General features: G+C 71.7%; 52 protein-coding genes and 2 riboswitches. Of the genes, 24 read left to right on the top strand and 28 right to left on the bottom strand.

Annotated features, from left to right (window positions below):
- Positions 1 to 39 precede the first annotated feature (39 nt).
- Entirely contained in the window at positions 40 to 318 is a 279-nt protein-coding gene (locus PROPJV5_RS05015) for a metal-sensitive transcriptional regulator (RefSeq protein ID WP_119715237.1), read from the top strand.
- Here the strand turns inward: PROPJV5_RS05015 and PROPJV5_RS05010 are convergent.
- Positions 307 to 1,944, bottom strand: a complete 1,638-nt coding sequence (locus PROPJV5_RS05010) for an FAD-dependent oxidoreductase (protein ID WP_119715236.1) — start codon at positions 1,942 to 1,944, stop codon at positions 307 to 309. The two genes, PROPJV5_RS05015 and PROPJV5_RS05010, sit on opposite strands and share 12 nt — an antisense overlap.
- A gap of 91 nt (positions 1,945 to 2,035) precedes the next feature.
- Between PROPJV5_RS05010 and PROPJV5_RS05005 the strand changes: the two genes are divergently transcribed.
- Complete coding sequence (locus PROPJV5_RS05005) at positions 2,036 to 2,215, top strand: hypothetical protein (RefSeq protein WP_119715235.1); 180 nt, start codon at positions 2,036 to 2,038, stop codon at positions 2,213 to 2,215.
- A gap of 12 nt (positions 2,216 to 2,227) precedes the next feature.
- On the opposite strand, the gene PROPJV5_RS05000 is transcribed toward PROPJV5_RS05005, so the two are convergent.
- A complete protein-coding gene (locus tag PROPJV5_RS05000) occupies positions 2,228 to 2,773 on the bottom strand; it encodes a hypothetical protein (protein WP_147385353.1) in 546 nt (181 codons plus the stop codon).
- 253 nt (positions 2,774 to 3,026) lie between these two features.
- On the opposite strand from PROPJV5_RS05000, the gene typA reads away from it, so the two are divergent.
- Positions 3,027 to 4,904: a translational GTPase TypA gene (typA, locus tag PROPJV5_RS04995; RefSeq protein WP_119715233.1), complete on the top strand. Its 1,878-nt coding sequence runs from the start codon at positions 3,027 to 3,029 to the stop codon at positions 4,902 to 4,904.
- A gap of 82 nt (positions 4,905 to 4,986) precedes the next feature.
- On the opposite strand, the gene ygfZ is transcribed toward typA, so the two are convergent.
- The 3 genes from ygfZ to PROPJV5_RS12520 are packed head-to-tail and all read right to left on the bottom strand — an operon-like array spanning position 4,987 to position 6,636.
- The gene (gene ygfZ, locus PROPJV5_RS04990) at positions 4,987 to 5,952 is read right to left on the bottom strand and encodes a CAF17-like 4Fe-4S cluster assembly/insertion protein YgfZ (protein ID WP_119715232.1); all 966 of its coding nucleotides are present in this window, start codon (positions 5,950 to 5,952) and stop codon (positions 4,987 to 4,989) included.
- Positions 5,953 to 5,970: 18 nt separating this feature from the next.
- The gene (locus PROPJV5_RS04985; RefSeq protein WP_119715231.1) at positions 5,971 to 6,474 is read right to left on the bottom strand and encodes a heme-binding beta-barrel domain-containing protein; all 504 of its coding nucleotides are present in this window, start codon (positions 6,472 to 6,474) and stop codon (positions 5,971 to 5,973) included.
- Between the two features lie 3 nt (positions 6,475 to 6,477).
- Positions 6,478 to 6,636, bottom strand: a complete 159-nt coding sequence (locus tag PROPJV5_RS12520) for a hypothetical protein (protein WP_182858578.1) — start codon at positions 6,634 to 6,636, stop codon at positions 6,478 to 6,480.
- Between the two features lie 98 nt (positions 6,637 to 6,734).
- Here PROPJV5_RS12520 and dtd point away from each other — a divergent pair, with 98 nt between their 5' ends.
- From dtd to PROPJV5_RS04970, 3 genes are all read left to right on the top strand, one after another.
- Positions 6,735 to 7,166 carry a D-aminoacyl-tRNA deacylase gene (gene dtd, locus PROPJV5_RS04980; RefSeq protein ID WP_119715230.1) on the top strand — a complete coding sequence of 144 codons (432 nt, stop codon included), beginning with the start codon at positions 6,735 to 6,737 and terminating at the stop codon, positions 7,164 to 7,166.
- 243 nt (positions 7,167 to 7,409) lie between these two features.
- Positions 7,410 to 8,054, top strand: a complete 645-nt coding sequence (locus PROPJV5_RS04975; protein ID WP_119715229.1) for a winged helix-turn-helix transcriptional regulator — start codon at positions 7,410 to 7,412, stop codon at positions 8,052 to 8,054.
- A gap of 76 nt (positions 8,055 to 8,130) precedes the next feature.
- Positions 8,131 to 9,363, top strand: coding sequence for a hypothetical protein (locus PROPJV5_RS04970; protein WP_119715228.1), 1,233 nt, complete (start codon positions 8,131 to 8,133; stop codon positions 9,361 to 9,363).
- Between the two features lie 77 nt (positions 9,364 to 9,440).
- Here the strand turns inward: PROPJV5_RS04970 and PROPJV5_RS04965 are convergent, their stop codons facing one another.
- On the bottom strand, positions 9,441 to 9,893 hold the full coding sequence (locus PROPJV5_RS04965; RefSeq protein ID WP_119715227.1) for a hypothetical protein: 453 nt from the start codon (positions 9,891 to 9,893) through the stop codon (positions 9,441 to 9,443).
- 512 nt (positions 9,894 to 10,405) lie between these two features.
- Here PROPJV5_RS04965 and PROPJV5_RS04960 point away from each other — a divergent pair.
- From PROPJV5_RS04960 to PROPJV5_RS04930, 7 genes are all read left to right on the top strand, one after another.
- Positions 10,406 to 11,047, top strand: a complete 642-nt coding sequence (locus PROPJV5_RS04960) for a hypothetical protein (RefSeq protein WP_147385352.1) — start codon at positions 10,406 to 10,408, stop codon at positions 11,045 to 11,047.
- 5 nt (positions 11,048 to 11,052) lie between these two features.
- A complete protein-coding gene (locus tag PROPJV5_RS04955; protein ID WP_119715309.1) occupies positions 11,053 to 11,646 on the top strand; it encodes a DUF3841 domain-containing protein in 594 nt (197 codons plus the stop codon).
- A gap of 433 nt (positions 11,647 to 12,079) precedes the next feature.
- On the top strand, positions 12,080 to 12,907 hold the full coding sequence (mshD, locus tag PROPJV5_RS04950) for a mycothiol synthase (RefSeq protein ID WP_119715225.1): 828 nt from the start codon (positions 12,080 to 12,082) through the stop codon (positions 12,905 to 12,907).
- Positions 12,904 to 15,072, top strand: a complete 2,169-nt coding sequence (locus PROPJV5_RS04945; RefSeq protein ID WP_119715224.1) for an RNA degradosome polyphosphate kinase — start codon at positions 12,904 to 12,906, stop codon at positions 15,070 to 15,072. Before mshD ends, PROPJV5_RS04945 begins: the two co-directional genes overlap by 4 nt.
- Positions 15,069 to 15,974: an NUDIX hydrolase gene (locus PROPJV5_RS04940; protein WP_119715223.1), complete on the top strand. Its 906-nt coding sequence runs from the start codon at positions 15,069 to 15,071 to the stop codon at positions 15,972 to 15,974. The genes PROPJV5_RS04945 and PROPJV5_RS04940 overlap by 4 nt, the downstream gene beginning before the upstream one ends.
- Before the next feature lie 138 nt (positions 15,975 to 16,112).
- Positions 16,113 to 17,966, top strand: a complete 1,854-nt coding sequence (locus PROPJV5_RS04935; protein ID WP_119715222.1) for an ABC transporter permease subunit — start codon at positions 16,113 to 16,115, stop codon at positions 17,964 to 17,966.
- A gap of 9 nt (positions 17,967 to 17,975) precedes the next feature.
- Positions 17,976 to 18,755, top strand: coding sequence for a phosphate ABC transporter ATP-binding protein (locus PROPJV5_RS04930; RefSeq protein ID WP_119715221.1), 780 nt, complete (start codon positions 17,976 to 17,978; stop codon positions 18,753 to 18,755).
- On the opposite strand, the gene PROPJV5_RS04925 is transcribed toward PROPJV5_RS04930, so the two are convergent.
- From PROPJV5_RS04925 to PROPJV5_RS04895, 7 genes are all read right to left on the bottom strand, one after another.
- Entirely contained in the window at positions 18,736 to 19,410 is a 675-nt protein-coding gene (locus tag PROPJV5_RS04925) for a TenA family protein (protein WP_182858577.1), read from the bottom strand. The genes PROPJV5_RS04930 and PROPJV5_RS04925 overlap by 20 nt on opposite strands.
- The gene (gene thiD, locus PROPJV5_RS04920) at positions 19,397 to 20,209 is read right to left on the bottom strand and encodes a bifunctional hydroxymethylpyrimidine kinase/phosphomethylpyrimidine kinase (protein WP_119715220.1); all 813 of its coding nucleotides are present in this window, start codon (positions 20,207 to 20,209) and stop codon (positions 19,397 to 19,399) included. The genes PROPJV5_RS04925 and thiD overlap by 14 nt, the downstream gene beginning before the upstream one ends.
- Positions 20,206 to 20,865 (bottom strand): thiamine phosphate synthase, encoded by a 660-nt coding sequence (thiE, locus tag PROPJV5_RS04915; RefSeq protein ID WP_119715219.1) that lies wholly within the window; start codon positions 20,863 to 20,865, stop codon positions 20,206 to 20,208. Before thiE ends, thiD begins: the two co-directional genes overlap by 4 nt.
- Positions 20,862 to 21,665 (bottom strand): hydroxyethylthiazole kinase, encoded by an 804-nt coding sequence (gene thiM, locus PROPJV5_RS04910; protein ID WP_119715218.1) that lies wholly within the window; start codon positions 21,663 to 21,665, stop codon positions 20,862 to 20,864. Before thiM ends, thiE begins: the two co-directional genes overlap by 4 nt.
- Positions 21,655 to 21,742: riboswitch (TPP riboswitch) on the bottom strand. It overlaps the preceding gene by 11 nt.
- Before the next feature lie 367 nt (positions 21,743 to 22,109).
- Positions 22,110 to 23,360 (bottom strand): glycoside hydrolase family 3 N-terminal domain-containing protein, encoded by a 1,251-nt coding sequence (locus tag PROPJV5_RS04905; RefSeq protein WP_119715217.1) that lies wholly within the window; start codon positions 23,358 to 23,360, stop codon positions 22,110 to 22,112.
- Entirely contained in the window at positions 23,357 to 24,796 is a 1,440-nt protein-coding gene (locus tag PROPJV5_RS04900; RefSeq protein ID WP_119715216.1) for a mycothione reductase, read from the bottom strand. The genes PROPJV5_RS04905 and PROPJV5_RS04900 overlap by 4 nt, the downstream gene beginning before the upstream one ends.
- A 174-nt stretch (positions 24,797 to 24,970) precedes the next feature.
- Positions 24,971 to 25,483, bottom strand: coding sequence for a hypothetical protein (locus PROPJV5_RS04895; RefSeq protein WP_119715215.1), 513 nt, complete (start codon positions 25,481 to 25,483; stop codon positions 24,971 to 24,973).
- 178 nt (positions 25,484 to 25,661) lie between these two features.
- Here PROPJV5_RS04895 and PROPJV5_RS04890 point away from each other — a divergent pair, with 178 nt between their 5' ends.
- Positions 25,662 to 26,579 (top strand): fructosamine kinase family protein, encoded by a 918-nt coding sequence (locus PROPJV5_RS04890; protein WP_119715214.1) that lies wholly within the window; start codon positions 25,662 to 25,664, stop codon positions 26,577 to 26,579.
- A gap of 32 nt (positions 26,580 to 26,611) precedes the next feature.
- Here PROPJV5_RS04890 and PROPJV5_RS04885 read toward each other — a convergent pair whose 3' ends face one another.
- The 6 genes from PROPJV5_RS04885 to PROPJV5_RS04860 form a co-directional block, all read right to left on the bottom strand.
- The gene (locus PROPJV5_RS04885) at positions 26,612 to 27,268 is read right to left on the bottom strand and encodes a histidine phosphatase family protein (protein WP_119715213.1); all 657 of its coding nucleotides are present in this window, start codon (positions 27,266 to 27,268) and stop codon (positions 26,612 to 26,614) included.
- Between the two features lie 87 nt (positions 27,269 to 27,355).
- Positions 27,356 to 28,948 (bottom strand): uroporphyrinogen-III synthase, encoded by a 1,593-nt coding sequence (locus PROPJV5_RS04880; RefSeq protein WP_119715212.1) that lies wholly within the window; start codon positions 28,946 to 28,948, stop codon positions 27,356 to 27,358.
- 117 nt (positions 28,949 to 29,065) lie between these two features.
- The gene (locus PROPJV5_RS04875) at positions 29,066 to 29,167 is read right to left on the bottom strand and encodes a 30S ribosomal protein bS22 (RefSeq protein WP_002550589.1); all 102 of its coding nucleotides are present in this window, start codon (positions 29,165 to 29,167) and stop codon (positions 29,066 to 29,068) included.
- Positions 29,168 to 29,425: 258 nt separating this feature from the next.
- Positions 29,426 to 31,171, bottom strand: a complete 1,746-nt coding sequence (locus PROPJV5_RS04870) for an ABC transporter ATP-binding protein (protein ID WP_119715211.1) — start codon at positions 31,169 to 31,171, stop codon at positions 29,426 to 29,428.
- The gene (locus PROPJV5_RS04865) at positions 31,168 to 32,931 is read right to left on the bottom strand and encodes an ABC transporter ATP-binding protein (RefSeq protein WP_147385351.1); all 1,764 of its coding nucleotides are present in this window, start codon (positions 32,929 to 32,931) and stop codon (positions 31,168 to 31,170) included. Before PROPJV5_RS04865 ends, PROPJV5_RS04870 begins: the two co-directional genes overlap by 4 nt.
- Before the next feature lie 169 nt (positions 32,932 to 33,100).
- Positions 33,101 to 34,060: a helix-turn-helix domain-containing protein gene (locus PROPJV5_RS04860; RefSeq protein ID WP_119715209.1), complete on the bottom strand. Its 960-nt coding sequence runs from the start codon at positions 34,058 to 34,060 to the stop codon at positions 33,101 to 33,103.
- 153 nt (positions 34,061 to 34,213) lie between these two features.
- Here PROPJV5_RS04860 and PROPJV5_RS04855 point away from each other — a divergent pair, with 153 nt between their 5' ends.
- The 3 genes from PROPJV5_RS04855 to PROPJV5_RS04845 are packed head-to-tail and all read left to right on the top strand — an operon-like array spanning position 34,214 to position 37,139.
- Positions 34,214 to 34,840 carry an MptD family putative ECF transporter S component gene (locus PROPJV5_RS04855; RefSeq protein WP_119715208.1) on the top strand — a complete coding sequence of 209 codons (627 nt, stop codon included), beginning with the start codon at positions 34,214 to 34,216 and terminating at the stop codon, positions 34,838 to 34,840.
- Positions 34,837 to 35,586 carry an energy-coupling factor transporter transmembrane component T gene (locus tag PROPJV5_RS04850; protein WP_119715207.1) on the top strand — a complete coding sequence of 250 codons (750 nt, stop codon included), beginning with the start codon at positions 34,837 to 34,839 and terminating at the stop codon, positions 35,584 to 35,586. Before PROPJV5_RS04855 ends, PROPJV5_RS04850 begins: the two co-directional genes overlap by 4 nt.
- Positions 35,583 to 37,139, top strand: a complete 1,557-nt coding sequence (locus PROPJV5_RS04845) for an ABC transporter ATP-binding protein (protein WP_119715206.1) — start codon at positions 35,583 to 35,585, stop codon at positions 37,137 to 37,139. Before PROPJV5_RS04850 ends, PROPJV5_RS04845 begins: the two co-directional genes overlap by 4 nt.
- Here the strand turns inward: PROPJV5_RS04845 and PROPJV5_RS04840 are convergent.
- The 5 genes from PROPJV5_RS04840 to PROPJV5_RS04820 all read right to left on the bottom strand — a co-directional run bounded on the left by PROPJV5_RS04840 (position 37,102) and on the right by PROPJV5_RS04820 (position 43,353).
- Positions 37,102 to 39,567: a DUF4143 domain-containing protein gene (locus PROPJV5_RS04840; protein WP_119715205.1), complete on the bottom strand. Its 2,466-nt coding sequence runs from the start codon at positions 39,565 to 39,567 to the stop codon at positions 37,102 to 37,104. The two genes, PROPJV5_RS04845 and PROPJV5_RS04840, sit on opposite strands and share 38 nt — an antisense overlap.
- 98 nt (positions 39,568 to 39,665) lie before the next feature.
- Positions 39,666 to 40,505 (bottom strand): pyrroline-5-carboxylate reductase, encoded by an 840-nt coding sequence (proC, locus tag PROPJV5_RS04835; protein ID WP_119715204.1) that lies wholly within the window; start codon positions 40,503 to 40,505, stop codon positions 39,666 to 39,668.
- 2 nt (positions 40,506 to 40,507) lie between these two features.
- A complete protein-coding gene (locus PROPJV5_RS04830) occupies positions 40,508 to 41,545 on the bottom strand; it encodes an aspartate-semialdehyde dehydrogenase (protein WP_119715203.1) in 1,038 nt (345 codons plus the stop codon).
- Positions 41,546 to 41,611: 66 nt separating this feature from the next.
- Positions 41,612 to 42,439 (bottom strand): CPBP family intramembrane glutamic endopeptidase, encoded by an 828-nt coding sequence (locus tag PROPJV5_RS04825; protein WP_119715202.1) that lies wholly within the window; start codon positions 42,437 to 42,439, stop codon positions 41,612 to 41,614.
- Positions 42,436 to 43,353, bottom strand: coding sequence for a proline dehydrogenase family protein (locus PROPJV5_RS04820; RefSeq protein WP_119715201.1), 918 nt, complete (start codon positions 43,351 to 43,353; stop codon positions 42,436 to 42,438). Before PROPJV5_RS04820 ends, PROPJV5_RS04825 begins: the two co-directional genes overlap by 4 nt.
- Positions 43,354 to 43,702: 349 nt before the next feature.
- Between PROPJV5_RS04820 and radA the strand changes: the two genes are divergently transcribed.
- The gene (gene radA / locus PROPJV5_RS04815) at positions 43,703 to 45,103 is read left to right on the top strand and encodes a DNA repair protein RadA (RefSeq protein WP_119715200.1); all 1,401 of its coding nucleotides are present in this window, start codon (positions 43,703 to 43,705) and stop codon (positions 45,101 to 45,103) included.
- Between the two features lie 37 nt (positions 45,104 to 45,140).
- Here the strand turns inward: radA and PROPJV5_RS04810 are convergent, their stop codons facing one another.
- Positions 45,141 to 45,746, bottom strand: coding sequence for a hypothetical protein (locus PROPJV5_RS04810; protein WP_119715199.1), 606 nt, complete (start codon positions 45,744 to 45,746; stop codon positions 45,141 to 45,143).
- A 158-nt stretch (positions 45,747 to 45,904) separates the two neighbouring features.
- Here PROPJV5_RS04810 and PROPJV5_RS04805 point away from each other — a divergent pair, with 158 nt between their 5' ends.
- A complete protein-coding gene (locus tag PROPJV5_RS04805) occupies positions 45,905 to 46,810 on the top strand; it encodes an HhH-GPD family protein (RefSeq protein WP_119715198.1) in 906 nt (301 codons plus the stop codon).
- 81 nt (positions 46,811 to 46,891) lie between these two features.
- Here PROPJV5_RS04805 and PROPJV5_RS04800 read toward each other — a convergent pair whose 3' ends face one another.
- A complete protein-coding gene (locus PROPJV5_RS04800) occupies positions 46,892 to 48,034 on the bottom strand; it encodes an NADH-dependent flavin oxidoreductase (RefSeq protein WP_119715197.1) in 1,143 nt (380 codons plus the stop codon).
- Between the two features lie 483 nt (positions 48,035 to 48,517).
- Between PROPJV5_RS04800 and PROPJV5_RS04795 the strand changes: the two genes are divergently transcribed.
- The 5 genes from PROPJV5_RS04795 (at position 48,518) to PROPJV5_RS04775 (ending at position 52,667) form a co-directional block, all read left to right on the top strand.
- Complete coding sequence (locus PROPJV5_RS04795; protein ID WP_119715196.1) at positions 48,518 to 48,868, top strand: ArsR/SmtB family transcription factor; 351 nt, start codon at positions 48,518 to 48,520, stop codon at positions 48,866 to 48,868.
- Between the two features lie 115 nt (positions 48,869 to 48,983).
- A riboswitch (TPP riboswitch) is annotated at positions 48,984 to 49,093 on the top strand.
- Between the two features lie 59 nt (positions 49,094 to 49,152).
- Positions 49,153 to 49,779 carry an ECF transporter S component gene (locus tag PROPJV5_RS04790; RefSeq protein ID WP_119715195.1) on the top strand — a complete coding sequence of 209 codons (627 nt, stop codon included), beginning with the start codon at positions 49,153 to 49,155 and terminating at the stop codon, positions 49,777 to 49,779.
- Between the two features lies 1 nt (position 49,780).
- A complete protein-coding gene (locus PROPJV5_RS04785) occupies positions 49,781 to 51,295 on the top strand; it encodes an ABC transporter ATP-binding protein (protein ID WP_119715194.1) in 1,515 nt (504 codons plus the stop codon).
- Entirely contained in the window at positions 51,292 to 52,119 is an 828-nt protein-coding gene (locus tag PROPJV5_RS04780; RefSeq protein WP_119715193.1) for an energy-coupling factor transporter transmembrane component T family protein, read from the top strand. The genes PROPJV5_RS04785 and PROPJV5_RS04780 overlap by 4 nt, the downstream gene beginning before the upstream one ends.
- Entirely contained in the window at positions 52,116 to 52,667 is a 552-nt protein-coding gene (locus PROPJV5_RS04775; RefSeq protein WP_220474334.1) for a nucleoside/nucleotide kinase family protein, read from the top strand. The genes PROPJV5_RS04780 and PROPJV5_RS04775 overlap by 4 nt, the downstream gene beginning before the upstream one ends.
- Before the next feature lie 26 nt (positions 52,668 to 52,693).
- Here PROPJV5_RS04775 and aroD read toward each other — a convergent pair whose 3' ends face one another.
- Together aroD and PROPJV5_RS04765 are read right to left on the bottom strand one after the other, a co-directional pair.
- Positions 52,694 to 53,449, bottom strand: a complete 756-nt coding sequence (gene aroD / locus PROPJV5_RS04770) for a type I 3-dehydroquinate dehydratase (RefSeq protein WP_119715192.1) — start codon at positions 53,447 to 53,449, stop codon at positions 52,694 to 52,696.
- A gap of 89 nt (positions 53,450 to 53,538) precedes the next feature.
- Positions 53,539 to 55,767, bottom strand: a 2,229-nt coding sequence (locus tag PROPJV5_RS04765; protein ID WP_239018396.1) for an ATP-dependent Clp protease ATP-binding subunit, incomplete at its 5' end; no start/stop codon positions are given.

Raw genomic sequence — 55,767 nt, 5'->3', positions numbered from 1 at the left:
CCGGGGTATCCTTGGGTCATGCCGAGGGAAGGAGCCCCCATGACCGGGACGGTGCCGGCCGACGACCGAACCGATGACGAACTGGCGGGCGTGATCAGGCGCCTGCAGCGCGCCCAAGGCCAGCTCGGTGGGATCATCCGGATGATCGAGGACGGCCGCGACTGCAAGGACGTGGTCACCCAGATCGCCGCGGTGAGCAAGGCCGTGGACCGCGCCGGTTTCGCCGTCATCGCGGCCGGGCTGCGCCACTGCATCGCCGACCCGCAGTCCGGGCCCGACCCGGCCGAGATGGAGCGACTCTTCCTCTCACTGGCCTGAGGCGCGCGAGGCCGCCGAACCGCGCGACCACGTGGCCATGCCGCCGTCGAGGTTGCGGGCCCGGCGCCCGTGCTGGGCGAGGATGCGGCAGGCGAGGTAGCCGCGCAGGCCCACCGCGCAGTGCACGACGAGTTCGCCGTCGGGCAACTCGTCCAGCCGGTCGCGCAGCTCGTCCAGGGGGATGAGCAGCGAGCCGGGGATGGCCGCCCCGGCGTGCTCGGCGGGCGTGCGGACGTCCACCACGGTGGCGCCCGCGGCGACGGCCGCGTCGAGTTCGTGCCACTGCAGGGTCTCGGCCAGCCCGTCGCGCTGGTTCTCGTCGATGAAGCCGAGCATGTTCACCGGGTCCTTCGCCGAGGAGAACTGTGGCGCGTAGGCCAGTTCGAGGCGTCCCAGCGCGGCGGCCCGCAGGCCGCCGGCCATCGCCGTCGCGATGACGTCGAGGCGCTTGTCCACTCCCGACGCCCCGACGCCCTGGGCGCCGAGGATCGCATCCGTGTTGGCGTCGACGACGAGTTTGAGGTGCATCTGCTCGGCGCCCGGGTAGTAGCCGGCGTGGTCGGAGGGGTGGGTGTGGATGATGCGCAGTTTTCTGCCCGCCGCCCTGGCGCGCCGCTCGTTCCAGCCGGTGGCGGCCGCCTGGAGCCCGAAGACGCCGACGATGAAGCTGCCCAGCACCGGCCGGTCGGTGACGGGGCGGCCGGCGATCGCGTCCGCCACGCTGCGGCCCTGCAGATTGGCCGTCTGGGCGAGCGCGACCATCGCGCCGGAACCGTCGATCGCATCGGTCTTCTGCACCGCGTCGCCGACCGCCCAGATGCCGGGCACGCTGGTGGCGAAGTGGTCGTCGACGAGGATGCCGCCCTGCGGGCCGAGTTCGCAGCCGGCCCGGGCGGCCAGCTGCGAGTCGGGGCGTACGCCGACGGCCGCCACGACCAGGTCGGCCGGTGCCGTGGAACCGTCGTCGAGGACCGCCTGCGAGGGGCCGATCGAGGCGACGGTGCGGCCCAGCAGCAGGCGCACGCCATGGGCGCGCAGCCTCTCGTGCACGAGTTCGGCCATCTCCGGGTCGAGCGGGGCGAGCACCTGGTCCGCGCCCTCCACCAAGGTCACGGCCAGGCCGCGGCGCACGAGGTTCTCTGCGAGTTCGACGCCGATGAACCCGCCCCCGATCACCACGGCCGTCGAGGCCTCGCCTGCGGCGGCGACGATCGCGTCGGTGTCCTCGACGTTGCGTAGGCCGAGGGCCCGCTCGATGCCGGGGATCGGCGGGCGCACCGGGCGGGCGCCGGGGCTCAGCAGCAGCGCGTCGTAGAACAGTTCGACGGTCCGCCCCGTGTCGAGCTCGCGCACGGTGAGGCTCCGCGCGGCCGGGTCGATCCCGATCGCCTCGTGTCGGACGCGCACGTCGATGCCGAATCGGGCGGCCAGGGACTGAGGGGTCTGCAGCAGCAGGTCGGCCCGGTCCTCGATGACGCCGCCCACGTGGTAGGGCAGCCCGCAGTTGGCGAACGAGACGTTGCCACTGCGCTCGATGACGGTGATCTCGGCGCTCTCGTCGAGCCGGCGCAGCCTGGTCGCCGCCGACATGCCGCCTGCCACTCCGCCCACGATGATGATTCTCATGCCACTATCGTGTCACATACCCCCGGGGGTATACAATCGGGTGTGGCCGGGTGCCGGCCGTCCCTTCATGCCGAGACGTCGAGGAGTGCTCATGTGCCGACCCGTCACCTGCAAGACCTGCGGCAAGACCACCTGGGCCGGGTGCGGCCAGCACATCGCCCAGGTGAAGGCCCAGGTGCCGCCCGAGCGCTGGTGCGATGGCAGGCACACGGCCGAGGAGGCCGCGGCGGCCCGCAGGCCGGGGCTGCTGGGGCGGCTGCTCGGGCGCTGAGGATGGCACGGGTCACGGACCGGCGGGCGGCCGGGAGGGTCCGTTGCCGCCGGCCGGCCGTCCGGTGAGTTCCGGTTCCTCGCGCAGGAAGGCGGCGCAGACCCAGCTGCACACGAGCGAGAGGGTCATGAGGACCACCGCGGGCCCGATGAAGCGCTGGTCGCCATCGTCCCAGATGGTCTTCGTGGCCGCCACGACGAGGACCGCGCTGCCCAGGCCGGCCACGCCGAGGACGTTCACGAGCGCGGCGACCCAGGGCCTCTCCCGCTCGGTGCGCGAGGCCCCGAGACACCACAGAACGGCGACCGTCAGCGCGAGGACGACGGACAGCACCCGCGGCCAGCTGACGTCGTCGAAGCGGTTCATGCTGCGCCAACCGATGAGCCGTCCCTCGTAGGGCCAACTGACCTCGACCGACCACGGGCTGGCCAGGGCCGCGACGAACAGCACCGCACCGGCGCCCAGGAGAAGCCGACGAAGCGCCCGCCAGACCGTGTCGGCGAAGATGGTCACCCTCGCCCACCTCAGGCTGTCACGCGTCGTCCCGTCTCCGTCCACGGCCCAAGTCTAGGGGCGAGGCGGCCGCCAGTGCCTGCCCGCGGCCCTGCCGCAGCCCTGGAACCACTGGTCAGGGGGATGTCCGGCCCCGCACGCCCGCAGCACTGCCCCCTCGACCACGCCGGCCGCCCCCGACGGCGGCGACCGGGGGCCCGGCCCGCGCCAGAGTAGACTCACCGTTCGTGCGCCTGCACCGTGCAGGCACCTGCCGCCCGCGGACGGCAGGCCGTCACGTCCCCTCGGTTGGAGTTCCATGCCCGTTCGCCAGGATCTGCGAAACCTCGCCATCGTCGCCCACGTCGACCACGGCAAGACGACCCTCGTCGACGCCATGCTGTGGCAGTCCGGGGCCTTCCGCGAGGGCTCGGACGTGGAGAACCGGGTCATGGACTCCATGGACCTGGAGCGCGAGAAGGGCATCACGATCCTCGCCAAGAACACGGCGGTCAAGCACACCATGACCGACGGGCGTGAACTCACCCTCAACATCATCGACACCCCGGGCCACGCAGACTTCGGCGGCGAGGTCGAGCGCGGCTTGGAGATGGTCGACGGGGTCATCCTGCTCGTCGACGCCTCCGAGGGCCCGCTCCCCCAGACCCGTTTCGTCCTGCGCAAGGCGCTGGACAAGAAGCTGCCGATCATCCTGGTCGTCAACAAGGTCGACCGTCCCGACGCCCGCATCGACGAGGTCGTCGACGAGACCTACGAGCTGTTCATGGATCTCCTAGACGACGAGGACGCCGGCGGCCTCGACTTCCCGATCGTCTACTGCGCCGCGAAGGCGGGCCGCGCCAGCCTCACCAAGCCGGCCGACGGCGAGCTGCCCGACTCGCGCGACCTGCAGCCCCTGTTCGACCTCATCGAGTCCTCGATCCCGGCCCCCGCCCACACCGAGGGCGCCCCGCTGCAGGCACACGTCACGAACCTCGACTCCTCGCCCTACCTCGGCCGGCTCGCCCTGTGCCGGGTCGTCGAGGGCACCGTCCGGCGCGGCCAGAACGTCGCGTGGTGCCGCCGCGACGGCTCGGTGCAGACCGTGCGGCTGTCCGAGCTGCTCATGACCGAGGCCCTCGACCGGGTGAGCGTCGAGGAAGCCGGCCCCGGCGACATCATCGCGATCGCCGGCATCCCGGAGATCACCATCGGCGAGACGATCTGCGATCCGGCCGACCCCCGCCCGCTGCCACTCATCCACGTCGACGAGCCCAGCCTGTCGATGACGATCGGCATCAACACCTCGCCGCTGTCCGGCCGATCCGGCACGCAGCTGACCGCGCGCCTGGTCAAGAGCCGTCTCGACGCCGAGCTCATCGGCAATGTCTCGGTCCGGGTGCTGGGCACCGACCGCCCCGACACCTGGGAGGTGCAGGGCCGCGGCGAGCTGCAGCTGGCCGTACTGGTGGAGATGATGCGCCGCGAGGGCTTCGAGCTGACCGTCGGCAAGCCGGAGGTCGTCACCCGCCGCGACGAGAACGGCACCCTGCTGGAGCCCACCGACCGGCTCACCATCGACGTTCCCGAGGAGTTCCTGGGCACCGTCACCGAGATGATGGGGACCCGCAAGGGCACCATGGACCAGATGATCAACCACGGCTCGGGCTGGGTGCGCATGGAGTACGTCGTGCCCTCGCGCGGCCTCATCGGCTTCCGCACCGAGTTCCTCACCGCGACCCGGGGCACCGGCATCATGAACCACGTCTCCGAGGGCTTCACGCCCTGGGTCGGCGAGATGCGCAACCGGCCCACCGGCTCCCTGGTGGCCGACCGGCAGGGCACCGTGTCGAGCTACGCGCTGTTCAACCTTCAGGAGCGCGGCGAGCTCTTCATCGCCCCCGGCGACGAGGTCTACGAGGGCATGGTCGTCGGCGAGAACTCCCGCCCCGACGAGATGGACGTCAACCCGACCAAGGAGAAGCACCTCACGAACGTGCGGTCCTCCACCGGTGACGAACTCGAACGCCTCATCCCCCCGCGCCGTATGAGCCTGGAGCAGTCACTCGAGTTCTGCGCCGCGGACGAGTGCCTCGAGGTCACCCCCGACGCCGTCCGGGTGCGCAAGGTGATCCTGGACGCCCGCGACCGGGCCAAGGTGCGCATCAAGAACCGCAGCCAGAACGCGAACGCCTGAGCCCCGCAGCGGTCTTCGAAGGGTCGGGCGGCCCGGGGCGACCGGCCGATCGGTGCCCCGCCGGGGCCGGGGCGGACTCGTTTCAGATGAGTCGCCGGCGCAGTCCGGCCGGGGCCTTCACGTGCAGGCCCACGTCGGGGTCGACGAGCACCTCCTGGGAGGCGTCCACGCCGTCGGCGACGAGCTGGGCGTCGACGGGGACGGTGCGCTTGACCAGGCCGAGCCCGACCGGACCGTCCTGCCAGTGCTGGGCGCTGGCGCCGATGAAACCGACCGGCGCGCCGTCGAGCAGCAGCTCGGCGCCGACGGCGGGCAACTGGGAGCGCATGCCGTCGAGCTGCAGGCGCACCATGCGGCGCGGCGGGTGCCCGACGTTGTGGACGCGGGCGACCGTCTCCTGGCCGCAGTAGCAGCCCTTGTCGAGGGCCGTCGCGTACAGGCCGAGCTCGTTGGGCAGGGTCCGTTCGTCGGTGTCGACGCCGATCCTCGGGACGCCGGCGGCGATGCGCAGCGCCTCCCACGCCCAGGTGCCGGCCGCCCGCTCGTCCTCGTCGTCGATCCCGGTGGCGGCGATGCGGACGAAGCCGTCGCCGAAGGGAGCGGCGAGGTCGGGGGCGAGCCCGGCCGGGACGTCCCCGGCGCGGTGACCCGCCCAGAAGACGTGGGCGTCCGGGTGGCGTTCGACGACGACCTTGGTGCGGAAGACCATCGACTCGAGGAAGTCGCCCAGTGAGCCGCCGGAGCCGGCCTGGCCGAACATCCACACTCGTTCGCCGTCCTCGACGGCGTGCATGACGTGCGTGATGTGGCCGACGGGGCTGAGCACGAGCGCGTCGACGCCGGCGCCGGCCGACAGGCCGTTGAAGACGCCCGTGGTGAGCGAGTGCAGCCAGTCGTGGCGGGCCGGGCCGGCGACACTCACGACCTCGCGGCGGCCCAGCTCTACGACGGCCTCACCCTCCTCGATGGCTCGCTGCTCGGCGAGGGGACGGCCGCGGTGCCACAGCAGGCCCTCGTCGGGCCCCTCGGGAACGGTGACGGCGCTCATGGCATCCTCCTCAGGGGGTCACATCGTCCGGCGCTGCAGCCGGGCCCACATGTACGGCTGCAGCGAGACGTCCTTGGTGGCGCGGTCGAAGGTCCACAGCAGGTCGGACTCGACGTTGCCGTACAGGCGCTGGCCCCCGGTGTACTCCAGGGCGGCGTTCTTGGTGCGGGCCACGACATCGGTGACGAGTTCGATCTTGGCGCCGTCGATGCGGCCGTTCCAGACCTCGCTCCAGCCGTCCGGGTGGGACAGGACGACCTCGACGCCGCCGTCGGCCTGGGGGCGCCAGAAGCCGGTCTCCATGCTCAGCGGCGCGATCGGCGTGCCGTTCTCGTCCGCGACGTAGGTCTGCGAGATGTAGTGCAGGTACGGCTCGCCGTTCGTGGCGAACTCGACCTGTTGACCGAACTCGAAGTCGCCCCGGTCCGGCCAGCTGCCGTGGCCGTTGCCGGCCCAGCGGCCGATGAGCCAGGCCAGCGGCATGAGTGCCGGGTTGAGGTCCTCGGGGATCTGGAAGGCCATGTGTCAGCGTCTCCTGTCGGTGCGGTTGCCCGGGCGGGGTCGGCGCAGGTCGCGCGCCTCGCGGCGACGCAACCAGCGCACCACGGCGCTCAGCAGTGCGATGGCGGCGGCTGCCACGACGGCCACCGCGAGAAGCTGGAGGATCACATCGAGCATCGCCACGTGGGCAAGTCTAGGTCGCCGCGACCAGTCCCCCCGGGTTGCCCGACCGGCCCTGGCGGGCATGGCCGCGCACCGCGGCATCGTGGGAGCATGGGGGCATGCGAGTCGTCCTGCAACGTGCCCTGTCCGCCTCGGTGAGCGTCGACGACGAGGTCGTCGGGGCCCTGCCCCGGCCGGGCCTGGTGGCGCTGGTCGGCGTCACGCACGAGGACACCGCCGCCACCGCCGCGGCGATGGCCGCCAAGACCCTCTCCCTGCGCATCCTGGACGGCGAGCGCTCCGCATCCGACCTCGACGCGCCCGTGCTCGTGGTGAGCCAGTTCACGCTCTACGCCAATACGCGCAAGGGCCGCCGCCCCAGCTGGAGCGCGGCGGCGCCCGGCCCGGTCAGCGAGCCGATCGTCCAGGCCTACGTGGACGCGCTGCGCGAGGCCGGCGCCCATGTCGAGACCGGCCGGTTCGGCGCCCACATGCAGGTCTCGCTCGTCAATGACGGCCCGGTGACGATCCTGCTCGACAGCGACGGCTGACCGCCGCCGGTTCCCCCGGCGGCCTGACCTGCCGCACCACCGGCCGGCCGCCGGTCGGACCGGTCGCGCACGGCATCGGATTCTGGGCGGGCCCGGCGGCGCGGATCCGGGGCTCAACTATCCTGAGCCCGGACGCGTTCGTCCCCGGGCGGGCCCGGTGACCGGGCGGCCGGTTCGGGACGACCCGGCGCATCGGCCGCCGTCGGGGCGGCCGCTCAAGACGGTCCGAGACGGGAGGCAGGCATGGCCCACGCGCTGTTCGTCTGCCCGGCCGGTCTCATCCCGCCGGAGAACCTCGCCCTGCTCCAGTACGAGCTCATCGCCGTGGCCAACGGCGCCGAGGCCCTCAACAACCTCGAGTTCGCCGACGCCGTCATCGTCGACGCCCGGGCCGAACTCGACGCGGCCAGGACCTCGTGCCAGGTGCTCACCGCAGCGAGCGGGGACAAACCGGTGCTGCTGCTCATCGGCCCCGAGTCCCTGCCGGCCCTCTCCCCCGAGTGGGGCGTCGACGACTTCATCCTCGAGGGCGCCCGGCCCGCCGAATGGGAGGCACGTCTGCGCCTGCTCATCGCCCCGCACGAGCACGAGACGCTGTCGAGCGGCGCCATCGAGATCGACGAGTCGGCCTACACGGCCGCCGTCGGCGGCGAGCAGCTCGACCTGACGTACACCGAGTTCGAGCTGCTGAAGTTCCTCGTCGCGCACCCGGGCCTGGTGCTCAGCCGCGAGGAACTGCTGAAGAACGTCTGGGGTTACGACTACTACGGCGGCACCCGCACCGTCGACGTGCACGTGCGGCGGCTGCGCGCCAAGCTCGGCACCGAGCACGACCAGTGCATCAGCACGGTGCGCAACGTCGGCTACCGCTTCGACCCCCGCGCCTGAGGCCTGCCGGGCCGAGGCCGGTCCGCCCATCGTTCCCGTGCCGGTCCCGCCCCGCGCGAGCGACCATACTGGGGCCATGCACGACATTGCGCTGACCCCGGCGGCACGGGCGAGCCTCGAGACGATGCATCGTCGTATCGTCCAGCTGGGGCTGCTCGAGGACGTGCCCGAACGGGTCGGCTGGATCAGCGCCGAGGCCGGCACGTGCACCGGCAGCGTGCTCACGGACGAGGAGGAGCTGCGCGGCGGGCCGCTGCGCTACCAGACCCACTCGGCGGTGGGCGCCGCGTCACTGCCCGACGGCTACTACACGATCCGCATCAGCCGCAGGGGCCTGCACATCCAGCAGTGGGACGCCGAGGACCACCTGCGCCGCGCCCTCCAGGCCGCCCGCGAGGCGGGCAGGGGCCGCTACGCGGTCGGTTTCGTGCCGTCGGTCGACGGGGACGCGGCGCACCCCCTGGGCGACGGCTTCCGGGACATGCCGGTCGAGTCGATCGTTCACCTGCGCAGGCTGCGTTCCCTGGCCGCCGACCCGCCGCGGGTCTTCGTCATCGAGGTGAGGATGCTGCGCACCCGCCTCACCGCCGACAAACCGGTCGGTGACCTGCCGCTGAGCGTCGACGCCGGCCTGCGCGCCCTCTACGAGCAGGAGTTCACCGGGGTCGACGCGGTGCGACGCGACCGCGGCGCCTTCTACGCGGCCTCGGGCCTCGAACCGCTGGGCGCGGCCCGTTTCGACGACCGCTGGCCCCTCCTGACGCGCAACACCTGGCCGGCCGGCCCGGAGCTGTGGAGGCTGTTCGGCACCCAGGACGGCACGACCCTCGTCATGTCCGAGGGCCTGGCAGACCCCAAGCCCCACGACGGCCTGCGCGTCGAACTGTTCGCCGAGGCCGACGCGCGGATCGCGCCGGGGCCCGAGCTCGAGGACTACTGGATCTTCCACACCCTGCGCCGGGTGGCCAATTTCGCGATCAACGGCGGGCTCGTCTACGAACGCATCACCCGCAGGGGCTTCTTCGTCATGCAGCTGACCGACGGCCCCGACCAGCTGCGCGGGCCCGACGGCCGGGTCAACGTGCTGCTCGGCGCGCCCTCCGGGTGGATCGGCACCGAACAGGTCTGGGGTGCCCTGGAAATCGCCCTGGTCAGCGTCACCCTCATCGACCCGCAGCTGGCTGCCGGGCTGCAGGCCGCGGAGACCCGCGAGACGGCCTGGGCCGGGCTGCTCGAGGCCGGGCACCCGTCGCTGGGGCACAACGCGCTGCGGGTGAGCGGGCAGGCGCCACGACCGGCGCGAGGCTGACCCGCCGCAGCAGCCCCCGACGGTCCGGTCCGGCAGAGCACGGCCGCGTGGCGCGCGCCAGCCGCACCAGGGCCGGGTCAGCGGCGGAACCGCTCCCCCAGCGTCCTGACGCGTCCGCGGAGCGTGCCCCTGGCCTCGGCCAGTTCGGCGACCCGGTCCCACGGCAGGTACTCGCGCACGATCCGGCAGCGCCTGCGGTACTCGCGCTCGAGGGCGGCCGCTTCGGCGGCCTGCCTCACGAGATCGGGGTCCTGACCCAGCGCCTCGTTGATCCACAGCAGCGAACCGGCGTTCAGAATGCGGTTGTACGCCCTCCGCGCCGAGTGGTTCGGCGTGTTCCTGCTGTAGTCGCCCGAACCGGTGGTGGCCTGGGCGCGGAACCACCCCACCATGTGCTGCCGCTGTGAGGTGTACCAGGGCGTCCCCCGACGGTACTCGCCATCGACGAACCCGTCGTAGTCGTCCGAGATCGGCAGGTGCGCCGGGAGTCTGTTCAGCAGCCGCGCGAAGTCGAGCACGTCGAAGTCCATGGTGATCTCATTTCTCGCGTTCGCCGGGAACGCCGGCGCGATCTGATCCTCTCACCTGGGGCGGTGGGCACCGGGCCGGACCACTGTCCACTACCTGACACCGGGGCTCACCGATTCGGGCCGTTGCACCGGGCCCTGAGCGCCACGGGTTCAGCACGCCGCCGACCTTCGCCCGGCGCATAGGTGCAGTCGGCCCCACGATCTACCATGTTCTGCACTCTTCAACCAAGCTGGCGCCCGCCCCGAGCTCTTCTCCCAGGTTCCCCTCGTACCAGAACGACAATGAGTTCTGGACCTGGCCTTCACCACCCACAGCAAGGAAGACTCCCAACGAGGAACACTGGGATTGCCCGGCCCCAGGTCCTTTGATTTCACGAGGTATTTCTTCTTGCCGCTCCCGAAATGGCCATACCTCTGGGGCTACGAGAACTGCTGGTCTCAGGCGCCAGAGCCGAATCGTCAGTACCCGAGGCCACACTGGTCACAAGGAGCACATGCCCAGGAGGCCCGTGATGAGTACTGCCGCAAAACCAGTTGGTTTGCACGACGATCTCTGGTCGTCCCACACCGCGATGCCCGCTGACCTGGCTGTTCTGGACCTTCCCGATGGGGAACTGTTCTCCGGCGACCACGGCGAGGTCCTCGGCTATCGGATCGCCGACAAGACAGAGCCCCTCTGCGGCCTGTGGCTTCGCTGCGCGAAGCAGTTCCCCTCGACCGGGTTGTGGCCGATCCTCTCAAGGACCTCCTACAAGTGGGAGTCGGTGTCCTTCGGTGAGAGGCACTGGACACAACATTATTGGCGTGCCCCATACCGCACAGCGCGAAGCGCCTTCGACACCTGGTGTCTCCCCGACCGACTCGGGGACGACGAGAGCTGGACGGCCGACGACGAACGGGAAGCACTCCGTGACGCCTTCGGGTGGGAACCCCACTGGGAAGAGGCCGAGCCCTCACCGCAGCCCGAACATGCACTCCGGCTCCTGACAAGGCCTTATCAGATGGCTGTCATGCTTCTGCTGGTCGCCTGTCATCGCCCCTCACGAGTCCAGTCGATACTCGATTTCGGAGTGCCCAACGATTCCGCGACGCCGGGGATGCTCGCTGGGATTCTCCCGAGCTGGGAGCTGCGCTTCGGGGTGGTGCCGCTGTGACCATCATGGACTCCCCGATCACTCTGTGGACCCTGCAGCACCGCGACGTCTGGCAGCGACTCAAGACGGGTCAGAGCTACCGGGTGCCCGATGACTTGTGCTGGCCCTCGATCGAAGAAGATGAGGAATTGCGGGCCAAGCTGGTCGCCGCATACGACTGGATCGCTGATCGACTGGATCACAGGGATCCCCGCCCCACACCCCGCCTCCGATGGCCCGTCTGGGCCCACTGGTGCATCGGCAGCGACGGGCCGGTCCGGCCCGATCTCCGCCGATACCAGCAGTACGCCCCGGGAGTGATGCTCGAGCTGCGAGTCGACCCCCACCGGGTGCTCCTCACCGATGCCTCCGGGTGGGAGCGCGTGATCAACGACTCCTTCAACGGACGCGGGATGAACCGCTTCTGGAACGCCTGGGACAACAGCGCCGAGGGCACCACCGAGCGCGCGCGTCTCCAGCAGGCCAAACGCCACTCCTGGGCACGGTGCCTCGCAGTCAACCCCTCTCACCCGACACAGGGGGTGTTGTGGGAGATTCGCCCTGAGGACGTGGTCAGCCACTGCTTCTTCAAGGGGCATCCTGAACCGAAATGGCCCTAATTCCACACAGCCTGCCGCCGGGAAGGACTCCTGACCTCCGGCGGCCACTGGCCCGTAAGCCCCGGCATGAACGACCACTCCACGCCTGCGCAGGCTCCCGGACAACCATCTCGACGCCCATGGGTTTGGGCCATGCTTTTTCTGACGCGACGTGGCGATGTCGCGCCCTTGAACCCCAGAAACGGGCAACTTCCGTTGATTTAAGCATGGCTGCTGGCCGGTGCCCCGGCGTAGCGAGAAGCTCGAAAGTCTCGTAGCGGCGATCTGAGACCTAGGCTGGAGGGCATGAACATCGTCATCACGCCTCCGGCCATCCGCCTGTCCGAACCGGACGCCGACCTCGTTCGCGCGCTCGCCGCCGACGTGGCCTCGGCCGACGGCGTGGTGCCCCTCAACGAGTCGGCCCGGCTCTCACTGGGCGGCTCAGCCCCCCCTGCACAGTCACTGGCTGGCCCGCGAGCCGGGCCCCATCGGCAGTACCGACCGCGGCCTACTCGGCTACGCGCACTGGGACGGCCGGGAGCAGACCGTGCAGATCATGGTGGCCCCCGGCGCCCGGCGCCGGGGCATCGGGACCGCGCTGGCCCGGGCCGTCGTCGGTCACACCACCTTGTCGCGGGCGAAGGACCTGAACGCCCCGATCCCCGAGAACCTGACGTGGTGGGCGTTCGGGAACCTGCCGCCCGCCCAGGGGTTCGCCGCGAGCCTTGGGCTGCGCCCCGTCCGGGGCCTGCTCGTCATGAGCATGGAACTGCCCGGCGAGGCCAGTCATGACGCGCGGCTGCCCGGGGCCCTGACGCTGGACACCTACCGGGACGACGACCTGGACCGCCTGGTCGAGGTCAACCATGCCGCGTTCGAGCACCACCCGGAGCAGGGCGCCATGACGGCCGCGGACGCCCGGGCGCGGATGGGGCAGGACTGGTTCGACCCGGCCGGGCTGCTCGTCGCGCGCGACGGCTCCGGGCGGATCGCCGGCTTCCACTGGACCAAGGTCGAGACGGTCGGCGGCACGGTGCGCGGCGAGGTCTACGTCCTCGGCGTCCACCCCGACTGGGAGCACAAAGGGGTCGGCCGCGCATTGCTCGATGCCGGTATCCTGCACATGCAGAACCACGGTGCCCAGGCGATCGACCTCTACGTCGAGGCAGGCAACCCCAGGGTGGTGCACATGTACCAGTCCTCGGGCTTCCAGGTGATCTCCACGGATACCGCCTACGCGCGTGTGCCCGCCGGGGCAGACCAGGAGCAGAACCGATGAACGCCAGCCCAGAGATGACCGAACCGCCAGCGGACCAGCCGGCCGAGCTGCCGCCCGACCGCTACTCCGAACGCGAGCTGAGCTGGCTGGCCTTCAACAACCGCGTCCTCGACCTGGCCCGGGACGCCCGGCGCGTGCCGCTTCTCGAACGCGCCAAGTTCACGGCGATCTTCAGCTCCAACCTCGACGAGTTCTTCATGGTCCGCGTCGCCGGGCTCAAACGCCGTATCGACGCCGGCGTGGCCGTCCCCTCCGTCACGGGCATGCGTCCCCGCGAGCTCTACGACGCGATGCTCACCCGCATCCACGCGCTAGTCGACTCCCAGGCGGCGCTCTTCCGCGACGACATCCTCCCCGCCCTGGAGGCCGAGGGCATCGACCTGCTGCGCTGGAGCCAGCTGACCGACGATGAGAAGGCCCGGATGGACGAGCTGTTCACCGAGCGCATCTACCCGGTGCTCACGCCGCTGGCCGTCGACCCCTCGCACCCGTTCCCGTACATCTCGGGCCTGTCGCTGAACATCGGCGTGCTGCTGCGCAACCCGGCCAACGACGCCCGCCAGTTCTCCCGCATCAAGGTGCCGCGCATCCTCGACCGCCTCATCCGCCTGACACCCACGCGGTTCATCCCGCTCGAGGACGTCATCATCAACCACCTGTCCGAGCTGTTCACCGGCCGGCAGGTGACCAGTTCGTGCCTGTTCCGCATCACCCGCAACGAGGACGTGGAGGTCGAGGAGGACGACGCGGAGAACCTGCTGTTCGCCCTGGAGAAGGAGCTGCTGCGCAGCAAGGTCGGCCGTCCCCCGGTGCGTCTGGAGGTCGAGGAGACCGTCTCGGACGAGCTGCTCGACCTGCTCGTCAACGAACTGGACATCTCCGAGAAGGAGGTCTTCAAGCTGCCCGCCCCGCTGGACCTCACCGGCCTGTTCGACCTGGCCGACGTCGACCGCGAGGACCTGAAGTACCCGAACTTCCTGCCCAAGACGCACCCCGACTTGGCGCCGGTCGAGACGTCCAGCGAGGCCGACCTGTTCAAGGCGATCAAGCGTCACGACGTGCTGCTGCAGCACCCCTACGACTCCTTCGCGACGAGCGTCCAGCGATTCATCGAGCAGGCGGCCGCCGACCCTCAGGTGCTGGCGATCAAGCAGACGCTCTACCGCACCAGCGGCGACTCCCCCATCATCGACGCGCTCATCGAGGCCGCCGAGGCCGGCAAGCAGGTGCTCGCCCTGGTCGAGATCAAGGCCCGCTTCGACGAGCAGAACAACATCGCCTGGGCGCGCAAGCTGGAACGTCACGGCGTCCACGTCGTCTACGGCATGGTGGGGCTCAAGACCCACTGCAAGCTCATCCTCGTGGTGCGCGACGAACCCGACGGGCTGCGCCGCTACGCCCACATAGGCACCGGCAACTACAACCCGAAGACGGCACGCCAGTACGAGGACATGGGGCTGTTGACCTGCAACCCCATCGTCACCGACGACGTCTCGCGCCTGTTCAACCACCTGTCCGGCATGACGGCCGAGACCGAGTACCGCCGGCTGCTGGTGGCCCCCAACGGGGTGCGCAGCGGCATCATCGAGTCCATCGACCGCGAGATCGAGCACAAGCGCGCCGGCCGGCAGGCGCGCATCCGCATCAAGGTGAACTCGATCATCGACGAGCAGGTCATCGACGCCCTCTACCGGGCCTCCCAGGCCGGCGTCCCGGTCGACCTGTGGGTGCGCGGCATCTGCGGCATCCGCCCGGGCGTGCCGGGGCTGAGCGAGAACATCCGGGTCATCTCGGTGCTCGGCCGCTTCCTGGAGCACTCGCGCATCTTCTGGTTCGAGAACGACGGGAACCCGGCGGTGGGCATCGGCTCGGCCGACATGATGCACCGCAACCTCGACCGCCGCGTCGAGGCCATCGTCTCGATCACCAGCCAGCGGCACATCGACGAGATCGGTGAACTCTTCGACCTGGCCTTCGACGAGGGTACGGTCAGCTGGAAGCTCACCGACCGCCAGTGGACACCCGACACCCTCGACGCCGACGGCAACCCGAAACTCGACATCCAGGAGCATCTCATCGCCAAGACCGCGACCCGCCGCCAGACCACCCGGACCCCCCGCCGCACCTGGTACTTCCAGCGGCCCGGCGTCCTGCAGAACCGATGACCGGGGCACTGGAGGGCGAGCCCAGCATCTGGGCCGCCGGCGCCGTCGTCCTGCGCGTCAGGAACGGCCGCACGCAGGTGCTCATCGAGCACGTCCCGCGTTACGGCACCTGGGGGCTGCCCAAGGGCCACCAGGAGCCCGACGAGCCGCTCCCGGTGACCGCCGTGCGCGAGGTGGCTGAGGAGACCGGGGTGCGGGTCCGGTTGTCCCGGCCGCTGCCGCCGCTGGACTACATGGTGGGCCACGACCACAAACGGGTCCACTGGTGGCTCGGGGTCGCCGAGGACGAGACGGTCGCCCCCCACGACGACGAGGCCGACGAGGTGCTGTGGGCCACAGTCGGTGAGGCCGACGCGCTGCTCGCCCACGAGGACGAGCGGGCGCTGCTGGCCCGCGCCGTCGAGGTCCACGGGCAGGGCCCGTCCGGGGTGCTCGTCCTCACCCGCCACGCCAAGGCCAGCCCCCGCAAGGCCTGGAAGGGCGACGACTGGCTGCGTCCGCTGGCCCCGCGCGGCCGGCGCCAGGCCGCGCGGCTGCCCGCCCTGTTCGCCGCCTACGGCGTCAACCGGATCATCACGAGCACGTCGACGCGCTGCGCCCAGACCGTCGAACCCTACGCCGAGGACACCGGCCTGCCGCCCGAGCTCGTCGCCCTGCTGAGCGAGGAGGTGGCAGACGGGAACGGCGACCAGGTGTCCTCCTTCATGGCCGAGCTGCGCACGGGTGTCGGCGCAGACCCCGGCACCCGGCCCGTCGTGTGCGGGCACCGCCCGGTGCTGCCGGCCATGCAGGCCGGCCTGGGTCTCGGCAAGACCCCGATGCACCCCGGGCAGTCGCTCGTGCTGCACATCGGCCCCGACGGGCAGGTGCTCGACACCGAGTCGCACCTCGCCATCGGGTGAGCAGCTGCCGGGTGAGGGCCGGGGGCGCGACGTGCGCCGCCACGATCATTCCCCGAGGTTCTCACCGGCCGCGCAGGCCGCATAACCTCGGTGTCGGCGGGCACGTCGCGCCCGCCACCGACCCGAGGACCCAGCACGATGAGTAATGCAACGCAGCCGCCCCCGGCGGCGCCCGCCGGCCGGCTGGTCGTGCCGCCCGGCGCGCGCAGCACGGGTGACCGGGCCGCGCGCGCCCTGGCCCGCGCCGGAACCGGGGCGGCCGTTCTCATCCCGGTGGCGCTCATCGCCGTCCTGGCATGCCAGTCGGCCACGGCGCCGGGGGGCCCGGGCGAGGGGCTGGGCCGGTTACTGGCGTGGACGCTCTGCGCCGCGACCGCCGCCGTTGCGGCAGGCCTGCCGGTCGGTGTCGGGGCCGCGCTGTTCGCGGCCCGGTTCGCGCCGCGCCGGGCCCGGCGTGCCCTCGGGACGGTCATCGACCTGCTGGCGGCGGTCCCGGCGGTCGCCTACCTGCTCCTGGCGCAGGGGCTCGTCAACCCGGCCGGCGGGGACGTCGACCGGGCCGTCCTCGCCGGCCTGGTGCTGATGGCCGCCATCGTCCCGACGATCGCCTCACTGAGTCACGGGGTCTTCGCCCAGGTGCCGTTCGGGCGGATGGAGGCCTCCCTGGCTCTCGGCGCCACCCGCTGGGAGATGGTCCGCCAGGTCGTCCTGCCCTTCTCGGCGCGGACCCTGCGCTCGACGGCGGCCCTCGCGCTGTCCCGCGCACTGTCCGAGGCGCTCACCCTGGCGGCCCTGTTCGGCGGTGTCCGCCCCGACCGCCTGACCTGGCCCGGGGACGGTTCGCGCTCGGGGCTGTGGCGTCTCCTGCTCTCTGGCGGCGGCCTCGGACCGTTCGCACTCGCAGCGTTCGCCGTCGCGTTCGCCGTCCTCGCGGTCGGCCTGGCCGCCCGGGCGCTGACCGCCCGGCGCCCCCGGGGGCGGCCGCGCCGGGAGCGGGCCGGGCGCCCGGACTCCGCGGGCAGGGGCGTCGGCGCCCCGCTCGCGGGTGGTCGGCTGCCGGGCTGGTCCGGCGCCGTGCTGGCTCCCGCATGCCTGCTCGTCGTCGTCCTGCTCGAGGCCCTGGCAGGTGCCGCCGGCCTGACCGGAACGCTCGTCGGCTGGGCCTTCGCCTATCTGCTCGCCCACCTGCTCGTCGTCTGGGCCGTCGAGGGGTCGCGCAGCGCGGCGGACACCGGCTGCCGCGACCTGTGCGCGGTGGCGTTCGCGCTGACGGTGCTGCCCCTGGTCTCACTGCTCGTCCGTGCGGTTCTGGGCGCCGTGGCCTCCCCCGCGGTGTTCTCCTCGGCCCCGGTGCTGACGGCAGTGGGCGGGACCCTGGCGACCATCGCCGCCGCGACCGTCGTCTCGGTGCCCGTCGGACTGGCCTGCGCCGTGTGGTCGACCGAGTACGCGGGCCGGCGCGGCGCCCGCGTCGTCGCCTCCCTGGCGGACGCCGCGGTCAGCGTCCCCCCGCTCACCGCGGGCCTGGGCGCCCTGGCGTTCTTCGGTCTGCTGGCCGGCCCGGCCCAGGTGCCCGGGCGTGCGGCCGCCGGCGTCGCGCTGTGCGCGCTCATGATCCCCTACATCGTGCGGGGCGCCACCCAGATGCTCGATCTCGTGCCTCCCGCGCTGCGCGAGCAGGCGCTGGCGCTAGGGGCGGCCACGTGGTCGGTCATCCTGCGCGTCCAGCTGGCGACGGCGTCGGCCGGCCTGGTGCAGGCCGTCGTTCTGGCGCTCTCCCGGGCGGTCGGCGCGGCCTCGCTCATGCTCGTCGTGTCCGGCTCGGCCCCCGGGCCAACGCCGGGCAGCCTGCCGGGCTGGATCGTCGACCGGTTCGCGTCCGGCGCCGATGGGCTGTGGGCTGGTGTGGCGTGGCTGGTCGTCATCGTCGTCGCCCTGGAACTGGCCGGCCGGGTCATCCCTGCCCGGCACGGCCCGAGGAACAACCCGTGAGGAGCAATGATGGCCCGTCGCGTTGAACTGAGGCATCTGAGCGCCCGCTACGGCGCCCTGACGGCCGTGCAGGACGTGAGCATGACGATCGAGCCGCGCTCGGTGACGGCCTTCATCGGGCCGTCGGGCTGCGGCAAGTCGACGATGCTGCGCGCCATGAACCGCATGCTCGAGGTCATACCGAACGCCCGCGTCGAGGGGCGTGTCCTGCTCGACGGCACCAACATCTACGGCCGCATGGTCGACCCGGTGCGGGTGCGCCGCACCGTCGGGATGGTCTACCAGCAGCCGAACCCCTTCCCCACCATGTCGATCCGCGACAACGTGCTGGCCGGGGTCCACCTGACCAACCGCCGTCTCGGCCGGGCCGAGGCGGACACCGTGGTCGAGACGTGCCTGCGCGGCACGAATCTGTGGGAGGAGGTCCGGGAGCGGCTGGACGAGCCCGCCACCGGCCTGTCCGGCGGCCAGCAACGCCGCCTCTGCATAGCCCGCGCCGTCGCGGTCGAACCCGAGGTGCTGCTGCTGGACGAGCCCTGCTCGGCACTCGACCCCATCTCGACCCAGACCATCGAGGAACTCATCGGGCGACTGCGCGAGGACCGCACGGTGGTCATCGTCACTCACAACATGCGTCAGGCGGCCCGGGTCAGTGAGCGCACGGCGTTCTTCAGCACCGACGGGCCCGGCACCCCCGGCCGCCTGGTGGAGTACGACGACACCGCGACACTCTTCTCGAATCCCCGCCACCAGCAGACCGAGGACTACATCACCGGCCGGCTCGGCTGACCCGGACCGGACCCGGCCAGCCCTCCATGCGCCACGCGGCGTCCCAGAACATCCACTCGTACCTGCTGGCCTGCTCGTAGGCCGCGGCCATGCGACCGCGCAGCGACTCGTCGCCCTGCCCGGCGAGCCGGTCGACGATGCCGCGCACCCTCAGGGTCTGCTCGGCGAAGGCCGGGTCGGCGTAGGTGCCGATCCAGTCGCCGTAGGGGTGCAAGGCCAGGTCACCGGCCGTGGCGATGAGTCGCGCGCCCACGTCCTGGTAGATCCAGAAGCACGGCAGCACCGCGGCCGCCAGCACCCCGTACTCGCCGCGGGCGGACTGTGCGAGCAGGAACGACGTGTAGGCCCGGCAGGTGGGCGAGGGCTCGGCGCCGGATCCGACATCGACGTACTGGGCGTGCAGGGCCCGCTCCACGACGATCGAGTCGCGGGCGCCCTCGGCCCAGAAGACGAGTTCCGCGGGATCGTCGGCCAGGGCGGCGGCCCCCGCCAGGGCGCGGGCGTACTGACCCAGGTAGAGCGCGTCCTGGCCCATGTAGTAGTCGAAACGTTCACGCGGCAGGGTGCCGTCCGCAAGGGCCCTGACGAAGGGCAGCTCGTCGATCGCCGCGCGGATCGGTCCGGTCCACCGCCACAGGTCGTCAGTGAAGCTCACGGTCGTCCTCCCTCGGCCAGTACGCGTGGAAGTGGTGGACGGGGCCGTGGCCGTGGCCGATCCGCAGCTCGTCGGCGGCGGCGAGGGCGGCCGTCAGGTACTCCTTCGCCTGCCGCACGGCCTCCGGCCAGCTGTCGCAGCGGGGCCGCAGCGCGGCGATGGCCGAGGACAGCGTGCAGCCGGTGCCGTGCGTGTTGGCGGTGTCGATGCGTCGCCCGCGCAGCAGGACCGGGCCGTCCTCGTCGACGTAGACGTCGGTGGCGTCCCGGTCGAGGTGCCCGCCCTTGACGAGGACCCGGCGCACGCCGAGACCGCGCAGGGCCACGGCCTGCTCGACGAGTTCGTCGACACTGGTGGCCGGCTGGCGCCCGAGCAGGACCGCGGCCTCCGGCAGGTTCGGGGTGATGAGGTCGACCATGGTGCACAGGCGGCGCACCTCGTCGACGGCGTCGGCGTCCAGCAGCCGGTCGCCGCTGGTGGCGACCATGACCGGGTCGAGGACCGTGCTGGTCAGCCGCGGCAGGTACCGCCCGACGGCCCGGGCGAGTTCGGCGGTGGCGAGCATGCCGATCTTGGTGGCGTCCGGGGTGATGTCGTCGAGCAGGGTGTCGAGCTGGTCGCGGACGACGTCGACGGGCACCACGAAGACGCTCCGCACGCCGAGGGTGGACTGGGCTGGCAGCGAGGTGAGGACGCACATGCCGTAGGCGCCGTTGGCGCTGAAGGACTTCAGGTCGGCCTGGATGCCGGCCCCGCCGCTGGGGTCGGAACCGGCGATGGACAGCGCGGTGACGATCATCGCAGGCCATCCGTCCAGGCGGCGAGCAGTTCGGCGGCGGCCCGGCGGGGGTCGGGCGCGCAGCAGATCGCAGAGACGACGGCCCCGCCGTCCAGGCCGGCGGCGGCCAGCGGGGCCATGTCGGGCACCTTGACCCCGCCGATGGCCACGGCGGGCAGCCCGACGAGGGACGCGGCCCGGGCCACGCCGGCGACGCCGAGCCCGCCCGGCGCGTCGGTCTTCGTCGCGGTGTCGTGCACCGCCCCGATGCCGAGGTGGTCGCAGGCGCCCTCGGCCTGCGCCGCGATGATCTCGGAGTCGGTGCTGGCCGACAGGCCGAGGAATGCGTCGTCGCCGATGAGGGCGCGGACGAGGGGCGCGGGCAGGTCGGACTGGCCGATGTGGACGCCGGCCACGGCGGCTCCGAGTTCGCGGGCGGCCAGGAAGACGTCGACCCGGTCGTTGACGATGACGGGCACGCGGTCGCCGACGGCGCGGCTGACCTCGAGCACCTGGGCGAGGAACGGCCCGCCGTCGGTGTCCTTGGCCCTCAGCTGCACGCAGGTGACGCCGCCGTCGACGGCCGCGACGACCGTCTGCAGGACGCTGCGCCCGGCCGAGGCGCACTGGGGCTCGTCGGTGACCAGGTACAGCCTCAGATCGGGTGCGGGTCTCATGACAGCCCGATCCGCTCGAGGTCGGAGCCGTCCAGGTGGTGGAGGGCGTCGAGGAAGGCCGGCTGGAAGGAGCCGGGGCCGGAGGAGTTCTCGGCGGCGATCTCGGCGGCGGCCGAGTACGCGACATGGCAGGACACGACCGCGTCGGCGTCGCTGACGCCCGCGGCACGGCCCGCCGCGAGGAAGGCCGCGATGACGGCGCCGAGGGCGCAGCCGCCGCCGGTGACGAGGGTGAGCATCGCCGAGCCGCCGCCGACGCGTGTCACGCGGTCGCCCGTGACGATGGCGTCGGACGGGCCGGAGACGGCCACGACGGCGCCGAAGCGCTCGGCGAGGGAGCGGGCCGCGTCGAGCGCGGAGTCGACGTCGTCGGCGCTCTCCACGCCCCGGCCCCCGCCGCCCGAGCCGGCCAGCGCGATGATCTCCGAGGCGTTGCCGCGCACGCAGGCGGGGCGTCTGGCGACCAGTTCGTGGGCCAGGGCCGTGCGGTGCACGAGCGTGCCGATGGCCACCGGGTCGAGGACCCATGGGGTGCCTGCCCGGTTCGCGGCGTCGGCGGCCTCGACGGATGCGAGGCGCTGCTCGGGGGTGGGGGTGCCGACGTTGATGAGCTGGCCGTCGGCGGCGGCGGCGAACGGCCCGGTCTCGCCGGCGATGTCGACCATGGCCGGGGCGGCCCCGAGGGCGAGCAGGACGTTGGCGGTGAAATTGGTGACGACCGAGTTGGTGATGCATCCGATGAGAGGGGTGGAGGCCCTCAGCCGGTCGAGAACGGTGCGTGCGGTCGCGTGAGCAGCCATGCGACATCCCTTCGTCAGTACTAACTGGACAGGTTCAACGGGTGTGATCTCAGCCTTAGGCACCCCGTGTCACGGTGAACGTTAGCAGCCGCACGAGAGGCGCAGAACCCCCGGCCCACCGGGACTCACGAGTGGCAGCCCGGCGGGTTGGCGGGCCACAACCCTGGCCCACGGGGACGGGGAGGGGAACCAGGTGGACACGATTGAGCCACAACCGCGGCCCCGGCCCACGGGGACGAGGATGCTGCGACTGGCTCGACGGGGCTGGAGAGGACCCGCGGCCCCGGCCCACGGTGCGGGAACTCGCCCCGTCCTCCGGCATCACCCGTGAGGACACCCGCCCACGGGAACAGACGGCGGGGCGTCCGGCCGCCCGGCACGATCGGGCCGCGGGCCCGTGAACCCGCCGGCCGTCGGTACCGCGCTGGGCCGCCCGGGGCCCGGTCAGCCGCTGCAGCTGTAGACGCCGGCCTGCTCCTTCAGGGCCAGCACGCGCGCCGCCTTGTCGGTGATCTGGGCGGCGAACTCCTCGTCGGACTGGGCGGCGTCGAGCGTGTTGCGCACCATGTCGTTGACGGTGGACGGGTCGACGTCGAGCGCCAGGTCGCCGCCGGCCCGCAGGAAGAGCGTGCCGCGCTCGGCGACCTCGTAGCTCTCGAGCGCCACCGCGGAGCCGAGGTCGTCGGAGATGATGACGCCCTGGTAGCCGAGCTGCTCGCGCAGCATTCCGGTGACGATCGTGGACGAGAAGACCGCCGGGTTGTCGGGGTCGATCTGCTGGTAGATCGCCGAGCTGACCATGACCGAGTCGGCGTTTCCCGCCAGGTCGGCGAACACCTTGACCGTGTCGCTGTCGGTGGTGGTCGTGGTGTCGATGGCCACGGCGAAGTCGGTGTTCTCGGTGACGTCGCCCAGGCCCGGGAAGTGCTTGATGCTCGTGAGGATGTTCGCGTTGCGCATTCCGGTGAGGGCCGCGCCCGCGTTGGCGGTGACGTCCTTGGGCGTCTGCCCGTAGCCGCGGCCGAGCAGACCGATCGGCTGGTTCCTGGCGGTCATCTCGGGGGCGACGACGTCGGCGACGGGCGCGAGGTCGTAGTTGATGCCGGCCTGCCCGAGCTCACCGGCCCAGGTGGTCCAGTTCTCGGTGATCTGCTCGACGGGCAGCGCGGCCTGTTCGGCGGCCGACGGGATCGGGGTGAACCCGTTGCCGCTCAGGTGCGCCACCTCGCCGCCCTCCTGGTCGACCGCGATGAGGGCCTCCGGGTCCTGCCTGTGCAGGGCGTCGGTGAGGTTCTTGGCAGCGCTCATCGAGGTGGGGCTGGCGACGAGGATCACCGAGCCCACCATCTGCTGGCCCAGCTCGTTGGCGCCGGCGCCGGGGCTGCTCTGCGTGACGGCGCCCATGTAGAGCGTCTGAACCTGGGCGGACAGGCTCATCCCGGCGGCCGCGTCCGCGCAGGCCCCCACGGGCGAGTCCGGGCCTTGCTCGCCCGTCGACGACCGGGGCCTGCTGGAGGCGGGGCCGGACGAACCGGCTGTCGAGGAGGGCTGGGACGGTCCGCTGCCGGAACCCCAGGGGCCCATCGAGCAGCCTGCGACGGCCATGGCCAGCAGCGTCGCCCCGACGATGCCGGTGACGCCGCGGGGGCGCCCGCGGCGTGGTGCGGGGCGGTGCGCGCTGATCCTGTCACTCATGAGCGCCCCTCCTGTTCCGCGCGCCTGTCGCACTCGGCGGCCGCCGACAGCAGGGCGTTCTCGACGACCTCGGCGAGTTCGGGGTGGGCCCAGTACTGTCCGCGGGCCATCGTGCCGACGTCGATGCCGAAACTCATCGCGGTCACGAGCAGCTGGCCGAGGTCGGGGGCCTCGGGGCCGATGACGCCGGCGCCCAGCAGCATGCCGGTGGCCGGGTCGACGAGCAGTTTCACGAAGCCCGTCTCGTCCTCGAGGGCCCACCCGTAGGCGACCGTGGCGTAGGGCTGGACGACCTTGACGTAGTCGGTTCCGGCCTCGCGCAGCGCCTGCTCGGTGGCGCCGACGACCATGATCGGGGGCTGGGTGAAGACGGCCTGCGGCACCGGCACCGTCGGGCGGGTGACCGGCTCGTCGGGGTGCAGCAGGTTGTGCTGCACGGTGCGGGCCTCGGCGTTTGCCACGTGCTTGAGCATGTGGGGGTCGCAGACGTCGCCGAGGGCCCAGATGTGCGGCCGGCTGGTGCGCTGGTACTCGTCGGTGACGACGAAACCCGCCGCGTCGACGTCGACGCCGGCGGCCGTCACGTTGAGCTGGTCGCCGTTGGGCACCCTGCCGGGGACGAGGAGCAGGGCGTCGGCGTTGTAGCGGTACTCGGTGCCGGAGGGGTCGGTGAAGCGCAGCAGCAGGCCGCCGCGTTTGGCCGGCTCGACGGAGGAGAGTTCCTGGTTGAGGCGCACCGAGAAGCGCTGGGCGGCCAGTTCGGTGGCGCGCCGGGCGAGTTCCTCGTCGATCTTGCGCAGCAGCCGGTCGGAGCGGTTGACCAGCGTGACCCGGGATCCGAAGGAGGTGAAGATGTGGCCGAACTCGAGGGCCTCGACGCCGCCTCCGACGATGACCAGGCGCCCGGGCAGTTGCTTGATGCGCAGGATCGTCTCGGATGTGTGGACCATGCCGGCCAGGTCGGGGTCGTCCAGGCCCGGGACGTCCAGCACCCGGGTGCGTGACCCAGCGGCGATGACGAACTGGGCCGCGGTGATCGTCTGGCGGCCCACCTGGAGGGTGTGCTCGTCGACGAAGGCGGCGGCCTCGCGCAGCACGGTGACGTTCTCGTTGGACTCGCGCCAGGCCAGCCCGGCCTGCGAGATGCCGTTCGTCCGGCCGAAGACGCGCTGCTGGAGCGCGGCGAAGTCGACGCCGTCCACGTGCAGGTCCACGTTCAGCCGCCCGGCGTGCTCGCCGGTGGCGGCCATGGTGGCGGGCGCCGCCATCATCTTCGTGGGGATGCACCCCGCGTTCAGGCAGGTTCCGCCGAACCACAGGTCCTCGCCGACACCGCGGTCGACGAGGGCGATCGCCTTGTCGTCGAACTGTTCGTCGATGATCGAGTTGCCCGACCCTGAACCGATGATGCAGATGTCGAAGTGCTCTTGGGCCATGCCCCATATCCTTGCACGGACCAGCGGTGAGACCCGAGCGGACGACCCGCCTCGGAGACGGCCGGCGTCCTGGGCCGCCCAGCGGATTGGTCCTGCGGCTCTCGTGGAATGACACACGAGAACCGCAGGATTGAGCCCCGCGTTGAGGGCAGACGGGTCATCACCCACCAGGAATCAGGCGAGCGGGGCGGCGAACCGCCGGCAGTAGTCGACATCGACGGGGCACGGGACGCCCTGGGCGTTGGCGAGGGTGGTGGCGACCACGCTCGCCAGGCCCTCGATCGCCTCGTTGGCGAGGCTGGTCGCCCACCGGCCGTCCTCGGTGCGGGTGAGTTCCTCGATCACCTCGACGTCGATCCCGGCGACCTGGATGAACCGGCCCACGGACAGCACCGTGCCGGGCAGCAGCGCCACCTCCTGGGCCTCCCGGACCGCGGACACCGGCGCAACGTCCCGCCCGGTGTGTCCGATGACGACTGCGAGGCCCGGGCTGGTCAGCCCGGCGGTGGCGACGACGAGGTCTCGGCTGGTTGCGGTGATGCCCCGGGTCACCACGGCACCGAACGCGGTGCCCTGGGGGCTCGTGATGCCGCGGAAGGTGACGGCGCCGGTCGGGGGCAGCTCACTCAGGCCCTTGACGGCCCGCTCGAAACGTTCCTCGGGAGTCGGCTGCTGGGGTGTACTCACGTGTCTCTCCTGCCGGGTGGGTTCTCGGCCCCATGGTCGCACAGCTGCGCGGCCGTCCTCGCCGGGACGTCCATCATCGGGGCGCCGGTCGCCGCTCCCCCGGCCGGCCGCGTCCGGCGGGGCCTGCCCGGCGCTGCCGTGACCCGGCGGAGGGCCGGCCGCGTGGAAGGATGCTGTCATGAGCAGGACGAACCCGACGATCCGCAAGCAGGACGACTACCCCGGCGCGACTGGCCTGGAGGCGCTGGGCCTGGCCTGGCTCGCCGAGCCGATGGCCGGCGGCGGCGCCCATGTGGTCCCGGTGACCAGCGGCCCGGGCTGGCTCGAAGAGCCCCGCCTGCCCTCCGGCTCGGTGACCGCCGATGCCGCGGAGGCCTTCGGGCGTGCCCTCGCCGTCACCCACGCCGCGGGCGCCCCGGCCTTCGGCGTCGCCCCGCCCGGCTGGGACGGTCGCACCCGGATGGGCAACTCTGACGTACGGATCCGGCCCTGCGAGCCCGAGCCGGAGGGCACCGAGCCGCGCCGGTGGGGCGAGTTCTTCGCCGACGACCGCCTCGCCCCCTACCTGCGGCCCTGCCGCGACCGCGGGGCGCTGAGCGCCGCCGGCGTCGCCGTCATCGAGCGGGTGTGCGCGCGGCTGCGCGACGGGGACTTCGACGCGGACCAGCCGGAGCTGGTGGCCCGGGCGGCCCGCGAGCGAGGCGACCGGGTCGCGGTCGCCCGCACCCACGGGGACCTGTGGACCGGCAACGTCCTGTGGGTGCCGCGCCCCGAGAGCCTCGACTGGGCGCCCGCGCGGGCGGGGCTGGGGCCGGCCAGCGGCACCGGGGAGCAGCTGCGCGGGGACGTCGTCGGCGTCCTCATCGACCCGCTCGCCCAGGGGGCGCACGCCGAGACCGACCTGGCGGCGCTCGGCGTCTTCGGTCAGCGGCACCTGGAGCGGATCGTCGCCGGCTACGACGAGGTCTCCCCGCTCGCCGACGGCTGGCGCGAAAGGGTGGGGCTGCACCAGCTCCACATGCTCATCATCCACGCCTTCCTCTTCGGCGGCCCGTACGGCGCCGAGACGGTTGCCGTGGCGAGGCGCTACGCCTGAGCGCGGGCGCGGTTCGGCCCGCGGAGCGCCGCTCAGTCCCCGGAGCTGAACGCGGCGTTCGCGTCGGCGCCGAACAGGTGGGCGGCGGGTTCGGAGTAGGTGATGGCGACGCAACGGTCGCCCTCGAAGCTGAAGCTGGTGACCGAGGCCAGCGCGCAGCTGCGGGTGCCCGGCAGGTGCGCCGGCCGTTTGCCCTCGAGGGCGCGGCGGACGGTCCAGATCGGCGACTGGTGCGAGACGACGAGCGCCTGCCCGCCGGGGCCGGCCGCCCTGGCGGCGTCGACGAGGGCGGCCCGCATGCGGGCCGCGATCTCGGTGAACGGCTCGCCCCAGCTGGGTTTGAACGGGTTGAGCATCATCGGCCAGTTGCGGGGCTTCTTCAGGGCCGCGTGGTGCTTGCCGAAGACCTGCCCGACGAAGCGGTTGCCGGCCTCGATGAGGCGTTCGTCGGTGACGACCTCGAGTTCGGGGCGGGTCGCGGCGAAGGGGGCGATGGTCTCCACGGCGCGCTGCAGCGGGCTGGTGCGCAGGTGCGTCAGCGGCACCTCGGCGAAGGACTCGGCGACCGCCTCGGCCATGGCCAGGCCGTTGGCCGACAGCCGGAAGCCCGGCAGGCGCTCGTACAGGATGCCGTCGGGGTTGTGCACCTCGCCGTGCCGCATGACGTGGACGACGGTCGGGTCGCTCATGGCTGCTCCTCGGGTCTTCTCGGGCCGCCTCGCGGGCCGGCACAGGTCTTCTGCGCGGAGGACGCGCGCCCGGGCTGGGACGTTCGTTCAGCGGGCGCTGCGTCGTCGGCGGCGCTGGGAGGGCCGCACGACCGGTTTGCCGGCGGCCCGCAGTTCCTCGGCGCGCCTGGTGGCGAAGGCGGCCAGGGCGTCGGCGAGCTGCACCTGGCCCGGGTAGGCGGCGACGGTGTCGACGCGGATGCCGTGCTCGCCGCAGGTGTCCGCGGTGGCCGGGCCGATGGCCCCGATGACGGAGAGGTTGTGCGGTTTGCCGGCGATACCGACCATGTTGCGCACGGTGGTGCTGGACGTGAAGGCCACGGCGTCGAAGTGGCCCGTCTTGATGGCCTCCCGCACCGGGGCCGGCGGCGGGGCGGCGCGCACCGTGCGGTAGGCGATGACGTCGTCGACGTCCCAGCCCAGCTCGGTGAGGCCGGCCGACAGCGGTTCGGTGGCGATGTCGGCGCGGGGGATGAAGACCTTGTTGATCGGGTCGAGCACGTCGTCGAAGGCGGGGAAGGCCGCGGCGAGGCCGGCGACGGTGCGCACATCGGTGGGGTGCAGGTCGGGGACGACGCCGTGGCTGGTGAGCGCCTCGGTGGTGTCCTGGCCGACGGCCGCGATGCGCAGGCCGGACAGGGCCCGCGAGTCGAGGCCGTACTGGCTGATCTTCTCGAAGACGGCGTTGACGGCGTGGCGGCTGGTGAAGATGATCCACTCGTAGCGCCCGTCGACCAGGCCACGCAGGGCCTTGTCGAGCTGGGCCGGGTTGCGGGGCGGCTCGACGGCGATGGTCGCCACCTCCTCGGCGGTCGCCCCGTAGGACGCCAGCCGCTCGATGAGCTCGCTGCAGTCCTGGCGCGTCCTGGGCACCAGGACCCGCCATCCGAACAGCGGCTGGGTCTCGAACCAGTCCAGGCCCGGTTTCCGCTCGGCCAGCCCGTCACCGATGAACAGGTAGACCGGCTGCTCGCCGTCCTCGTCCGGAACGGCCACCTTGGTGAAGTCGTTGAGGGCGCCGGAGCGGGTCTCCTGGCGGAAGGTGCCGCCTGCCAGGGTCAGCAGGGTCCGCTCACGGTCGTTCCTGCCCGCATCGAGCGCGGCTCGGGCGACGGCCGGAACCTGGCGCAGCTCGCATCGCACGGCGAGTTCGCCGAGCGCGGGAAGCTGGACCTGCTCGTCGCCGGGGCTGACGAGCACCAGGCGGGCCGGGCAGTTGCCCAGCTGCACGCCGGCGAATCCGGCCGCGGCGGTGAGTGTCGGAACGCCCGGCAGGATCTCGATGGCGTGGCCCGCCAGGGAGCAGGCGCTGGCCTCGTCGGCGATGCCGCCCTCGAACAGGGGGTCGCCCTCGACCAGGCGCACCACGGTGCGGCCCTCGGCGGCGTGCCTCTGCTCCAGTTCGACCGGCCGGTTCGTGTCGAGGACGAGCCGGCAGCCGGGCTTGGTGACGACGTCGGCGTCCTGGAGGGCCTCGTGAAGAATCGTGCTCGTGATGAGCACGTCCGCGCGCTCGACGGCACGCAGGCAGGACAGGGTCAGCTGGTGGACCGCGTTCGGCAGGGCGCCGGCGAAGATGACGCGACCGGCGATGCCTGCACGCTCGGGCTCGTCATCGGTGCCTCTGCTGTCCTGATTCATTGGCTGGCTCATTGCGGGCCCCTCTCATGCAATCGGGCGCACGAACAACGCCCCGGCAGGCATGTGATGAGCTGGTCACGCGGGACCGGCCCGGTGCAGTGGGAGTCAGAAGACCACTTACTTGCCGGCGCGGCGGCGCTGAATACGTGTCTTCTTGAGAAGCTTGCGGTGCTTCTTCTTAGCCATGCGCTTGCGACGCTTCTTGATGACCGAACCCACTGTGGACCTTTCGTTGTCTTGGGCCTTGACCCGATGTCTTCCTCACCGGGGACGGCGACCCGACGGCCGAGCCCCCGACGGCAACGGCATGAGTCTACCCGTCCCCGGGCCGTCGGCGAAAATCCTCGGCGGCCGTGGACACCGCGCGGGCGGGCCCTGCGACACCCCCGGCGACCCGCCTGAAAGCGGGCGCGTGGCCGCTGCATGGACGGGCCGGGCACACCATGGTGGCCGGCGCTCGCCGTCGGCCGGCGAGCGTCACGGCGCCCCGAGCCGCCACGAGGACGCCCGGGTCTTGGCCCGCCAGAAGGCCGCGTAACGGCCTTCTGCCGCGAGTAGTTCGTCGTGCCGGCCACGCTCGACGACCCGCCCGGCCTCGAGGAAGCAGATCTGGTCGGCTCCGGCGATGGTCTCGAGCCGGTGGGCGATGACGATGACGGTGCGGTCCCTGACCAGCGCCCGGAAGGCCTCCACCAGGGCCACCTCGTTCTCGGCGTCGACGGAGGCCGTCGCCTCGTCCAGCAGGACGATCGGCGCGTCCTTGAGCAGGGCTCGGGCGATGGAGACCCGCTGGCGTTCGCCACCGGACAGCCTGGCGCCGCCCTCCCCCACCTGGGTGTCGAGACCGTCCGGCAGCCGCTCGCCGATCTCGAGGACCCGCGCGGCGGCCATGGCCCGCCGGATCTCCTCGTCGCCGGCCCCGGGGCGACCCTGCCGCACGTTGTCGCGGATCGACCCCTCGAACAGGTAGACGTCCTGGAAGACGATGGACACCTGGTCGATCACCGTCTCCGAGCCGAGGTCACGGACATCGACGCCGCCGATGCGCACCGAACCGCCGGTCACGTCCCAGAAGCGGGCGATCAGACGCAGGATCGTCGTCTTCCCCGCGCCGGAGGGGCCCACGAGAGCGGTCATCGTGCCGGGCCGGGCCACCAGGTCGACGCCCGACAGAACGCGCGGGCCGTCATCGGCGTAACCGAAGGCGACGTCGTCGAGCACGACAGACATCCCGGCCGACGCGTCGGGCGCGGCGGGAACGACCGGTTCGGGCAGCACCGGCGTCGCCAGGAACGACTGGCTGCGGCCCAGCGCGTCGGCCGAGGCTCGCAGCGCCGTGGCGTACTCGGACAGCTGGGCGAGGGGATCGACGAAGCGGGCCGAGACGACGAGCAGGCCGATCGCCGCCGGCACCGACAGGGCCCCGCCGAGCGCCTGGGCGAGTGTCACGGCCAGCAGCAGGACGAGCCAGGCCTGGACGGCGACCGAGTTGACGAGCAGCCCCGGCAGGGTGCGCCACAGGTTGTTCCGGTGGGCACGCGCGTAATCGTCCAGCGCCTCGTCCAGCGGCGGATAGGAACCGACCATTCGCCCGGTCGAGCGAAGCAGCGGCTGGTCGAGCGCGAAGTCGATGACCGCGCCGTTGACCTCGGAGGCCGCCTCGTCGAGCAGCGCATCGGCGCGGGCGTTCAGTCGCGGCACGAGACGCCCGATGACGCCGACGAGTGGAACGAACACGGCGCCGGCCAGGGCCACCCGCCAGTCCCAGAAGACCAGCCCCACGACGACGACCGCGGGGGCGATGACCGCCGAGAGCATCGGCTCGACGAGGTGGGCGGTGGTGGATCCGACCGTCTCGGCGCCTGCCGTCGCGAGCTGGACGAGTTCACCCGGCCGCGAGCGTCCGAACCAGCCGAGCGGCAGGCGTGCCGCGTGGTCGCCGATGCGGTGCTGGAGAGCCCGCATGATGGCGAGCGAGATGGCATACCCGGCGCGTGCCTGCAGGTAGCACAGGACGGCCGAGACGACGGCCAGGGCGAGCAGCACGACGGCCCTCACCCGGGCCTGTCCCCAGTCGGAACGTACGAGGGCGTCGATGAACGCCACGAGCGAGACGAGGGCCAGGCCCTGGGCGAGACCGTAGGCGATGACGAGCACGAGATAGCGGCGCGGACGGGCCCCGGTACCGGCCAGGCGCACGAGAGCGCTGATGGTGCGGATCATCGTGTCGTCTCCTGCCCGTCGCCGGGGCCGGACAGCGGGTCCGCAGACCCGGCCCCCTGCATCCGCCAGAGCCGCCGGTAGAGCCCGTCCCGGTCCAGCAGTTCGTCATGAGTGCCCTGCTGGGCCACCCGGCCCTCGTCCAGGACGACGATGCTGTCCACGTCCTGAACGGCAGCCAGACGGTGGGCGATGACGAGGACGGTGCGGCCCCGCGCGGCGGTGGAGAGGGCCTGCTGCAGCAGTACCTCGTTCTCCGGGTCGGCGTACGAGGTCGCCTCGTCGAGCAGCAGGACCGGCGCCCCGGCGAGCAGCACCCTGGCGACTGCCACCCGCTGGCTCTCGCCGCCCGACAGCAGGGCGTCGACGCCGGGCACCGAGTCATAACCGCGGGGCAGCTCGCAGATTCGCTGGTGGATCCCGGCGCGGCGGGCCGCGTCCTCGACCTGCTGCTGACCGGCGCCGGGCCTGCCGAGAGAGATGTTCTCGGCCAGGCTCAGCGGCAGGAGCCGCCCGTCCTGCAGGACGAAGTCGACGTGGCGGTGCAGGTCCTCGACGCGGTACCGCCTCAGGTCGGTGCCGGCGAGGAGCACCCGGCCGCCGGTGGGGTCCCAGAACCGGGGGATGAGACCGGCGCAGCTCGATTTCCCGGCGCCGGAGGGGCCGACGAGGGCCGTCACCGTGCCGGGCAGGATGTGCAGGCTGACGCCGGACACCGCCTCGGGGGCACCGGGCTCGTACCGAAGACGCGCCTCGCGCAGTTCCACATCGCCCCCCTCGCCCCACTCGGCAGGCACCGGGTCGGTGTCGACGGGCAGGGGTTCGGCCGCCAGGAAGGCCCCGATCCGCGCAGCGGCCTCGCGGGCCGCCCTGAGCTTGACGCTGTAGCCGTCCATCTGGGTCAGCGGGATGGCCAGGCCGATACCGAGGACCAGGCCCGCCACCGCCCCGGTGACGTCGACACGGCCGGCCCGGACCATCGCCAGGGCGCTCAGGCCCATGACGGCGAGCACGCTGGGGGCGGAGACGATCGCCAGGCCCAGGGCCGAACTCGTGATCATCGGCCCCATCCACCGACCGTAGAACCTCGCGTAGTCGTCGACCGCCCGGGCGTACTGCTCCGAGGCGTGCCCGGCACGCCCGAAGGTCTTGACCACGTAGACGCCTCGGGTGAACTCGGTGGTCGCGGCGTTCAACCGGCCCCGGGCCTCGTCGTACTGGTCGAACTGGGACACGGCCCTGCCCATCATGGCGCCGAACACCCCGAGGAAACCGAGGACCGGAACGAGCGCCACCAGGGCCAGCGGCCAGGCGTATCGGGCCAGCAGGCCGAATGCGCCGACGGCGGTGACGACGGCGACGACCGTGTCTCCGGATGCGTGGGCGACGAGCGTGTGGAGCGCCGCCACGTCGTCCGAGACGAGTTTCAGCAGCCGCCCCGAGCCGACGGAGCGGGCCTGGCCCACCGGTATGCGGGACAGCTGGGCCGAAAGTCGCAGTCGCAGATCGGCGGCGAGCGCCGAGTCGGCGAAATGCAGGACGACGGCGCCGGCGCCGGTGAGCGCCATGCGGGCGATGACGCCGCCGACCGCCACCAGCAGCCAGCGCCAGGCCGTCGACCCCGCACCACCGGCGATGAGCACCCCGGACAGTTCGACGATCGCGGCCATCGGCACCAGGGCGGCGAGTGCGCCGAGCCCCTGCAGGGCTGTTCCCGCCACCACCTGCCCCCGCACGGGGCGAACCAGCTCCCAGAACCCCACCTGACCACGCTCCAAGCCTGTTGACGGACCCTCCCGGGGCCCACCGGGCCGGGACGGTTTCTCGTGACGCTAGACCGCTGGTCAAGAGCTGCCGCAGGCCGCGGCCGCAGCGCTCAGAGCCGCCTCGCCGCAGGCTCGCCGGTCACTTCTCGGCGAGTGTTCTTCCTTGTCAGGGGGCTCCTGGTTGCGTCCGGGCACGCCGGAACTCGCTCGGCAGCATGCCCTTCTCGCGTTTGAAGAGCTGCGAGAAGCGGCTCGCGCAGTGGTAGCCGACCTGACGTCCGACCTGTCCGATCGTCATGTCCGAATGTCTGAGCAGCACCTCGGCCCGGCTCATCCGGCTCGCCTGGATGTACTGCCCCACCGTGCACCCATTGGCGGCGCGGAAGTCGGCCTTGAACTTGGTGGGGCTCATGCAGGCCATCCGGGACAACTCGTCGATGCGCAGCTGCCGGTCGAGGTGTTCGTCGATGTAGGCGACGACGGCGTGCAGGGTCTCCACGTCCGCCCTGCGCAGCCGGGTCCCCTGCGCGGCCCCGCGGGTGTGCTCGACGATCATGCCCATCGCCTCGAGGACCTTCGCCTCGTAGTGGAGGCGACCGCGCGGGGCGTCGTGCGGCTGTGGCCACAGCTCGGCGAGCAGGTTCTTCAGGTCGGGGAAGTCGTCCTCCAGCCCCAGGCAGCGGAAGGCGTCGGCCACGTCACGGAACTGTCCGGGGTACTCGGCATCGAGGAAGCGGGCCGAGAACGTGGGACTCACCTCGATGGACACCGCGCGGATCGGGACGGCGCCGCGGACGATGCCCTCCCACAGGCCGTCGCCGGTCCAGTGACCCCAGATGCTGTTGGCGCGCAGCGGCCGGCGCGGGGTGAGCTGACGGCCCGCGATCGACTCGAACCAGCACGCCGTCAGATAGTGGGGCAGCTCGAACCGCAGTCTGCTGTCTCGGGTGAGGGCGAAGTCATGGATGGTGATCGCCCATTCGGCGTCGTCGGGGGCGAAGGAGTGGAACAGGCCCCGCAGGCGCCGGTTGTCGGCGGTGAAGCTCTCCCAGCCCGGGCCGAAGCCGGGTGCGCCGGTGGGCACGAAGCCGCTCTGACCCACCTGGGAGCGCTGGAAGAACGCCACCGTCGCCCCTCCTGTTCCTGCCCGTTGTGGTGATGGGACGCGCCCGTGATCGGTTCGGACACCGGTCGCCGCCCCGACCCGACCGGCGGGGCGGGGCGTTCCTAGGCTGACCCGACCGGATCAGTTTAGCCTCACCTCAATCAAGGAGCGGACATGTTGACCTCCCGCACTGCGCCCGCCGCGAGCACCGCCGGACGACTCACGGCCAGGGATCTCATCACGTGTGGCGTCTTCGCCGCCCTCATGCTGTTCTTCACCATGGCCGGCGGCGCCCTGCTCGCCCCCAACCCCGTGCTCACCTTCGCCATGCCCGCGGCCGTGGCCCTGCTGACGGGCCCGGTCTACCTGCTGCTCATCGCCAAGGTGCCCAAGCACGGGCCGGTCGTCATCGTCGGCGCCGTCCTCGGCCTGATCATGTTCGTCACCGGCATGTACTGGGGCTGGGCCGTCACCTACGTCGTCGCAGGGTTCGTCGGCGATCTCGTCGCGGGGGCCGGTGGCTTTCGCAGCCAGGGGCTGAACCTGCTCAGTTTCATGCTGTTCAGCCTCAACCCGCTCGGCTCGTACGCGATGCTGTGGCTCAGCCCCGACTCGTACGCCGCCTATCTCGTCGGCAGGGGCACCGAACAGGCCTACATGGACACGATGCTCGCCACCGGGGTCGGGTGGATGTTCCCGGCGATGATCGCGAGCATTCTCGGCTGCGCACTCATCAGCGGCCTGCTCGGCCGCCGCCTCCTGCGACGCCAGTTCGAGAAGGCGGGAGTGACGGCCAGGTGAGCGTCCGATCCGGGAGAGCGGACGAGCCGCCCGGGCCGGGCGCACGGCGCACCGGGTCGGCCGATCCGCGCAGCAAACTGTTCGTCCTGCTGGCCGTGGCCGCCGCGACGGCACTCAGCCCGGCGGTGTGGTTCGATCTCGTCGTCATGGGCGCGGCAGCGGTATTCGCACTGGTGCTGCGCCGCCCGAGGATGGGGCTGGTCGGGTTGGCAGGGTACGCGGCGATGATGGCCGCGTTGCAGGGCGTACCCCGCCTCGACCACGTGGCGCTGCGGACCATGCTCGGTTCCTTCGGCGCCCTGATGCGCACGGTGCTGCCGTGCGGCCTCGTCGCCGCGGTCACCGTGTCGACGACACCGGTCGGCGAGTTCATGAGCGCGCTGAACGCGCTGCGGCTGCCCCGTCAGGTGGTGGTCCCACTGGCCATCATGCTGCGCTATGCGCCGACGGTGCGTGCGGACTGGGCGTCGATCCGGGACGCGATGCGACTGCGGGGCATCGGCCCCGGCCCGATCACCCTGGTGCGCCATCCGGTGCGGACCATCGAGTGCGTCTACGTTCCGCTACTGATGAGCGCCTCGACGGCGGCCGACGAGCTGTCGATGGCGGCCGTGGCGCGTGGCATCGAGAACCCGGCGCGCCGTACCTGCTGCACGCCCATCGGTTTCGGCAGGGTCGACGTTCTCGCCACGGCCCCGGGGATCGTTGTCCTCGTGCTCGCCATCGTGCTGCGGGTGAACGCATGATCGAGTTCCGCGACGCCTGTTTCAGCTATGCGCACCACGGCACGGGCCACGAGGGTGGCGCAGGGGTGCGTGACATCACGCTGACGGTCGGCCCCGGTGAGGTGCTCGTCGTGTGCGGGCGATCGGGCTGCGGGAAGACGACGATCACCCGTCTGGCGAACGGGCTGGCCCCGTCGTTCTTCCCCGGGACGCTGAGCGGCCGGGTGCTCCTCGACGGCCAGGACGTCGCGCAGCTGACGTCGTGGCAGCTCGCCGAACGGGTCGGCTCGGTCTTTCAGAACCCGACCACCCAGTTCTTCACCACCGACACGACGAGCGAGATCGCCTTCGGCATGGAGAGCGCCGGATGGCCGGCCGAGCGGATGCGGGCACGCGCCGGTGAGGTCATCGACGAGCTGGGGCTGCGCGGGCTGGCGGGGCGCAGTCTGTTCGAACTCTCGGGCGGTCAGCTGCAGCGAGTGGTCTTCGCCTCGGCGTGGGCGATGCGACCGGGGACCCTCGTACTCGACGAGCCGACGGGCAATCTCGATCCGGGAGCGGTGCGTGACCTGCGTGACTGCGTGGCCAGGGCCAAGGCCGCCGGCTGCGCGGTCCTGGTCGCCGAGCACCGGCTCTCCTGGCTCGCCGGGCTGGCCGATCGCTACTGCGTCCTGTCCGGCGGCCGGGTCGACCGGGTCCTGGACTCCGACGAGTTCGCGGAACTCAGCGATGCGGACGTCACGGCCATGGGCCTGCGGGCCCGTTCGGCGGGCGGTATCCGACCCGCTCCCCCACCGCCCCGCGGCCATGGCGGTCCGGGGCGGCCATGGCTGCGGGCCGCCGGCCTGTCGGTGCGGCGCGGCGGACGGCAGGTGCTCGCCGGCGTGGACGTTCGGTTGTGCCCGGGCGAGGTGGTCGCCCTCACCGGAGCCAACGGCGCGGGGAAGACGACGCTCGGCCGAGCGCTGTGCGGGCTGGTCCGCACCGATGCCGGGCGGATCCTCGTCGAGGGCGCCCCGGTCTCGCGGCGCGTCCTGCCGCGCCACGCCGCGATGGTCTTCCAGCACGTCGAACAGCAGATGTTCGCCGAGACCGTCGACGCTGAGGTGACCTTCGGGCTGGCCCGGCCGCAGGACGTCGACGTGGCCGGGCTGCTGGACGGGCTCGACCTGGCCGGCCTGGGCCCTCGACACCCGGCGACACTGTCCGGCGGCCAGAAGCAGCGACTGGCGGTGGCCACGGCCATGGCCGGCGGCAAACGGCTCGTCGTCCTCGACGAGCCGACGAGCGGCCTCGACCGCGACGCCGTGCAGCGCGTCGCGGCCCTGCTGCGCCGTCTCGCGGCCGACCGGGTGGTGCTGGTCATCACCCACGACCTGGAACTGATCGCAGCGGCCTGCGACAGGCTCATTCACCTGGCCGACGGTGGCGTCCGCGAGGAGGTGGACGTGCGCGCCGACTTCGTCCGAGTGCGGGAGCTGTTCGAGGACATGTCGCACCGAACGGCCCCGGTCGACCGGATCCCCGAGCCGGGAGTCACAGCTGTTCGACCCAGGCCTCCGCAGAGCCCCTGATCGACGTCATGATCGAGAGAGCCTTCGACAGCGTCCGGCCCGTCGGTTTCAGCGATGCCGAGAGCAGCCCCATCTGGTTCACCATCGTCTGCATCTCGTCCAGGGAACCGGCATCGAGCCCCGACGTGATACTGGTGAGTTCCTGCTTCATCTGTTCGACCTGGTCCTTCTGATCCAGCTCGCGAAGGCGCGAGACAGCCCTGGAGAGCCCATCGCTGGTCTGTTTCCAGGCCCGACTCAACTCGTCCGCCGCCGCATCGAGTTCTTCACGGGGCCCTTCGCAGTTGTGGGCCACCAAGACAAGGGTCTTCGCGGTGGGTAGGCCCCCCGATGGAATCCGGTTCATCTCCCGCGCGAACCTGATGCCGAAATCACTCAACGCCGCAGTGAAGCGGTCTGTCTGGGCGGTCAGATCCGGGAAGTACTCGTCTTGCAGCCTGTCCATGATCTCAACCAGGCCGTCACCGTCATCGTCGTTGTCCGCCAGGCCGCGTGCTTCGGTTCTCGGGACACGCCGCTCAAGGTCGATGATGCGCTGGGTCAGGGCCTCGGCTACGGCCCTGGCTGCTTTCTTGAACTCGGGCGTGCCGACCGCCAGGTCCTCAAGAGGCTGTTCGAGCCACTGGCGGCTGTCGATCGTCTCGTGAATCTCCTGACACACCGGGTTGTCGACGATGTCCGGGGCGTCCCATCGCGGGTCCCTCACCAGCAGGGTGAGCAGCCCGTCGTACTCCTGGGCCGCGCCTCTCGCTGCGAAGAAGGTGAACTCCTCCTGGCAGGCCGGCGATCTGACGTAGCCGGGTGTCACCATGGCGAGCAGGAACGTCGTGCGCGCCACCTGTTCCTGCAGGGTCTTCTTCCAGTCGGCGCCCCAGCCCAGCACGTCGCGGTCGATGACGAGTTCGATCGGGCGCCCCAGGTTGAACTCGGTCGCCTGCTTGACCTGGCGGGCGAACTCGGTGATGCCGCCGTCCAGGACATCATCGTCGGCGTGCACATAGCTGAGGAAGATCGTCTCCGCGGCATCGTGTCCCGCCGCCTGTACCCGGTTCGCTCCATCATTGACCATGGCCGTACCTCTCGGATGGTGAATCGACGCTCGTACCGGCTGCGTCTCCTGAGCCGGATCGTCCGTGGCCACGATGCGGCGCAGTGCGTCCTGCGAGCGCAGCACCGCCAGCGGAAGCGCCCAAGTGGTCTCGTCGAGCCGGTGACAACGACTGCCCGTGTACACGACGAACCCGCGGTGCAGGCCGCCATGACTGGGATCGGCCATGGCACGCAGCCCCTTCAGGTCGGCGGACGAGACCGAGGTGGCCAGTTTCACCTCGACCCCGACCCTTCGGCCTTGCCCATCGACCAGGACGATGTCGACTTCCCGCCGGGTCTTGTTGTCACGCCAGTAGAAGATGTCCGCGGGTAGACGCGACCAGCCGCGTGCCGCATTGATCTGGGTGAAGACCCAGGTCTCCAAGGTCTGGCCGAGCAGTTCCGGACTGGTTTCGACGTCGTGTCCTGCGCGACCCAGTGCCTCGCAGGCCAGGGACGAGTCAACGCCGTGCACCTTGGGCGCGGCCCGGCCGGCCTTGGAGGCCCCGGCCCTGATGTTGGGCAGTTCGGTGATCATGAATCTGCGTTCGAGAATGCCCAGGTAGCGGCTGATCGTCTGGTGGTTCACGCCGAGCTCCTGCGCAAGCCGGGTGCGGTTGAGCTGGCCTGCGGGGATTCTCAGCACCGAGTCGAGGACGCGCAGGGCGATACCGGGGTCGAGACGTTCGCCCGGCAGCAGCTGTTCACCGAGGATCGCCAGGTTGTCCGATGCCACCCTGGCGTTGAGGGCGCTGCGCGTGAGCCGCACAGCGGGCAGGCAGTAGGCGGGAATCCCACCGGTACGCAGCACGGCGCACAGCTCGGCCTGCTCACTCATGCCAACGCTCTCGCCATGGAACTCGGCGTCGAACAGGATGTCGACGATCGACGGCACTGCCTGATCCGGGTGAGCGCCGAGTTCCAGCGCGGCGAACGGGTCCAAGCGGATCCGTACCGACCTCCCGGTGAGCGGATCCGAACCCGCCATCGTGCCGCGCCCCACACTGGCGGAACCCGTGAGGAGAAAGTGGTGTCCCGGCGGCAACTCGTCGACGAGCTCCTTCACGGCAAGACTCACCCCGGGAACGAGCTGTGCCTCGTCGATCACCGCCGGGAGTTCGAGTGTTCGGACCCACCGACCGGGATCGGCTCCGGCGCTCCTGAGCACATCGGGTTCGGTGAGTGACTGATAGCTCGCATAGGTACCCGCCTCGACCAGGTGTCGGGCCAGGCTCGACTTGCCCACTGCACGACGCCCCTCGAGGATCGCCACCTGCTGGGAGGCCCGCGTGGCGAAGACCTGCTCCACGGCACGTGGGCGGTACGAGTACTCCGGCATGGAAAAATCCTACATGGAGTGTAGGAAAATTCCTACACTCCATGTAGGAAAATTCCGATTCGGCTTCCTGCGTGTCGGATTTTTCCGGTGTGAGGGGCTCAGCCGAGTTGCTCGGCGCGCCGGACGCAGGCGTCGACCGCGTCGACGACGGCCGCGCGCACGGCCCGCTGGTCGAGCACGCGCAGCCCGGCCGCCGTGGTGCCGCCGGGCGAGGTGACCGCCTCGCGGGCCAGGGAGGGGTGCTGACCGGTCTCGTCGAGCAGTTGGGCCGAGCCCCTGACGGTCTGGACGACCAGTTCGGTGGCGAGGCTCCTGGGCAGGCCTTGGGCGACGCCCGCCTCGATGAGCGCCTCGATGCCGTGGAACACCCAGGCCGGCCCGGAGCCGCTGAGGGCGGCGAGGGCGTTCTGCTGCGACTCGGGCACCACGACGGCCCTGCCGACGGCGCTCATCAGGGCGACGGCGGTGTCGAGGTCGTCCCGGGTGGCGCAGGAGCCGGCGCTGATGCCGGCCATGCCGGCTCCGACGGCCGAGGGCGTGTTGGGCATGACGCGCACCAGGCGCGCCCCCGGATCGAGGTGGGATTCGAGGGCCGCGGTGGTCAGTCCGGCGCAGAGGCTGATGACGAGTTTCTGGTCGCCGAGCTGGGCGCGGACCTCGTCGAGGAGTTCGCCGGCCGCATGGGGCTTGACGCCGAGGACGACGACGTCGGCCCAGGCGGCGGCCCCGGTGTTGGTCTCGAAGGGACGCACCCCCAGCTGCTCGGCGAGCCGTTCGCGAGTGGCCGGGGTGCTGCTTGTGACGCCGATCAGCTCACCCGGGTGTCCCGAGGCGACCAGTCCGGCGACGATGGTGCCGCCCATGGTGCCGGCACCCAGGAAACCCAGGCGGGGCGGGGCGGCGGCCTCTCCCGCCCGGGTCTCCTGTGCCGATGTCATCGTCAGGACCTGCCGGCGACGACGAGTTCCGCGATCTGGATGGCGTTGAGCGCGGCGCCCTTGCGCAGATTGTCGGCGGTGACGAACATCGCCAGCCCGTGCGGCCCGGGCACCGACTGGTCCATGCGGATGCGCCCGACCAGGCTCGGGTCGATGCCGGCGCCGTCGCGCGGGGTCGGCACGTCCTTGATCTGGACGCCGGGAGCGTCGGCGAGGATCTCGAGGGCGCCCTCGACGCTGACCTCGCCGGAGAACTCGGCGTTCACCGCCAGGCCGTGGCTGGTGAACGTGGGGATGCGCACGCAGGTGCCCGCGACGGCCAGCTCGGGGATGTGCAGGATCTTGCGGGACTCATTGCGCAGCTTCTGCTCCTCGTCGGTCTCGAGTGAGCCGTCGTCGACGACACTGCCGGCCAGCGGCACCGCGTTGAAGGCGATCGGCGCGACGTACGGGCCGAGGTCGTCGGGGTAGGCGATGGCGTCGCCGTGGAAGGTGAGCTCGTGGATGTCGCCCTCGCAGGCCGCACGGGTCTGCTCCTCGAGGGCGCGCACACCGGCCAGGCCCGAACCCGAGGTGGCCTGGTAGGTCGCCACGATCAGGCGGGTGAGGCCCCAGGCGTCGTGGAGGGGCTTGAGCACCGGCATGGCGGCCATCGTGGTGCAGTTCGGGTTGGCGATGATGCCCTTGGGCGGGTTCACGACGTCCCCGGGGTTGACCTCGGAGACGACCAGCGGCACCTCGGGATCCATGCGCCAGCAGGAGGAGTTGTCGACGACGGTCGCGCCGGTGGCGGCGACCTTGGGGGCGTACTCCTTCGAGGCGCCCTTGCCCGCGGAGAAGATGGCCACGTCGAGACCGCTGAAGTCGGCCGTCGCCATGTCCTCGACGGTGATCTGCTGATCCTTCCAGGGCAGTGTGCGTCCTGCGCTGCGTGACGACGCGAAGTAGCGCATCTGCGTGACGGGGAAGTTCCTCTCGTCGAGCAACGTGCGCATCACGCCGCCCACCTGACCTGTTGCTCCAAAAACACCAACTCGCATGGGCCGAGTCTAAAACGCGCCCCCCGGTGCCGAGGGCTGGGGCCGCCCCGTGGATGCCGGTCCCGTTCAGAGCCAGCTCACCGCGTCGTGCAGCAGGGCGTATCCGACGAAGCTGACGACGTCGAGCAGGGTGTGCGCGATGACGAGCGGCCACAGCCGTCCCGTTCGGCGCCAGTACAGGCAGCAGGCGACGCCCATCACGGCGTTGCCGATGAAACCGCCGAAGCCCTGGTACAGGTGGTAGGCGCCGCGGATCAGGGCGCTGACCGCGATGGCGGCGCCCGGGTGCCAGCCGCACTGGCGCCAGCGGGTGAGCAGATAGGCGACCATGACGGTTTCCTCGAGCAGCCCGTTCGCGAAGGCCGCCAGGACGTAGAGCGGGACGGTCCAGGCGTGCTCCGACAGGTTGCCGGCCGCCACGGTCGTGTTGATGCCGATCCATCGGGCGAGGACGTAGAAGCCCAGGCCGGGGACGCCGATGGCCGCCGCCAGTCCGGCGCCGATGGTGGCGTCGCGGCCCAGGCGCCCGGCGTCCAGGCCGATGGCCCGCCACGGGTCACGGCCGGGACGCCACACGGTGGCCAGCAGGTACAGGACGATGACCACGGGCGCGGCGAGGAAGAGGTAGTCGGCCAGTTTGTAGGCGAGGTCGAGCCAGGGCCGGTCGGGGGTCGCCGAGTTGTTGATGGTGGTCGTCTGCTCGTTGAGGGCCGGGCCCAGTGTCAGCTTGTTGAGGATCGACAGCACCGAGTAGACGGCCGACTGGCCGAGGCAGACGGCGAGCACGCCGAGGGTCTCCAGCCCCAGGTGGGGGCGGCGCCGCGCGGCCGTCGCACCCGAGGCCACCACCGCGCCGCGGCCGGCCGGCTCCGCAGCCGTTCCGTGAACGCTCATCGCCGCCCCAGCAGGCTGCGGGCGTACAGCGCCCCGTTGGCCGGGTGGTCGGCGACGCGCTGCAGGAAGTAGGCGTACCAGCCCGGGCCGAAGGGCACGCAGGTGCGCATCGTCCGGCCGATGTCGGCCAGGCGGCGCTGCTCGAGGGGGCGCACCCCGTAGAGCATCTGGAACTCGTGGTCGGCCGGTCCGCGGTGGTGCTGTGCGGCCAGGTCGAGGGCTATCTCGACGAGCCGCGGATCGTGGGTGGCGACGACCGGGTAGGCGCCGGAGGCCATGAGCACGCGCAGGCAGCGCACGTACGACAGGTCGACGGCGTGCCTGCTCCCGAACACGTCGCGGCCGGCGCCCCTGTCGCCCTTGCACAGCCGGACCCGGGCGCCGGCGGCGGCCAGTGCCCGACAGTCGGACTCGGTGCGGCGCAGGCCGGCCAGCAGGACGATGCCGGTGCGCGGGAAGTCCCCGCGCAGCCGCTCGGTCACCTCCAGGGCGGGTTCGACCTCGTCCGGCCCGCCCACGTTGACCGTGACGTCGGCGCCCGCACCGGTCGCAGCGGCGCAGATGCGGGCCAGCCGGGCGTACAGCCCCTCGCGGTCCCCCGCCGGGGCGAGGAGCGCGGAGGGTTTGACGTTGATGTCGGCGCCGGCGCTCAACCCGGCCTCGGCGAGCGCGTCGAGGCAGCCCAGGTAGGAGCGTTCATTGGTGCCGGCCGTGGTTTCGCCGGCGGCCTCGGGCAGCAGCGCGTCGACGCTGACCGCCAGGCCCTTGTACCGCTGGTCGGCGAGCACCTCGGTGAGGTCGTCGAGCGTCTCGCCGGCGACGTAGCGTCCGATCAGTTCGCGGGTCGCGGGAGCCTCGACGAGCAGGCGGCGGAAACCGTCGAGCCGTGACAGGCGCATGAGCATCCGTCGCATCACCGCTCCGCTCGTGTCGGGGTGCCGCGGCACCACTGGGCTCGAACGACCACGCGGCGCCCGCCCCGCACCGCCCGGTCTCGCTCAAGGGTAGTGGACCCCGCGGGCGGGCGGCCCGGCGATGGCAGCAGTGCGCCGGCACGCGACCGGATGGGTCCTCGCCGCTCGTGGTCGAGATGGTTCGCGTGGCGGCGTCGGCGGGCGCGAGGACAGGCCCCGGGGGGTGTTGAGGCACACCTGGTCCCAGGTGAGGCGGCCGCGGCGCGCGGATGGGCCGGCGACGTGCGGCGGTGAGCGGCCCGCCCCGGGCCGGGCCGGGAATGTCGGTGCCGGCCCGTACCTTTGACTCATGGCCAGGAAACAGCAAGACGCCTACCGGTGCAGCGAGTGCGGGTGGACGAGCCCGGTGTGGGTCGGGCGTTGCGGGCGGTGCCAGACCTGGGGCAGCGTCGTCGAGCGCGACGCCCCCGCGCCGGCATCGGTCGCCTCGCAGGAACCGGCGTCGAAGGCGGTGCCGATCGCGCAGGTCTCCGCGCAGGCGGTCAACCGCCGCCTCACGGGCATCGGTGAGCTCGACCGTGTTCTCGGGGGCGGCCTGGTGCCCGGTGTCGTCGCGCTGCTGGCCGGTGAGCCGGGCGTCGGCAAGTCGACGCTGCTGCTCGAGGTCGCGGCGCAGTGGGCGCGGGGCGGCAGCCGCACGCTGTACATCACTGGCGAGGAGTCGGCCTCGCAGGTGAGGCTGCGCGCCGAGCGCACCGGCGCGCTGGCCGACGAACTGTACCTGGCGGCCGAGAACGACCTCGGCACCGTGCTCGGCCACATCGAGCAGACCGAACCCACCCTTCTGGTGCTCGACTCCATCCAGACGGTCGGCGCCGCCCAGACCGACGGCATCATGGGCGGTTCGGCGCAGGTGCGCGAGGTGACCGCCGCCCTCGTGCGTGTCGCGAAGGCCCGCGGCATGGCCGTCATCATCGTCGGGCACGTCACGAAGGACGGCGCGATCGCCGGGCCCCGCACCCTCGAGCACCTGGTCGATGTCGTCCTCAACTTCGAGGGCGACCGGCACTCTGGTTTCCGCATGGTGCGGGCCGTCAAGAACCGCTACGGCCCCTCCGACGAGGTGGGTTGCTTCGAGATGGCCGAGAACGGCATCGTCGAGGTGCCCGATCCGTCGGGCCTGTTCACCACCCGCCACGACGAGCCGGTGCCGGGCACCTGCGTCACCGTGACGATGGAGGGGCGCCGTCCGCTGCTCGCCGAGGTGCAGGGCCTGGCCGCCAAGGTGCGCAAGGAGGTGCCGGTGCGCCGGGTCACCAGCGGCATCGAGTTCTCCCGCGTCTCGATGGTGCTCGCCGTCCTGCAGTCGAAGGCGCGGCTGCGTCTGTTCGACCGGGACGTCTACGTGAGCACCGTCGGTGGTGCGCGCATCACCGATCCGAGCGCCGACCTGGCGGTGGCGATCGCCGTCGCCTCGGCACTGGTCGACCGCAACTTCCCGCACAAGGTGCTCGCCCTCGGCGAGGTCGGCCTGGCAGGTGACCTGCGCCGCGTGCCGGGCCTCGAACGTCGCCTCGCCGAGGCCGCCAGGCTCGGTTTCGAACTGGCCGTCGTCCCGGCGAACAGTCGGGACCGCAGGGCCCCGCTCCCCGGCCGTCTCGAGGTCGTCGAGGTCACCAGTGTCGCCCAGGCCCTCGGCGTGCTCGACCTGCGCAGGCCGAACCGCAGGGGCGCCGGCGACCCGGAGTGACGGCCGCCCGCTCCCCACGCCCGGGGCCGCCGGTTTCTCAGACCAGCGCGAACTGCGAGGTGGCGTAGCCGCCGCCGTCGATCTCGACGGTCACGGCGTAGCTGCCCGCGGCAGCGGCCTCACCGGTGTCGGAGCAGCCCTCAGCGACGCGCGTGCCCGGCCAGGTGATGGTCAACGGCACCGGGTCGGCGCCCATGAGTGCGAGCTGCCCGGCCGGTGCCGCGTCGGTGCAGGTGGCGGTGCTCCAGTACTCGTCCGTTCCCGAGTTCACCGTGACGGACAGGGCGTGCTCGTCGAGGTCGAGCGAGCACGGGGTCCCGGCGCTGGCGGCCAGGTGCACGGTCAGTTCAACGGCCTGGCCGGCCTCGGTGCCGTCGGGTGCGGTGACGTCCAGGACCACGTCGTCCAGGACGCACTGGCCGTCGTCGGTGGGTTCGGGGACCGTGCCGGGCTCCTGCGCCTGTGCGGTCGTTCCCGGGTTCGCGGTGCCGACGGCCTCGGCGCCGTCTCCGTCGCCTCGCACGCGGCCCACGATGAGACTGATGGCCGCGATGATCGCGATGACGATGAACATGATCACGGCGCGGCGGCGCCAGTACACGGCCTCGCCCTCGGGCCCCTGCGGGTGCAGGAGTGTGTTCATGCCCCTCATGCTAAGGGCGCCGCGGCCCGCGTCGCACGCGACGCGCCTCGTCGCCGCGCTCAATCCGCCCCTCGGAGCAGGCCGATGGCGAACCAGGGCCGCCGCGACCCGCAGCTGCCCAGCCGTCGCAGCCGGCCGTCTCGCATAGGCTTGCCGGCATGCCCGCCGACAAGCCCGCCGCCGCACCAGGCCCCGCAGAGCGCGCCCGGATCGTCGGGACCGTCGCGCAGTGGTTCACCACCGCGGCGCGCCCGCTGCCGTGGCGCGACCCGTCGGTGGGCCCGTGGGGGGTGATGGTCAGCGAGTTCATGACCCAGCAGACACCGGTGGCCCGCGTCATCGAGCCCTGGCGCGCCTGGCTGCGCCGCTGGCCCGAACCGGCGTCGCTGGCCGCCGAACCGTCGAGTGAGGCCGTCGCCGCGTGGGGGCGCCTCGGCTACCCGCGCCGCGCCCTGCGCCTGCATGGTGCGGCGGTGGCAATCGTCGCGCGCCACGGCGGCCGGGTGCCCGCCGAACCCGAACAGTTGCGGGCGCTGCCGGGCGTCGGCGAGTACACCGCCGCCGCCATCGCCAGTTTCGCCTTCGGCGCCCGGGCCGTCGTCCTGGACACGAACGTGCGGCGCGTGCTGGCCCGCATCGACCGGGGCAGGCAGTACCCGGCGAACTCGACGACCGCCGCGGAACGGCGGCTGGCGGCCCGCTGGCTGCCCGCGGACGCCGCGACCGCGGCCCGCTGGGCGGCCTCGTCGATGGAACTCGGGGCGCTGGTGTGCACGGCGGCCGCCCCGGACTGCGCCCACTGCCCGGTGGCCGGCCACTGCCGCTGGCTGGCGGCAGGGCGGCCCGCCCACGAGGGCCCGGCCCGGCGCGGGCAGGCGTACGCGGGCACGGACCGTCAGGCCCGCGGCCGCCTGCTCGACCAGCTGCGCCGCAACCGGGCCGGCGTCGAGACCGAGACGCTGCTCGGCTGCTGGGACGTGGACCGGGCGCAGGCCCGTCGCGCCCTGGACGGCCTGCTGGCCGACGGGCTGGCGCACCGCCACGGCGAACTCATCACCCTGTGATCCCGCGGCGGGAGACCATCCCGGGACCGCCACCATGAGGGTGCCCCACGCGGCCCGGCGCCCGGCCCACGCGGCGCGGGCTCAGAACTTCTCGGTCACGTAGCTCACGCCGTACTGCTTCGACGGCGGGTAGAAGTCGGCCCCCATCCTGGTGCCCTCGAGCATGGCCGGTGTGTAGCGGTACTCATCGGCCCTGTCCCAGTCGAAGACGGTCTGGATCTCATCCTGGCGGCCGGTCTCGATGAGTTCGGCGAGATTGGGGTTGAGCAGGACGCTCTTGCCGACGGCGATGAACTCCGCCCAGCCCGTCCGGTAGGCCTCGAGGATCTGGTCGGCGGTGTAGAGATTGCCGACCCCGATGAGTGGCAGGCGACCGGCGATGCGGTCATGAAGAACCTGCATACGGGTCAGCTCCTGGTTGGCACCGCGACGGACCCGCTTGTAGAAGTCCCACAGCGAGACGTGCAGGTACTGCAGGGGCTTGTCCACGAGCGCGTCGACGAGGTTCAGGGTGTCGGCCATCGTGAGGCCGCGCGCCCCCGGCTCCTCCGGCGAGAACCGGTACCCGATGATGAAGTCGGGCCGATCGTGCTCGCGCCGCACGGCGTCGATCGCGTCGATGATCTCCAGGGAGAATCTCATGCGCTTGGCCAAGTCCCCACCCCAGTGGTCCGTGCGCAGATTGGTGGCCGCGGAGACGAACTGCTGCACGAGGAAGCCATTGGCACCGTGGATCTCGACGCCGTCGAACCCGGCCCGCAGGGCGAGTTCAGCGGCATTGGCGAAACTGTGGATCAGTTCGCGCACCTCGGCATCGGTCATGGTGCGGAAGGCGTCGAGAACATGCCCGGTGGGGGCGATGACGTCGTAGCCCTTGGTCATTGCCCGATTGGCGTGGGCGCCGGCGTGGGCGAGCTGGACGACGGCCTTGACCCCCTGCCCGTGGGCGATCTCGGCGTACTCGGTGAGCGCAGGGAGATTGGACTCGCTGATCGCCTGCGGGGACTCGAAGCCGATGGCACTGGGGTGAACATTCGTGAAGGGCATGATGTACAGCCCGAAGCCACGGATGCGGTCCTTCCAGAACCGGCGGTTGGCCTCGGTGATCTCACCATCGGGCCCCTGGTCGTAGATCGTCAGTGGGGCGACGGTGAGGCGGTTCTTGATCTCGACGCCGTTGTTCAAGGTGTAGGGCTCGAAGAGGGGCGCGTACGTGGGATCCATGGGGGTCCTGTCTTTCGTGAAGTAAGTCCGGAGGAAGTGAGTCCGGATGGTTGTTCGTTTCCGTGGAGGGGATGCGCGGGCCGGCGTCCGGCACTTCGCTCCGGACGAGCGGGCCGGGAGCATGACGACTCCCGGCCAGAACCGGCCGTGGGCGGTCATGACGTGCCGGGGCCGGACACCGCAGATAATTCGATCCACATCAATTTTGATTATAATCAAAGTACTGGGGACGTTCCAGCCCGGACCCGCCCGGCTCGCGCCGAGAGCCCCTGCACTGCACCATCGTGGCCGGTGCGACTCACGATCGGTCCCGGCACGCGCGGGGAGCTAGGGTTGTCACCGTCGCGACCAGATCCCGTTCACCCGGGCGACCCTGAGCCCGTGCTCGCGCGGGCCGGTCGGCGCAGCGTCCGGGACGATCGTCTCGGCATGGCCCCCGGCCGGTCATGCGAAGGTTCGTCGGCGATCATGAGGAAGGGCCAGATGGCGAGAACCGAACCCGGCGATGAGCCCGAGGTGCACGAGATGCAGTTCTCACGCGCCCTCGAGGCCGTGGCGGATCCGATCAGGCTCAGCATCGTCGTGCAGCTCGCCGCGTCCGATCGGCCGATGAGCTGCAGCGCGATCGAACTCCCGGTCAAGGCCTCCACGGCCACCCACCATTTCGCGGCGCTGCGCAGGGCCGGCCTGATTCACCAGTACTGGGTCGGGACGTCCCGGATGAACGTCCTGAGGACGGCCGACGTGGAGGCGGCATTCCCCGGTTTCCTCCCCGCCGTGATCAGGGGGGCCACCGGGGAAGGGCCGGAGGCGAGCGCCGATTCGGCGGTGTGACCGGCCCCGGCCGAGCGGGCCGGGACGCACGAACCGGGCGACCGCCTGTCCGCAGCCGCGGTGACCGTCGCCCCATCCGGGGCATTCGTGCACCGCCCGGCGCAGCCCTATACTGGGCGCAGAACACGGGAGTCCGGTGCACCGGGCTGAGAGGAAGGCGACGAGCCTTCGACCGTCGAACCTGATCCGGGTCATGCCGGCGCAGGGAGGCCTCTTGCGGAGCAGCTTCGCACCGTGCCCACCAGCCAGGACCGCACCGGCGGTCCGTCACCGAGAGGGCACACATGTCATCGTCATCATCCGCTGCCGACCAGACCCGCCCCGCCAGGACCGGCCGCCACGGTTGGCGAGTCGTCGACATCGTCGTCGCCGCCGTCCTGGCGGTCGCCGTCGGCCTGATCTTTTGGCTCTGGAATGCCGCCGGCGGCGCCTGGTACGGGGCGATGAGCGCGCTGACCCCGGGCCTCGGGGGCCTGGCGACCGGCATCTGGTACCTCGGCGGCCCCCTGGGTGGCCAGGTCATCCGCAAACCGGGAGCCGCGGTCTTCGTCGAACTCGTCGCCGCCCTGGTCTCCACGGCCATCGGCAACCAGTGGGGCATCACGACCCTCACCTCGGGCCTGTTCCAGGGCCTCGGCGCAGGGCTGGTCTTCGCCCTCTTCCGATACCGGGTCTGGTCGCTGCCCGTCACGATGCTCGCCGGGGCCGGCGCCGGTGTCGGAGCCTGGCTCAACGAACTGTTCATCGGCACCACGCCGAACATCACGCTGGGACTGGCGTACAACGCGATCTACCTGGTCACCAACATCATCAGCGGCCTCCTGCTGGCCGGCCTGCTCGCCTGGGTCATCACCCGGGCGCTGGCCCGCACCGGTGCGCTGAACCGTTTCGCCTCGGGACGTGCGGCCTGAGATGACGCATGCGGTCGAGGTTCGGGACTGGGGCTGGCGCTACGCCGGCCGCAGCGCCTGGGCCGCCCGCGACATCTCGTTCACCCTCGGCGAGGGCGAACGGGTGCTCCTGCTCGGCGCCTCGGGCGCCGGCAAGTCGACGCTGCTCGCGGCGCTGGCCGGCGTGCTCGGGGACGAGGACGAGGGAGAGCAGACCGGCTCGGTGCTGGTGGGCGGCAAACACCCCACCCGCATGCGCGGCGCCGTGGGACTGGTCATGCAGGACCCCGACGCGCAGGTCATCAGCCAGCGCATCGGCGACGACGTGGCCTTCGGCTGCGAGAACCTGGGCATGGCCCGCGAGCACATCTGGCCGGCCGTCCGCGCCGCCCTGGACGCGGTGAGCCTGCACCTGCCGCTGGAGCACCCGACGAGCGCCCTGTCCGGCGGGCAGAAGCAGCGCCTGGCGATCGCGGGCGCCCTGGCCATGTGGTCCGGCAGCCCAGCCGACACGCGTCTGCTCTGCCTCGACGAGCCGACCGCCAATCTCGACCCGGCCGGTGTGAACCGGGTGCGCGAGGCCGTGGCGAACGTCGTCGCCGACCGCCGCACGACGCTCGTCATCGTCGAGCACCGCGTCGAGGTCTGGTCCGACCTCGTCGACCGGGTCATCGTGCTGGCCCCCGGCGGGGGCGTCCTCGCCGACGGCGCGCCCGCCGAGGTCTTCGCCGAACGCGGCCCCGAACTCGCGGCGGCCGGGGCATGGGTACCCGGGGTCGCTCCCGACATCGAACCGCGAAACAGCCCGCCCCCTGCCGGCCGCCCGCTCCTGACCGGTCACCGGCTCACGATCGGCTACCAGACCGGGCGGCCGGTCCAGAGCGGACTGGAGGTGGCCATCCCGCCCGGCCGCTCGACCGTCGTCGTCGGACCGAACGGCACGGGCAAGACCACGCTGGCCCTCACCCTGGCCGGTCTGCTCGCCCCGCTCGCCGGACGGGTCGAGGCCGCCGAGCAGCTGCGGCCGCGGCACACCGGCTTCCTCACCCGTGCCATGCGGCGACGCTTCGACCCGGCCTCACCGGCCACCTGGGCCAGCCGCGACCTGCTGACCCGGCTCGGGGTCGTCTTCCAGAACCCGGAACACCAGTTCGTCGAGACGAGCGTGCGCGCAGAACTCGGTGTCGGGCTGAGGGCGCTCGGCCGGCCGGGCACCGAGATCACCGGCCGGGTCGACGCCCTGCTGGAGCGCCTGCACCTGACCGGCGTGGCCGACGCGAATCCCTTCACCCTCTCGGGCGGCGAGAAACGCCGCCTGTCGGTCGGCACCGTCCTGGCCACCGGCCCCTCGCTCATCGTCCTGGACGAACCGACCTTCGGGCAGGACCGCGTCACCTGGACCGACCTGGTTCGTCTGGTGCAGGCCATCCTGGACGAGGGCCGCACGATCATCTCCGTCACCCACGACGACACCTACGTGCGGCTGCTGGGCGAGAACCTCCTCGCCCTGGAGCCGACCGGCCGGGAGGCGGCATGAGTGCCACCGCCGCCACGCGGTCCGGGCGGGCCGCTCCGCCCGCCGGCGACACGAAACCGGCCGCCCCAGCGCTCGACCGCCTCAACCCCGTCTCGCGGCTCCTGCTGACCGTGTTCGTCGCACTGCCGGTGCTCATCAGCCTGGACTGGCTGAGCGCGAGCATCATGCTCGTCGGCCTGTTCGCCGTCTTCCGCGCCGCCGGTGTCCGGACGGCCACGATGGCCCGCCGCATGATCCCGGTCGCCGTCGCCGCACTGCTCGCAGCCGTGACGATGGCCCTCTACGGCAAACCTGGCGGCACCGTCTACTGGCACTGGTGGCTCGTCGTCATCACGCAGCGCTCGCTGACCATGGCCGGCGCCGTCATCCTGCGGGTCCTCGTCCTCGGCCTGTCGGCGGTCGTCCTGCTCGGCGGACTCGACCTGACGGCGATGGCCGACGGCCTGGCCCAGGTGCTCAGGCTCCCGGCCCGTTTCGTGCTCGGCGCGCTGGCCGGCATGCGCATGCTGAGCCTGTTCCTCGAGGACTGGCGCACCCTGGGGCAGGCCCGCCGGGCGCGTGGCCTGGGTGACACCGGCCGGCTCAGACGCTGGGCGACGATGGCCTTCGCACTGCTCGTCTTCGCGATCCGGCGTGGCACGAGACTGGCCACGGCCATGGAGGCCCGCGGTTTCGACGCCCAGCACGCCCGCAACCGCACCTGGGCGCGCCCGTCCAGGCTGGGTCGAGCCGATGCGGTCGGGGTGGCCATCGCCCTCACGCTCGTCGCCGTGTCCCTCACCGCCGCGATCGTGGCGGGAACCTTCGCGCCGGTGACCTCATGACGATGCGCCTGCCGGCCGCGCTGGGCGCGCTGGCCGACCGGGTCATCGCGGACGCGGCCGACAGGCGCATGGTCGTCCTGCTGGACGGCGGCTCCGGCAGCGGCAAGAGCCGGCTGGCCGATGAGCTCGCGGCCGCCCTTGCCGAACGCGGCGTCACCGGCCTGCAACTGGTCCGGATGGACGACGTCTATCCCGGCTGGCGGGGCCTCGCCGATGCGGCCGCCCAGGTGCCGGCGCTGATCACCGGCACCGACCCGGGTTACTGGCGCTGGGACTGGCAGGAGCACCACCGCACCACCAGGGTCGTGCTCGATCCCGCCGCTCCCCTGCTCGTCGAGGGCTGCGGGGCCCTCACCCGCGACTCGGCGCCGCTCGCGACGACGCGCCTGTGGCTCACGATGGGCCCCGAGGACCGCAAGACGCGTGCGCTGGGCCGCGACGGCGAACTGTTCGCCCCGCACTGGGACGACTGGGCGGACCAGGAACGCGCCCACTGGCGCGCCAACCGTCCTGCGCGCCTGGCCGACATCCGCGCGCGCTGGTGCTGAGAAGGAGCCGACGGCCCCGCCCCGGCTCAGGCCCGCCGCAGCCGGTCGATGACAGCGACGGCCGCCACCAGGTCCTCCACCGGCACCTGCCCGGGGGCGGAGGCGTGCCCGCCGAGCGAGGCGAATCCCGCCGCGGACCCGAAGTCACCGCCCATGAGGCGGCTGGCGAGCCCCAGCGGCCCCATGGCCATCGCGATGACGGGCTGGTCCAGTTCGGCGTCGGCCAGGGCGCAGGCCTCGAGCAGACGGGCCACGTCGGCCGGGGCCTGCGGCATGACGGCGATCTTGCACACATCCGCGCCCGCGGCGGCCTGGGCGCGCAGCCGATCGAGCATCTCGCCCACGCCGGGCGTCGCGGCGACGTCGTGGAAGGAGCCGACGACGTACCCGCCCGCCTCGTGCACCGCCGCGACGAGACCCGCCGCGCCGGGGCGTGCGCACTCGACGTCCACCAGTTCGACGCCGGCTGAGGCGGCCAGGGCGGCCACCAGATCGGCGTAGGCGCCCGTTCCGCGGCCGAACCGGCCGCCCTCCGCAGTGGTCCGCACGGTTGTCAGCAGCGGCCGTGCGGCGTGGGCCGCCACCTCGGTGGCCAGCTTCCCCGCGCGGGCGGGCGTGGGCTCGTCGAACAGGTCGACGCGCCATTCGACGATGTCGGCCGGGCTCGCCGCGGCACCGGTGGCCTGGGCGAGTACCTGCTCGTCGTCGGGGCCGGTGAGGGGGACGATGATGGCGGGCCTCGGCCCGCCGAGCTCGACGGTGGCCAGTTCGATCGTCGACATGGTTCTCAGGCTACCGCCGTGGTCGGGCCCGGACAGCAAGGAGGCCGGTGCGCCTGGTGCGCACCGGCCTCTGGCCGATCATGTCCGGATCACTCCTGCGGGACGTCACCGCCGGTCAGCTGAGCCAGATCGGCGTCGGCCACGGCGGCCTTGGGGGTGCCGGCGAACGTGAAGGGCTCGGAGCTCTTCTCGTCGGCCCCCTCGGCCACGTCGACGACGACGATCTCGCCGGGCTTCAGCTCGTTGTAGAGGATCCGCTCGCTGATCGGGTCCTCGATGTCGCGCTGGATGGCCCTGCGCAGCGGCCTGGCGCCGAGCACCGGGTCGAAGCCGCGCCGCCCGATGAGCTGCTTGGCCGCGTCGGTGAGCTCGATGCTCATGTCGCGCTCGGACAGGCGCTTCTCGATCTGGCCGACCATGAGGTCGACGATGCGCAGGATGTCGTCCTGGGTGAGCTGGTGGAAGACGACGACCTCGTCCACGCGGTTGAGGAACTCGGGGCGGAAGTGCGTCTTGAGTTCCTCGGACACCTTGGCCTTCATCGAGTCGTAGCCGCTCTCGGTGTCGCCTGCGCGGCTGAAGCCGAGGTTGACGGTACGGCTGATGTCCCGCGAGCCGAGGTTCGTGGTCATGACGATCACGGTGTTCTTGAAGTCGACCACACGGCCCTGGGCGTCGGTCAGGCGCCCCTCGTCGAGGATCTGCAGCAGCGAGTTGAAGATGTCCGGGTGGGCCTTCTCGATCTCGTCGAAGAGGATGACGCTGAACGGCTTGCGGCGCACCTTCTCGGTGAGCTGGCCGCCCTCCTCGTAGCCGACGTAGCCGGGCGGGGAGCCGAACATGCGGCTGGCCGTGTGCTTTTCGGAGTACTCGCTCATGTCGAGGGTGATGAGGGCGTCCTCGTCGCCGAACAGGAACTCGGTCAGCGCCTTCGTCAGCTCGGTCTTGCCGACGCCGGAGGGGCCGGCGAAGATGAACGAGCCCGAGGGGCGGTTGGGGTCCTTCAGGCCGGCACGGGTGCGGCGGATCGACCGGGAGATGGCCTTCACCGCCTCGTCCTGGCCGATGTAGCGCTTGTGCAGCTCGTCCTCCATGTGGAGCAGCCGCTGCGACTCCGCCTCGGTCAGGCGCGACACCGGCACACCGGTGGAGCCGGAGAGGACCTCGGCGATCTGCTCCTCACCGATGATGGCGGGCACGTCGGAGGCGCCCTCCTTCCAGGCGGCCTCCTTCTCGGCGCGTGCGGCGAGGATCTTGCGTTCGTCGTCGCGCAGCTTCGCGGCGGCCTCGAAGTCCTGGTGGTCTATGGCCGACTCCTTCTCGGCACGGACCCCGGCGAGTTTCTCGTCGAACTCGCGCAGGTCCGGCGGAGCGGTCATCCGCGCGATCCGCATGCGGGCACCGGCCTCGTCGATCAGGTCGATGGCCTTGTCGGGGAGGAAGCGGTCCTGCACGTAGCGGTCACCGAGGTTGGCCGCCGCGGTGAGCGCCTCGTCGGTGATGGTCACCTTGTGGTGCTCCTCGTAGCGGTCGCGCAGCCCCTTGAGGATCTCGATGGTCAACGCGATGGACGGCTCGTCCACCTGGATCGGCTGGAAGCGGCGTTCGAGGGCCGCGTCCTTCTCGATGTGCTTGCGGTACTCGTCGAGTGTCGTGGCGCCGATGGTCTGCAGCTCGCCGCGGGCCAGCATGGGCTTGAGGATCGAGGCCGCGTCGATCGCGCCCTCGGCGGCGCCGGCGCCGACGAGGGTGTGGATCTCGTCGATGAACAGGACGATGTCGCCGCGGGTCTTGATCTCCTTGAGCACCTTCTTGAGACGCTCCTCGAAGTCGCCGCGGTACCGCGAGCCGGCGACGAGGGCGCCCAGGTCGAGCGAGTAGATCTGGTGGTTGCGCAGGGTCTCGGGCACATCGCCGCGGACGATCGCCTGGGCCAGGCCCTCGACGACGGCGGTCTTGCCGACGCCGGGTTCGCCGATCAGCACCGGGTTGTTCTTGGTGCGACGGCTCAGCACCGTCATCACGCGCTCGATCTCCTTCTGGCGGCCGATGACCGGGTCGAGCTTGCCCTCACGGGCGGCCTGGGTCAGGTTGCGGCCGAACTGGTCGAGCGTGCTGTTCGACGGGTTGGAACTCGGGGCCTCCGGGGCACCGGCGGTGGCCGGCTGTGCGCCGCTCTCCTCCTGGTAGCCGCTCAGCAGTGCCAGCACCGTGGTGCGGACACGGTTGAGGTCGGCGCCGAGCTTGATCAGCACCTGGGCCGCCACGCCCTCGCCCTCACGGATCAGGCCCAGCAGGATGTGCTCGGTGCCGATGTA

Source organism: Propionibacterium ruminifibrarum (assembly GCF_900289195.1).
GTDB lineage: Bacteria > Actinomycetota > Actinomycetes > Propionibacteriales > Propionibacteriaceae > Propionibacterium > Propionibacterium ruminifibrarum.
The sequence above is the reverse complement of the archived record's forward strand: the minus strand, read 5'-3'. Positions and strand labels throughout refer to the sequence as shown.

Coding starts and splice junctions, on each gene's coding strand:
- PROPJV5_RS05015 (WP_119715237.1), top strand. CDS start 40: ATGACCGGGACGGTGCCGGCCGACGACCGAACCGATGACGAACTGGCG.
- PROPJV5_RS05010 (WP_119715236.1), bottom strand. CDS start 1,944: ATGAGAATCATCATCGTGGGCGGAGTGGCAGGCGGCATGTCGGCGGCG.
- PROPJV5_RS05005 (WP_119715235.1), top strand. CDS start 2,036: ATGTGCCGACCCGTCACCTGCAAGACCTGCGGCAAGACCACCTGGGCC.
- typA (WP_119715233.1), top strand. CDS start 3,027: ATGCCCGTTCGCCAGGATCTGCGAAACCTCGCCATCGTCGCCCACGTC.
- ygfZ (WP_119715232.1), bottom strand. CDS start 5,952: ATGAGCGCCGTCACCGTTCCCGAGGGGCCCGACGAGGGCCTGCTGTGG.
- PROPJV5_RS04985 (WP_119715231.1), bottom strand. CDS start 6,474: ATGGCCTTCCAGATCCCCGAGGACCTCAACCCGGCACTCATGCCGCTG.
- dtd (WP_119715230.1), top strand. CDS start 6,735: ATGCGAGTCGTCCTGCAACGTGCCCTGTCCGCCTCGGTGAGCGTCGAC.
- PROPJV5_RS04975 (WP_119715229.1), top strand. CDS start 7,410: ATGGCCCACGCGCTGTTCGTCTGCCCGGCCGGTCTCATCCCGCCGGAG.
- PROPJV5_RS04970 (WP_119715228.1), top strand. CDS start 8,131: ATGCACGACATTGCGCTGACCCCGGCGGCACGGGCGAGCCTCGAGACG.
- PROPJV5_RS04965 (WP_119715227.1), bottom strand. CDS start 9,893: ATGGACTTCGACGTGCTCGACTTCGCGCGGCTGCTGAACAGACTCCCG.
- PROPJV5_RS04960 (WP_147385352.1), top strand. CDS start 10,406: ATGAGTACTGCCGCAAAACCAGTTGGTTTGCACGACGATCTCTGGTCG.
- PROPJV5_RS04955 (WP_119715309.1), top strand. CDS start 11,053: ATGGACTCCCCGATCACTCTGTGGACCCTGCAGCACCGCGACGTCTGG.
- PROPJV5_RS04945 (WP_119715224.1), top strand. CDS start 12,904: ATGAACGCCAGCCCAGAGATGACCGAACCGCCAGCGGACCAGCCGGCC.
- PROPJV5_RS04940 (WP_119715223.1), top strand. CDS start 15,069: ATGACCGGGGCACTGGAGGGCGAGCCCAGCATCTGGGCCGCCGGCGCC.
- PROPJV5_RS04935 (WP_119715222.1), top strand. CDS start 16,113: ATGAGTAATGCAACGCAGCCGCCCCCGGCGGCGCCCGCCGGCCGGCTG.
- PROPJV5_RS04930 (WP_119715221.1), top strand. CDS start 17,976: ATGGCCCGTCGCGTTGAACTGAGGCATCTGAGCGCCCGCTACGGCGCC.
- thiD (WP_119715220.1), bottom strand. CDS start 20,209: ATGATCGTCACCGCGCTGTCCATCGCCGGTTCCGACCCCAGCGGCGGG.
- thiE (WP_119715219.1), bottom strand. CDS start 20,865: ATGAGACCCGCACCCGATCTGAGGCTGTACCTGGTCACCGACGAGCCC.
- thiM (WP_119715218.1), bottom strand. CDS start 21,665: ATGGCTGCTCACGCGACCGCACGCACCGTTCTCGACCGGCTGAGGGCC.
- PROPJV5_RS04905 (WP_119715217.1), bottom strand. CDS start 23,360: ATGAGTGACAGGATCAGCGCGCACCGCCCCGCACCACGCCGCGGGCGC.
- PROPJV5_RS04900 (WP_119715216.1), bottom strand. CDS start 24,796: ATGGCCCAAGAGCACTTCGACATCTGCATCATCGGTTCAGGGTCGGGC.
- PROPJV5_RS04890 (WP_119715214.1), top strand. CDS start 25,662: ATGAGCAGGACGAACCCGACGATCCGCAAGCAGGACGACTACCCCGGC.
- PROPJV5_RS04885 (WP_119715213.1), bottom strand. CDS start 27,268: ATGAGCGACCCGACCGTCGTCCACGTCATGCGGCACGGCGAGGTGCAC.
- PROPJV5_RS04880 (WP_119715212.1), bottom strand. CDS start 28,948: ATGAATCAGGACAGCAGAGGCACCGATGACGAGCCCGAGCGTGCAGGC.
- PROPJV5_RS04870 (WP_119715211.1), bottom strand. CDS start 31,171: ATGATCCGCACCATCAGCGCTCTCGTGCGCCTGGCCGGTACCGGGGCC.
- PROPJV5_RS04855 (WP_119715208.1), top strand. CDS start 34,214: ATGTTGACCTCCCGCACTGCGCCCGCCGCGAGCACCGCCGGACGACTC.
- PROPJV5_RS04845 (WP_119715206.1), top strand. CDS start 35,583: ATGATCGAGTTCCGCGACGCCTGTTTCAGCTATGCGCACCACGGCACG.
- PROPJV5_RS04840 (WP_119715205.1), bottom strand. CDS start 39,567: ATGCCGGAGTACTCGTACCGCCCACGTGCCGTGGAGCAGGTCTTCGCC.
- proC (WP_119715204.1), bottom strand. CDS start 40,505: ATGACATCGGCACAGGAGACCCGGGCGGGAGAGGCCGCCGCCCCGCCC.
- PROPJV5_RS04830 (WP_119715203.1), bottom strand. CDS start 41,545: ATGCGAGTTGGTGTTTTTGGAGCAACAGGTCAGGTGGGCGGCGTGATG.
- PROPJV5_RS04825 (WP_119715202.1), bottom strand. CDS start 42,439: ATGAGCGTTCACGGAACGGCTGCGGAGCCGGCCGGCCGCGGCGCGGTG.
- PROPJV5_RS04820 (WP_119715201.1), bottom strand. CDS start 43,353: ATGCGACGGATGCTCATGCGCCTGTCACGGCTCGACGGTTTCCGCCGC.
- radA (WP_119715200.1), top strand. CDS start 43,703: ATGGCCAGGAAACAGCAAGACGCCTACCGGTGCAGCGAGTGCGGGTGG.
- PROPJV5_RS04810 (WP_119715199.1), bottom strand. CDS start 45,746: ATGAACACACTCCTGCACCCGCAGGGGCCCGAGGGCGAGGCCGTGTAC.
- PROPJV5_RS04805 (WP_119715198.1), top strand. CDS start 45,905: ATGCCCGCCGACAAGCCCGCCGCCGCACCAGGCCCCGCAGAGCGCGCC.
- PROPJV5_RS04800 (WP_119715197.1), bottom strand. CDS start 48,034: ATGGATCCCACGTACGCGCCCCTCTTCGAGCCCTACACCTTGAACAAC.
- PROPJV5_RS04795 (WP_119715196.1), top strand. CDS start 48,518: ATGGCGAGAACCGAACCCGGCGATGAGCCCGAGGTGCACGAGATGCAG.
- PROPJV5_RS04790 (WP_119715195.1), top strand. CDS start 49,153: ATGTCATCGTCATCATCCGCTGCCGACCAGACCCGCCCCGCCAGGACC.
- PROPJV5_RS04785 (WP_119715194.1), top strand. CDS start 49,781: ATGACGCATGCGGTCGAGGTTCGGGACTGGGGCTGGCGCTACGCCGGC.
- PROPJV5_RS04780 (WP_119715193.1), top strand. CDS start 51,292: ATGAGTGCCACCGCCGCCACGCGGTCCGGGCGGGCCGCTCCGCCCGCC.
- PROPJV5_RS04775 (WP_220474334.1), top strand. CDS start 52,116: ATGACGATGCGCCTGCCGGCCGCGCTGGGCGCGCTGGCCGACCGGGTC.
- aroD (WP_119715192.1), bottom strand. CDS start 53,449: ATGTCGACGATCGAACTGGCCACCGTCGAGCTCGGCGGGCCGAGGCCC.